The organism is Planococcus sp. S3-L1 (assembly GCF_030063085.1).
Lineage (GTDB): Bacteria > Bacillota > Bacilli > Bacillales_A > Planococcaceae > Planococcus > Planococcus kocurii.
In genome coordinates this window covers 1-57,671 of the sequence record NZ_JASISN010000008.1, presented here as the reverse complement: position 1 = coordinate 57,671, position 57,671 = coordinate 1, and the positions used below count along the sequence as shown (strand labels likewise).

Genomic DNA, 57,671 nt, shown 5'->3' with positions numbered 1-57,671 from the left:
TTGAGAGGCAAGAACCAGTTAAGAAAGTTAGTCGAGTTATCAAAAGAGATGGAAGGCCCGTCTATTCTGTGTGGTGGGGGATTAACGCCGACGAATATAGAAGAAATCCATCAAACTGTGAGGGCTAGCGAGTATCATTTGGGGAGCGGCGTCCGAAAAAATGGTTCTTATGCAGAAGGGTTTGACAAAGAAGTAATGCAGCAAGTCACAGAAATGAAGGCTTAGCACAGAACATCCACCAGAAGAACGGATGAAAAAAGGATAGATCCGAAGATAAGGGCCAATATCCAGGAGTTTACGGATGATTTTGCTGTAAGTATAAGGTCTTTGCAAGCGTTTCTCATCAATGACCCTAGCGAGCAGTTAAAGCTCTGCTTCCTTACTTCTTCGGAAGCACCACAAGCTAAATTAAAAAATGTAGAAAGCCGTAGTCAAAAACAACCATGTTTTGACTACGGCTTTCTACATTTTTATCGCAATTTATAGCTATCCCAAATGTTAGTGGCAATACAGTTCTGTGACTTTTTCTTTGAGTAAGGGCTTCGAAAGTCGCATATCAATAAAATAGGGCAGCTGCCATTGCTGTGTTTTTATCGCTTGTTTGCTAGTGGGATGATCCCAGCTTGGGTAGACCCGCATGGCCATTTTTCCTTTGGTGACACTAGATTTAAGAATGGCCTGTTTAAGAAGAACTTTTTTCGGAAAGACAAATTGACCAAAATCATGGCCGTTTTTAAATACGGTTACCACCAATAAATCCGGTGCTTCGTCGTACAAGTAAGGTTGGTTTTCATTGTTTTCGTCTTTTTCCCAAAAAGCGACAAACTGCCCTGTTTTTTTGGGTGTGACATTCGCTACGCGGAATCGAATGGTTCTAGAGGATAGTTGAAATGTACCTGCACCATACATCGCGTTTTGTTTTTCTTCTTGAATCGACGTTACCACCAAATTATAGGGTTTATACAGTGTGTTAGTTAAATAGGTTAATGCTGTATAAAAATCATTCATGCTACAACTCCTGAAATTCATAGTGATAAAAATAGAAAATGGCTGATATTGTTCTCCCGCCAATTTCTTACACTTATTTCGATTTGTTTTTACCAAGTTTCTCATTGCCATGTTTGAAGTTGCCAGTAATTTTAGCCAATAATAATTGTACTTCTGTAATATTGTTTTCAACTTTACTGATTTTAGCTATGAGACGCTCAGCTTCTTTGTCTCTTATCATTTTAATTTGTTTCCCTTCAAAGAAAATGGCTACCGTTCCTTTTTTCCTTACTTCAAAGGCAAAAGGTTCTTCGCTCAATCTCTTTCGCTTGTCTATTTCACCCACTATCCTACCTCCCTTCCACTTTCATCTAGCTCATTTGTTGCAGAGTACCCTTTCCTGAATCTCACGTTGAGTAATCTCGGACGATTATACCTCTGAATTAAATAGAAGTGAATATGAATAAAAAATAAAGAATGAAACAAATAAAAGCCATTAGTAAATACGCACTTGGGTTAACTACTAGACAAAGAAAATCCAATACAGCAGTAGTTAGGTGCCCAAATTCAGCATAATAGGTTTGCATAATTAGTGTATGTAGATAGTCGGAGGTTAGCTTGGTTTTTAAGTTTTTTAGCGTGGCATTCATCGTCGGCAATTTATCTTGCCATTTTTTAATTAGGATTGATTTGGATGGTCTACTTTCGAATGCTTTGAAATTGTTTTGGAAAGTTTCTTTAGGCAATATGTGACGCTGTAGTTGAGTATCACCCAAAATGAGGATCATCTAGATGGTAACTGACAAATGTTCACCCCCTAATTAAACTTCAGCATATTTTACTAGAAAGATGACCCGTTTGGTTAAGGCGCGTGGTGCTTACTTACTTCTGAGGCATAGTAAACGTCACTGCAGCATCAGGACTTTCTTCGATTTTCGCAAATAGTTCACTAAGAATTTCGATGGCTCTTTCATTGGATTCATATTTCCCAATCGTTTTATTCCATTGATCTAAAAAGCTGTTTTCGACAAAACCTTGAATGTATTTTCCTTTTACCGAAACATCTTTTACATTCATCAGGCTCTGTTTGTTTTGTGAAAGTATCCATAACATAAAACTCATCCTTTCCAGGTAAATTCTAAACAGCTGCTAATTGCGTCGAGCACATTTTCTTTTAACCAATAACCATGTCCGATTTTGGGATATGGGATGACATCAGTCCGCATTCATAGATTACGCCTTATAAAAATTGCTGAATAAAAAACGGTAAAATATGTACGATACAAAGGCTGAGTAAAAACCAACGCACTATTATTAAATGAAATTTCACTCTAGTCCTTCACTAAAATAATCCCTTATATCTTTTGGTAACTCTTCTACTGCTAAAATTTTTAATTTTCGTGTTCCAGGAGAAGTCGTAATGACATAAGTTTTTTCGTCATACGCAAACAACGTCATTTGGCTTATGCTGTTTGCAATCGACTTTTCACTTTTAATGTAATCAAAGTCTTCTTTCTTAAAATTATCTTCATAGCCTGCCAAATTTAAGTTTTGTGTTTGTTCGAAATCATTTGCAAAAGCAATAGCTTGATATAATTCAAGTGAGTTTCTCGGTTTACTAAAATATAAAGAATAAATTAAAACACCATTTACTATCAAAATCAAAGTTGTGAGTATTATTAATGTGCGTTTCTTTATAAACATTAGCCACTCTCCTTAAAAAAATTCTCAACAACTGCACTCGTTACTTGAATACAAGCATGAACTATAATTTATTGTGGTTATATCTTTGTATTGCAGTTACAACAAGGGCAATCAAGAAAGCAACAACACTATTTAGTAGTAAATAGTATCCTACTTGCAAGCCGTAAAATAATGCGAAAGCATCACGGATAACTAAAAGTGCGATTAAGCCACCGATTGCTCCAAACAAAACCGTTAATAAAAATAGGATAAAAGCAGCATCGTATAAATTTTCCCTCTTTTTATAGAAGATAAATCCCATAAGGTTTGCACCAACAATAAAAAATCCCATAAGGATTAAGAAAAAACCGCTCATTAGAGTCTCCTTTGTCTGAAACAGCCTACTAAAAATACAGTAAGTATAAATTTAGCGTGTTCCAATAAGAATAACGAACATCATCATTTCCGAAAATTAATGCTTGGTATTCAGTAGACGTCAAATACCTTTGGAACCACTCATATCTCTAGAGATACTTAGTATTTTTCCCTATTTCTCCGTCAGTGACTTTTTTTAAAACAGAAAAAATGATGAGTACGATTGAATTAGCTAATTCAAGCAAATAGTAGATCTTCTACGGAATAATAAATTTATTCTTCTTATAGTGTATAAGTCCATCGCTCATTCAATAAGTTCATAAACGAAAAAATAATACAGCTATACTGAGATTAACTTTTTAATAAATCTCATTTTTGAAAAACATTAAGAGGAGTTTATACAACAACGAATGGGAAGGTGTGTTTTCTATCATAAAGATTCCTTTACAGCAGCTAACTACATACAATAACCTCTAAGACTAACTGTGATGAAAATTTCAAAAAAATCTTGGGTTTTTTAACGTCCGATTACAAACACTCTATAACCTACGCTTCCAAATATAAACTTAACAGGATCCTGCGAGAAAACGACGGTGATTGGACTGACGGTTCCAGATCGTTACTCTCTATACGAGTTCACTACCGCTTTTGTTTCACTTTTTCACAAGTTCGATTGGGACGATTAGGGAGTTTGCATTACAGCTGTTAGTGGAGCAGGAAGGAGAGTCACTCTGTTCATAAGAGAATACAGTTGCTTAATCTAGCCTAATGTCTTTCGTGAAATTTTAGGATGGCTCTCAATACAAAATTTCAAATGATGACTACCTACCCACTGGATTCATAAACTAGATAGGGATCATACACAGAAAAGAGCACTTCTTGATTGATTCAGGAAGTGCTCTTTTGTCATATAGATAAAATCTAAGTAATCGGAGTTATCCTTTCATCCGATTTAAACAAAACTCCAAATCGAGTTGCAGGTGTTCTTTCATCAGTCGCTCGGCCTCATCAGCGTTATGGTGACGGATGGCCTCATAAATATCATGATGTTCTTCGATTAAAAGAGGACGTTTATGGAGTACTACTGTTTTTCGGAATAAGTAAATAATCGACTGCATGCGATCCAGTATATCAACCATTACGGGGTTGTTTGTAGCGCCGACAATAATTTCGTGAAATTCTTTGTTGGCTGCCATCACTTCCTCGAGAGTACCTGTACGACCCACATCCACACAATTTTTAAGCTGGTCCAATGCCTCATCTGTTATATAAGTGGCACAGTGGTGCGCAGCAAAACCTTCTAGTAATGTACGAACTTGAAAAACATGACGAAGGTCCATATCGCTAGGATTCACAACACGTTTTTCCTTGATCAGTCCTTCTTGCTCAAGTTTACGTATAGAATCTCGCACTGGCGTCCGGCTGATCCCCATCTCTTCAGCTAGTCGTTCTTCAACCAACTTTGTTCCGCGTTCGAGCTCTCCATTTAAGATCCGATCTCTTATATATTCATAAGCATGAACGTAGGCAAGTTGTGTTGGTTTTTTTGTCAATCTAATCGTCTCCTAAAGTAAATTTGTCTTATTTTAAAGTATAAGTTTAATAACCAAGATTTAAAAGGAAGTATTTTTTGTATACAATTAAAAAATAAATGTATACAAAAATATAAATTGTGTGTACAATTCAGTTTATGTAAGAGTGAAAGCGCTATCTAACCGATTGTAGTTCGAAATTGAAGGGAGATATTTAAATGACAAAGACTATAGGAGTTATTGGTTTAGGAATTATGGGGAAGCCGATGTCACTCAATTTACTTAAAGCTGGATACGAGGTAACCGTAAACGATCTCAATACGCAAAGCGTAGAAGCGTTAGTAGAGGCGGGAGCAACATCAAGCACGCCTGCTGAAATGGGGCTTACTTGTGACGTGATTATCACAATGTTGCCAGCTTCACAACATGTGAAACAAGTTGTAACCGGAGAAAATGGAATTTTGAAAACGGCAAAAGAAGGACTTGTCATTATCGATATGAGCTCTATTTCGCCAGTGGCTTCTGTTGAAATTTCCAATGAAGCTGCAAAACAAGGAGTAGAAATGTTAGATGCTCCAGTAAGCGGTGGGGAGCCAAAAGCAATTGATGGCACGCTATCTATTATGGTAGGCGGCAAAGAAACGGTATTCGAATCCGTGAAACCTGTACTGCAGGCAGTAGGTTCAGACATTACACTCGTTGGCAAAAGTGGAAGCGGTGTCACAGCTAAATTGGCAAACCAAATCATCGTCAACTTAAACATCGCAGCAATGTCTGAAGCACTCATTCTCGCGGCTAAAGCAGGCATAGACATTGAAAAAATGTATCAGGCGATTCGAGGTGGACTGGCTGGAAGTGCAGTTCTTGATGCAAAAGTACCTTTGATTCTAGATCGTAATTTTGTAGCGGGTGGACGGATTGACATTAATTTAAAAGATATCTCAAACGTAATGGAAACAGCGCATGATATTGGGGTGCCGCTACCGCTTACGAGTCAACTACTTGAAATTTTCCATGCCTTAAAAGTAGACGGTAAAGCGGGAGACGATCATGGCGGCATTATTCAGTATTACGAAAAATTGGCGAATGTTGAAGTGAGAAGGGGGTAACCAACTGATGACCAATTCAAAAAAACTTAATACAACCGAAACACTTAATAGTTTACCAACCGTTCCGGATGAACAAACAGTAAACACCCTACTCAATCGTGAATTACAAAGTTTTAACAAAAAAATCATTGTGTTAGATGATGATCCGACAGGCGTTCAAACAGTACATGGGATTTCTGTTTATACAGACTGGACTTTTGAAAGTATAGAAGCTGGTTTTGCTGAAGAAAGTAAGATGTTTTTCATCTTAACCAACTCAAGAGGATTTACAGCTGATGAGACTAAACGCGCACATGAGGAAATAGCAACGGCGATTCGTCAAACAGCAGAAAACCTACAAAAAGACTTTATAATTATTAGCCGTGGAGACTCAACACTACGTGGTCATTATCCTCTTGAGACAGAAGTATTAAAAAATACGGTAGAAGCGCAATCTGATCGTGTATTTGATGGAGAAGTGATTATGCCATTTTTCAAAGAAGGTGGGCGCTTCACGATCCAAAATGTTCATTACGTGCAGGACGAGGATCAATTAATTCCAGCAGGTGAAACTGAATTTGCGAAAGATCGCACATTTGGTTATACATCTTCGCATCTTGGTGAATGGGCAGAAGAAAAGTCGGCGGGTGCATTCAAAGCAACCGATGCGGTCTATCTTTCTTTGGAGGACATTCGGGGTCTTAAAATCGATCGTCTAATGAATCAGCTAATGGCAGTAAAAGACTTTAACAAAGTCATTGTCAATGCCACTGAATATCTTGATGTGAAAGTTGTCGCAATCGCTCTTATCCGGGCGATGAAAGTAGGGAAAAATTTTATGTTCCGAAGTGCTGCAGCTTTAACTAAAATCATTGGCGGTATTGAAGACAGAGCGCTTTTGACCAGAGAAGAGTTGATAAAGAATCATTCTGGAAATGGCGGACTCATCATGATTGGCTCTCACGTGAAAAAAACAACGGAACAGTTTGAAGTGCTTCAGACATGTGATTTTATAGAATTTATTGAGTTCGACGTTCATTTGGTATTGCATCCAGAGAAATTTGAAGAAGAAATCCAACGAGTTATTCAAACGTGTGAACAACTTATCCGAAAAGGAAAGACGGTTGCCGTCTATACGAAGCGGGAGCGACTTGATTTGGGAGAGAACAAAAAAGAAGAAGAGCTTAAGTTATCAGTAAAAATTTCCGATGCTGTAACAAGTATTGTCAAAAAAATTAAAGTAAGACCAAGCTTTATCATTGCCAAAGGTGGTATTACTTCTAGTGACATAGGGACAAACGGACTCAGTGTGAAGCGAGCAACAGTTGCCGGACAAATCAAGCCGGGTATTCCCGTTTGGTTGACAGGTAGTGAAAGTAAATTTCCAGGACTAGCTTATGTTATTTTTCCAGGGAACGTAGGGTCAAAAACAACCTTGAAAGAAGTAGCAGAGCTATTGCACCAGTAGGTTGATGGATTTTTGCTCTCTAGATGTATTGTAAGCAAATACAATGAAAAGGCGGTTTTTTGATGTTAATAAATACGAAAGACATTCTTTTAGCAGCACAAAAAGAAAAGTATGCCGTAGCTGCTTTTAATGTCTATAGTCTTGAAACTCTGCAGGCAGTAATTCGCGTGGCAGAAGCAGAAAATCAGCCAGTGATTATTGCGCTAGGAGAACGCTATTTTAATATGGTAGATGTAGAAGGCTTTGCTGCTTTAACTAAAGCATTGGCAGAAAAATCGACAATTCCGATTGCGCTCCACTTAGATCATGCCTATCAAAAAGAATCGATTATTCGGGCGATTGACTGCGGGTTTACTTCTGTCATGTTCGACGGCTCAAAACATGATCTTGCACAAAATATCCGCTACACAAAAGAAATTGTGGAAATTGCCCATCTGGCAGGGGTGAGTGTGGAAGCTGAAATTGGCTCAGTTGCTCGAGGTGCTTTTTCAGATGAAGAAGATGGCGATGGGACATTGACAGATCCAAAGTCCGCTAAAATATTTGTAGAGGAAACGGGCGTTGATTTTTTGGCAGCCGCTATCGGCACTGTACACGGCATGTATACAGGAAAACCAAACATCAACTTAGAGCTATTAGAAGAAATTCAACAGGCTGTTAGCATTCCGTTAGTTTTACACGGTGGCTCGGGTACGCCAGAAGACATTATGAAACGAGCAGTAGCAAAAGGGATTTGTAAGGTAAATGTAAATACAGAAGTATCACTGGCTGCTACTATTTACCTCAAACAGGCTTTAGAAGAGCAAGAAAAAATGCATCTTTCAGATGTAATGGCTGGTATGCAACAAGCCATAGAACCGGTAATAGCGAAGTTTATTCGTGTGCTGAAAAAGTAGTATGCGAATACAAAGCAATCATTTTTGCTCGTCACAAGCCATAAAGCTAGTTTCGTGCATAAATCATGCTTTGAAAGATACGGAATAGGTTTCGTGAAACCGCTATCATTTCTAAATAGATTCTTACTAGGTATGCCCAATAAAAACTTAATTGATAAGGGAGATGTTCTCATGATTACTGGTAATTTGTTGATTTTGATTTTTGTTCTGTCACTTGCTGTCTTATTTTTTGCTATTCTTAAGCTGAAAATCGAACCATTTCTTGCATTAATTACGATTGCTGTTTTAACAGCACTATCTATCGGTATGCCGCTAAACGAAGTAGCTTCGACTGTAACCGCAGGATTCGGAAATACGCTTGCAGGCGTTGGTATTTTAATTGGTCTTGGGGTCATCTTTGGTCAGTTTTTGGGTGCGTCAGGTGCGGTTGAAAAAATTGCACAAACTGTCTTAAACATATTTGGGATTAAACGATCTCCAGCAGGTCTCGCATTGACAGGTACAGCCGTTTCGATTCCCGTATTTTTTGATGCAGCATTTGTTATTTTAAGTGGTTTGATTCGCTCTCTTGCTACCAAAACAGGAATTTCAGTCGTTAGCTTTGTAACGGCACTTGGTGTCGGGTTAATCGTGTCACATAACATGATTGCACCAACACCCGGACCACTTGTGGTCGCAGAAAATATGGGGGCAGAGCTTGGTCTCTTTATCATCTACGGCATTATTGTCGCTATCCCAGCTACCTTAGTTGGTGGTTATTTGTATGGAATGTTTATCGGAAAGCGCATTAAGCATTCGGGTGAGGTCGAAGAAATCGCCATTGATAAAGCAGATTTACCGAAAAAAGAAATTAGCACAGGCTTAAGTTTCTCTATGCTAGCATTGCCGATTATCCTAATTTTGACGAATACGGTTTCTCAGCTATTAATACCTGGTACAGCAGCAGCTAGTTTCTTCGGCTTTGTTGGAGAAAAAAACGTGGCACTGTTAATCAGTGTGTTCGCAGCAATCATCTTTTTACGCCCGTATATTGCCATTCCGAACAATCGTTTGTATTCTGAAGCGATCAACTCGGCCGGAATGATCATCTTGATTACAGGTGCGGGTGGTGCGTTTGGTGCTGTTATTAACAGCAGTGGAATTGGTGATCACTTGATTGCAACCATGCAAAGTTGGAGCATTCCAGTTCTCTTGTTAGCCTTTATCTTTTCTCAGATTTTACGTGCTTCACTTGGTTCCGCAACAGTGGCACTTGTTACGACATCTAGTATTCTTGGACCAATGGTTGGTGAACTTGGCGTTTCGCCAATTTTACTCGGTCTTGCAATTTGTGCGGGAGGGATTGGGCTATCACTGCCAAACGATTCCGGCTTTTGGGTTGTTAATCGCTTTGGCAAACTGACAATTCCGCAAACGCTTCTCGCTTGGACAGGTGGAGGATTTGTCGCAGGTTTAACTGCTTTAATTACGGTCTTTATTTTAAACTTGTTTGCAGGAATATTGCCCGGGTTATAAGTGGTAACTGGAGTAACAAAAAACAAGATTTCTTATCAAAGTCCAACTAAATCGTACTTCTTGCAACATGAGCAATCTGACTGAGAACATCTAGTAAGAAGGAGATAAAGAGTTAGGGAATAACTATTGTTTCAACTAAAAACACACCATTTCTAAGCTGCAACAAGCTTTGAGATAGGTGTGTTTTTGTGGGTATGTTGATGCTTTTGTTAGTTATGTCCCGCGCTAAATAAAAAATTGTGAAGGATCAAGTCCCCTCTCTACCAATAGAGCATCTAGTTCAAAAACAGCTCTTTTCAATCCGTATGTTCAGTTTCTCTAAAGCCCAAAAATAGAACGCTAAAATAAGTAAGTATAGCCGTTAGCAAACCGCAGCAAATAGAATACTACCCAAAACAACGAAGACAGTGGTATACGCTTCCATCACCATCACAAACTGGCTAGTATCAGCAATACCATCTTGTTGACTCCTAAGCCAAGAGCTTCCTAGCGAAGCACTCGCAAACAGTAGGACCAAGCCTATAATCGTTAATAAGGTCGAAACGATTACCAATCCACTAATATGGTTTTTGAATATCTTCTCTACTCCCCCGTAATCTTTCTTTAAAGCTTACTAACACCTCTCCGAACACTTTAAAGTTATTCTTGAATTTCAAGCTCGAAATACTTTCCGACTTCAGAAAAGCAACCGCTCAAACGGTAGATTCTACCGGTTTCGCTCGTTTCACTTTCTAGATGTTCACAAGTTGAAGCAAGGGACAATTTTCACGTAAGCTAGAAAATCACTCACCTACCATCCCGTCGTTATCGTTATCACGCATATGTGGATATAACCAATGATCGCTCATAATTGGCATGCTAAATCCGGCTGCTTCGGCTTCTTTGATCGTCACTTGTCCGTTGCCATTGGTATCCACGTTAGAAACATCCTCATTTGTAGTAGCGCTGCTTGCACTAGCTGAATCTTTCGGCTCGCTATCTGTTAAACCGAGTGATGCGTTTACTTCATCAGGGTTCACATTATCAAACGTATCAACAATTTCGTTGCCCATTAATGTGTAGGTGTATTGATAACTCGAAGGGATCTGAGTTTCTGTATCTGTATAGGTAATAATGGCTTCAAAATCTGTAGCACCACCGGCATCGCGGATGGCATCTTCCATATACGCTTGATCCCCATGGCGGTTGAGCGTACTTTCTTGCGGCGTAATATTATAAGCATTCGATACCCCGCCAAGTGAATCGGCAAGGACATGCCCTTCATCTAATAGATCACTTTCCACACCCGGCACCTTTGCCTCGTCCGAATAGTACCTGCCAGTCGATAAGACAGGTTCACTGTCGTCATCCTGCAAAACGATTTCGTCTGCTACAACACGTTCCAATTGTCCGTATTCGTTTGTAAATGCCCAATAGTCACGATCGCCAAAGCCAATGTTCACGGCGACGTTAGGTTCACGAGAGCCCGACAAATCCCCGCCATCGACTTCAAGTAGTTCGTATCCTGCTAAAAGGTCATCACTTGTTTTTGTTGGTGTTTTTTCAACAGCTTGCTCTTCAACAGCTGGTATGACAGGTTCTTCTTTTTCGCGATTATCATTTGTTTCATCTGCAGGTACTTCCTGTGCCTCTGTGTCTGTAATGGCTGTTTCTTCTACATCGGTACAGCCGACTAGAAAGACAGATAGCAAAAGGATCATTAAGTGGTTCCATTTCATTTTAAAAACTCCTCTAATTGTTTCATGCTAATCAAAAATCTCATGATTTAACAGTGATTAATATTTTTTCCTAATATTAGTATATTATAAAAGCAACTTTATTACAGGAATACTTTCGGAAAGAGCAACTTGAATCGAATTGTATAATAACAAAAATACACTGGATTTAGAGTTATAGTAAATTGGAAACAAGGGACTGCGTGGTATGTTTTTCTTTGGAGGTTCAGTAGCAAGACTTCGATGGGGAACTTAAATAACAATTACAAGTACTGTGATTTTTAGAGCAGAGAAATACGAAGTATATGTTAAAATAATGTAAATAAATACTATTGAAGAGGAGACCATCCATGCCCATCCACAACAAATTAGTACGCGACAGGATACCCGAAGTGATCACTAAAACAGGTAAACAATTTTCAACACGTATTTTACTGAAAGAAGAGTACGAAGTAGAAGTAAAAAAGAAACTCAGCGAAGAACTTGATGAATATAATGAAGCGAATACGAACGAAGAAGCTATTGAAGAGCTGGCTGACATCCTCGAACTACTCCACGCAGCAATAAAGGTTCAAGGTTCTTCTTTTGACGAATTAGAAAAAGTGCGCAAGGCGAAAGCTGAGAAACGTGGTGGTTTTGAAAAGCGGATCTTTTTAATCGAGGTAGAAGATGACTAAGCTGGAACTGGTTACTTCTCAGCTTGTTTCACATTTAGAGAGATTATCAAATGAAGCAGTTGAAATTCAATGGATTACAGCTTTCGCTATGAAGTCTGGCGTGAAAAAGATCATTCCTTTCTTGCAGAAAGCTGCAGAAAGAGGCGTACCGATTAAACTACTGGTAGGCGATTATTTATTTGTCACACAGCCAGATGCACTGCAATTACTGCTTGAAGAGTTGTCTTCTGCTGAAATTCGAATTTGGAAGAGTGGTGGAACTTCTTTTCATCCCAAATCTTATTTGTTTCGAGGAACAGAAACGTCCCATTTAGTAATAGGATCTTCTAATTTATCAGCTACTGCTTTAACCAATGGAGTTGAATGGAATTTAATTGCGCCAACGTCTGTTGATGCAGAAGTTTTTGAGGAAGCGACAACTCAATTTTTGAAATATTTTTATGCCGAGCAAACGGTGTCTTTAAACAAAGAGACGCTGGCAGAGTATCGGTTCTTACATACAGCAGCAAATACAAAACGACCCATCAGTCCGGTGTGGTCAGAAGCAGAAGAAGTTGAAATGACAGTCGGTCCGATTCTCCCACAACAACCCGAAGTGGCGGAAACTCAAGAAGCTTACGGTGCATCCGTTTTTCCAAGACCTGCACAACAAGAAGCGCTCGACGCTTTGGATAATGTGCTAGCCGAAGATTACAACCGGGCAATGGTCGTATTAGCAACCGGATTAGGTAAAACGTATTTGGCCGCTTTTTTTGCGGATCAATTTAAACGGGTGTTGTTTGTTGCTCACCGAGAAGAAATTCTGATGCAAGCCCAGCAATCCTTCAAGCGTGTTCATCCCGATAGGACGAACGCGTTTTATAATGCTTTAGAGAAAAAAACGGACGCAGATTTTATTTTTGCTTCTATTTATACATTAGGAAGTCAGTATCATTTAGATCGGTTTGAAAAGGATACGTTTGATTTAGTTGTCATCGATGAATTTCATCATGCAGCGGCACCAACTTACGAACGATTACTAAATCATTTCGAACCTAAATTCTTGCTAGGCATTACCGCAACACCTGATCGTATGGACAATAAAGATGTCTATGCCTTATGCGATGGAAACGTCGCGATATCGATTCATTTTTTAGATGCTATTGAGCGCAATTGGCTTTCTCCGTTCCGCTATTATGGAGTGTATGATGCTAGCGATTACTCAGCTATTCCATGGAGAGGAACGCGCTACGATGAACAGGAATTGCTTCAGTTACAGTTACGTGATAGTTTTGCGCAAAAGATCTACGAAAAATGGAATCGTCACAAACAGACGAGAACCATTGTCTTTTGCTCTTCTGTTAAACAAGCTGTCTATATGAATGACTTCTTCCAACGAAAAAGTGTGCGTTCTATCGCACTTCACGGAGAGTCTCATCCAAAAGAGCGAAAAACAGCCCGTTCCAAATTAGAAACGCGAGAACTTGAAGTTGTTTTCACGGTAGACCTATTTAATGAAGGAGTCGATATTCCAAAAGTAGATACACTGTTGTTTATTCGACCGACAGAATCACTAGTTGTTTATACGCAGCAAATTGGGCGAGGTCTGCGAATTGCAGAAGGAAAGTCACATTGTGTCATTATTGATTTTATCGGCAATTATCGGAATGCGGATTTGAAATTGGCTATTTTTGATCCAAAAGACAATATGACAAAAAATAACCCTATTGCGCCACTTGTACCTACTTTGTGTGAGTTCAACTTGGACTTGCAAGTAATCAACTTGCTTGAAGAAATGCGCAGAAAAAGAGCGCCTCGTAAAGACTTGTTAGTTACGGCTTACCATGAGTTGAAAAAAGAAGCAGGAAGACGTCCCACTTATCTTGAATTTCATCTTCATGCAAACACGGACTCTAAAATAGTCAAGCAAGAGTTTGGTAGTTATTTCGGAATGCTTGCTTATGCCAATGAATTAACGACTGAAGAACAACAAGTATGGCTGGCATACAAGAGTTGGTTTTTAGAAGTTGAACAAACAGCAATGTCCAAAAGCTATAAGCTGGTCGTTTTAAGTTATATGCTGTCAAAAGGCACAGAAAGCTGGCTAGACTCAACAACTCCAAAAGAAGTAGCACCTTTTTTTCACAGCTATTTAACGGAAAGGGACTACCGTATGAATATCGACTGGAGCGGTGCACAAGGAAAAAGATTACGTATATATGACGAGAAGAAAACGGTTGATTTGATTTCGCAGATGCCAATGACGAAATGGAGCGAAAGTGATAAAAATGACGTGGTTTCTTTTGAAAATGGTGTTTTTAAATTCAAGTTGCATCCATCTAATGCCGAAAGAGCGCCTTTGTACAACTGGACTCAAGAAATAACGGCGTACAGACTGCATGCTTATTTCGAACGAAAATCAATACTTTCAGCAAAAAACTAATTCCATCTATTTGAAGATTGACACTACTTAGATGGAATGATCGGTCAGGTTGCAGTGAATGTGTGAATAAGTTTCTGAAAGTCTCATTTTACCTCATCAACTGCTCGACTCCTGCAGAAAGAGAGTGCTGGAACGAAAAGCAATTAAGAACGCAGCTCTCTCTCTCTATTCGTTCCCAGAAAAAACAAAGTAAAAAATACTTGATGAAAAATAAGAAAGCGTTCGCCTGATGCGATTTCTCCACATTTTATCTATGGCTATTACCCTACGAACAGGTTATTATAAAACCAACTGCTGCAAGTCAAATGCCAGTAGATTGACCTGCATAAGAGCTAGTCATCCATCAAATTTATAAAAAAATTACTAAGGGGGCTATCAAGTGGCTTATCAACTAGGAACAAACTTTAAGCTGTTTACATTGAATTCGAATCCAGAATTGACCCAAGAAATTGCGGATTTACTTGGCTGTGAGATGGGTAAAAGCGCGATTACCCATTTTAGCGATGGGGAAGTTCAAATTCATATTCAAGAAAGCGTCCGAGGTGCAGATGTTTACGTCGTTCAGTCGACATCTCAACCGGGTAGCGAACACGTTATGGAACTGTTGATCATGATTGATGCCTTAAAACGAGCATCTGTAAAAACCATTAATGTGGTCATTCCGTATTACGGCTATGCCCGTCAAGACCGTAAAGCCAGTTCGCGTGAGCCGATTACGGCGAAACTTGTTGCGAATATGCTGGAAAAAGCAGGCGCAACGCACGTCATCACTATGGATTTGCATGCGCCTCAAATTCAAGGATTTTTCAACATCCCAGTAGATCAATTGTTAGGTGGCAAAATCTTAGAAAAGCATTTTTTGGACAAAGGATTAACAGATGCCATAGTCGTCGCTCCCGACAACGGAGGACTTGGACGTGCGCGTAAATTGGCAAGTCATTTAGACGTGCCAATCGGCTTTATCGACAAACGTCGGATGCACCCAGATGAGCCCGAAACGGTGAACATTGTCGGAGACATTAAAGGCAAAAACGTCATCATCATTGTCGACATTATCGATACGGCTACGACGATTTCCTTAGCTGCTAATGTGCTTGTGGAAAACGGGGCAAAAGCGGTTTATGCTTGCTGTACGCACGCTGTGTTATCTGGCCAAGCCGTTCAACGAATCCAGGACTCAGCGATTACAGAGCTTGTCGTGACGAATACGATTTACTTGCCTGAAGAAAAACGTACTTCGAAGATCAACATTCTGTCAGTCGCTCCTTTATTAGCAGAAGCGATTGAGCACGTTCACAACGAAAAACCCGTAACGCCTTTGTTTGAATAAAGACAAGAAAAGGCTCCAGTAAAACACCGCAGAATTAATTTTCTGCGGTGTTTTTGTTAGAGAAACTGAATTTTGCCTAATTTGACGCAATTCTCCTGATACGTTATCTTTAAAAATGCGTAAACAATAAAACGAAAAGGAGAACGATATGAAAAAAGTCACAAAAGTATTTTACATTACCATCTCACTTGTCGTGATTGCTGTGCTGATTGCTGCATTAATGCCAGTTGCGTACGAACAAGCGACAAACTCGATTACTTCCGTACTGAGTACTGTATTCGGCTGGTATTATATGCTGATCATGACCGTCATCTTATTTGTTGTTGGATTCCTCATTATTAGCCCCTACGGCAATATCCGCTTAGGTAAACCTAATGACCGTCCTGAATTCGCTCGAGCCACTTGGGTAGCGATGCTTTTTTCGGCAGGATTAGGAATTGGCCTCGTCTTTTACGGCTCTTATGAACCGCTGTCTCATTACGCCATTCAACCGGCAACGGCAGATCCTGAAACGGAAGCTGCTTTTAAAGAATCCATGCAACGAACTTTTTTCCATTACGGCTTTAATGCCTGGGCTATGTATGGAATCGTCGCGTTGGCCCTTGCTTTTTTCCAATTCCGCAAAGGTGAACGGGGCTTGATTTCCAGCACCTTGAAACCATTATTCGGTAAGAAAATGGAAGGTGGTTGGGGAACGCTCATTGACGTGATTGCGATTTTTGCAACCGTGTTTGGCGTAGCCAGCTCACTTGGGTTTGGTGCCGTCCAGATTAACGGGGGACTCACGTATTTGTTCGGTCTTCCCAATAACAACTGGAGTCAACTGATTATTATTGCGATTATTACCGTATTGTTTATTATTTCGGCATGGTCTGGACTCTCAAAAGGGATTAAGTACTTGTCCAATATCAATATGGTGTTAGCACTCGTCTTGCTTTTACTCGTCGTCGTTTTAGGACCGACCTTACTCATTTTTAATGTCTTTACGCAATCCTTTGGTGCCTATATCCAAAATCTAATTCCACTCAGCACCAATACAGAAGCGTTTAATAGCGGCAATCGAGAATGGCTAGACGCTTGGTCGATCTTTTACTGGGCATGGTGGATTTCTTGGTCACCATTCGTAAGTATGTTTATCGCCCGTGTTTCTAGAGGCAGAACAATCCGCGAATTTTTAATCTTTGTGGTACTTCTGCCGACGGTATTGTGTGCGATTTGGTTTTCTACGTTTGGTGCAACAGCAATCGACATCCAGCAAAAAGGCGTTGTTGATTTGACGACCAGCGCTGTAGAAACAACGTTATTCACGATGTTCAATGAAATGCCATTTGGTTTTGGTTTGTCCATCATCGCCATTATGTTGCTGTTGACGTTCTTTATCTCGTCTGCTGACTCTGCGACATTCGTTCTTGGCATGCAGTCGACAGGTGGCTCGTTGACGCCTGACAATAGCGTTAAAATTGTATGGGGCGTTCTGCAATCAGCTATCGCGGCAATTCTTTTGTCGGCTGGGGGACTAGCAGCCATTCAAAATACGATTATCATTGCCGCTCTGCCATTTTCTCTGGTCATGGTGCTCATGGTATTCGCACTGTTAAAAGCATTAAAAGCAGAGTTAAAGGTAATCGAAAGCAAAAAGAAAACAGTTTAATCGGGAGTAGAAATAATTACACAAAAAGCCTCCAAGTATTCCTTTAGTGGAATGCTTGGAGGCTTTTGTGTGATTTTGTATTCATTGCTTTAAAACAGCGTTAAAAATTTCTCCGCCGTCATCAATATCGGTGAGGATGAGTCGATCTGTATTTTTGACGAAGATCGATTTGTATTGTTCGACACCTTTTTTGTCACTAAGGAGCAGAATTCGTTTTTCTTGATTGTCCGAAACCGTCTCGAATTCATAGTCCCCGTCTTCGATTTCTTCTATGATTGTCGGATATTCAGGCAATGAAGCCCATTCTTCGTGACCGGCGATTACCGTATCGTTTGGAGGTGTGGTGTCACTACAAGCGGCGAGGAATAAAGCAACAATGAACACCATGATCATTTTCTTGGTCATCTTAGTTTCAGTCTCCTTTGAAAAATCAGTTAGGATTCTTGTTTGTTAAGGCTAAGGCGATTCGGTCTATTCCGTCAGCTAAGGTTGCACGAGGACAAGCTGCGTTTAATCGTAAATACCCCAGTCCAGCAGAACCGTACTTGCTTCCAGGTTCTAGTGCAACTTTTCCAGTAAACAATAGTTTTTTCATGACTTCGTCTTCTGTTAAGTCGAGTCTACTGTAATCGAGCCACAACAAATAAGTCGATTGTGGCTTCATAACGCGCAGTCCAGGAACTTTTTTCTGCAATTCACTGCTGGCGAAATCGATATTGTCAGAAATCGTCGTCAGCATGTCCTCAAGCCAAGACTCGCTTTCATTATATGCTGAAGTCAAAGCTGCAGGTGCAAACGCGTTGAGCATGCCAGAACCATGAGCCAGTGCATGTTTTTCAAGCTTGTCGCGTTTTTCTTTGTCTGTGGCAACAATCATGGCCACTTGAATGCCAGCCAAATTAAATGTTTTCGTAGGAGCCATGCAGGTAAAGACTCTATCGCTTTCAGCGCCAGCAATTTTTGCGAGCGGCGTGTGACGATGAGGTTTAATCATTAAATCGCCATGAATTTCATCTGAAATAATAAGAACGTCGTGTTTGCTACACAATCGGACGATTTCAGTTAACTCTTCAGGTGTCCATACGCGGCCGCCGGGGTTGTGCGGGTTACAAAAAATGAAAAGAGACGCATCTCGCAGTTTTTCTTCAAAATCGTTAAAATCTATGACGTATTGGCCATCTTGAACAACTAGTGGTGAATAGATTACTTCTCGATCTTGATGTTCAGCCAACTCGAAAAAGGGAGGATAGACCGGTGTAGTGACGACTATTTTATCGTGTTTTTCTGTGAAAGTCTCAATGATTGAAGCGATGGCTGGAATAATCCCTTGGTGGAAAAGCAGCCAATCTGATTCGATTTTCCAATCGTTTCGTTTTTTCTGCCAATCAATCACAGCTGTTCGGCATTCTTCACACATAAACGAATAGCCAAAGATCGAATGTTCTACTCGGTCGTGTAAGGCTTTTAAGACAGCAGGTGGTGCAGGAAAATCCATATCGGCAATCCACATAGGCAAAATGTCTGAGCTGTCTTCTATACCGTATCTTGTTTCCATTGTGTCCCATTTAACGGAACGGGTATTTTTTCGGTCGTGTATATGTTGGAAAAAAGTCATTTTCGTATCTCCCTTATCAAATAATTTTAGAAATTCATTCGCTTTAATCGTAAAGCAATAAACAAAATTGTCATAGTAGATAATGAGAGCATAGCCCGTTCAAGCCAATCTTTCAAGGTCCTTTTGTGCGAATATAGCTTTGAGATACGCATTTAGAGTCTTCGTCGACAAGGAAAGACCAAAATGCGAAACTATGGCATAATCAAATTATTAGAAAACTTAGGAGGGGAAATCCATATGGCGAAAAAAAAGACACCTCAGCAAATGAGAGAAAGTTTAAAGCGAGACGAACTGAAAAACAATCCGGGTGGAACTTTGCGAGATGACTTCGACAACGGAGCAGGCGCAGCGGGTGATATGGGTTGGAAAGGAATGGCTTTGTTAATCTTGGTATTAGTAATAGGCTACATCATTTATCAGTTGTTTTTTAGTTGAAAGGGGAATTCAGATGAATGTGCTAGCGCTCGGTTTGTTTTTGGCAGTTTTGTTCGGCGTAATTTGGTTGATGAAATGGATGTTGAGAAAAGTATTTGCTATTAAAAAAGAAAAAATTGATTGGCTTTCTTATAATCATATAAACAAGCTACATAAAAAAATAGACTGGGGAATCCGAATCGCAACGATGGTTGGGATGATCTTCACGATCTATTTCGTGTTGTATAAACAATACCCAATCGCTCTTTACCTTGTTGTTTGGGGTGCATTCACCATTATTGATTACTCTGTCAGGGCTTTTTTTGAATGGAAATACACCGATAATCCAAAACAATGGATATTGACCATGAGTGAAATCATCATTTTGGTTATTGCGGCAATTGTTGCGACGATTCAATTCGATTTGCTTACGATTGGTTGATGGACGGACAATCATTGAATAGGAAGTTATTTGTTTTAAAAAAAGAGTGGTTGGCATCTCTTTAGTACATGAGGTGGAAGTAATAGTAAGAAGAACAATCACAACTTTCTTCTGTGTCAGCTGATTAAAGTGGGGATTTTTAGATAACTTCGTCGAATAAGCCCTACCCTATACGGATTAACAGCTTTTAGTCAGAACCACTATCACGATCCCCCAAAATGCTATCTGTATTCCTGTAGAGATCGTAGTTACTTCTAAATCACTCGTTTACCTAAGTTCAAATTGATAGCAAACCAATCAATTTCGTTTTCTTCAATCAATAATTCCGTTTCTTGCAAAGCTTACTGGTCTTCCTCCAAGTACCTAAAATTTCTAAACATAGTCGATTTATTTACTATTTTCAAGCCAGACATACAGTTTGGCTTTTTTTTGTTAAGGAGCTCTATGTTTTTTTGATGTTTGAAAGCTATTCTTTGTTCTAGAAATCGATTGGTGATGATCCACCGTAGAGAACTTAGTAGATTGATTTCATATTATTTATGTTACCTAAATTTGGAATTGAAACTTTCTACTCAGTTATTCGAGATGGACTATTAGAACTATTTCGAGTAATTTTAAAAAACTGAATAATTATCCATTTTTAGTTAGAGCTCTAGCAATTAGAACTAGCAGATTGGTTTCAAGGGCAATTTTTATTGGCCTTTTTTTGCTTTTTAGTATAAATACAAAAAAGCAAAAGTTAATTTTATAAATCAACTTATTCCGTAAAAACTAAAGTAGGTTACACCGATAGTAAATTACAACTAATTATATGGTTATGATAATATTTTCCAAATTAAAAATGGTAATTTGGAATTATGGAAAATATTTGAAACATAAAATAAAACATGATAGGATAAAAATTAACATTTGAACAAAGAGAGTGAAAAAACAGAAAATAATTTTAAGAAAATGGAGGAACTAAAACATGCCTACAAAAAAAACGAATTCACATCGTCAGTTTGTCGCTTTAGCCACTTCCGCATCATTGGTTGCTGTTTCATTGGTTCCTGCTCAAACTGCTCAAGCACAGAGTCCTTTCACGGATGTTGGAGATAGGTACGAGAAAGCAGTAGATTACCTTGTTGCAAATAATATAACGGATGGCATAACATCAACCCAGTTTGGAACCTTGGATTCAATTGTGAGGGTGGATGCTGCTGTTCTTCTTGCACAAGCGTTAAAAGCTAAGATTAATCCTGCAGATAAGTCTACATTTACAGATGTTCCTCAACGGGCACAATCTCATTTAGCTTTTCTTCAGAAGGAAGGCATCGTGTTTGGTAAGACCGGTACGTCTTTTGATTCTTTTAATCACATAACTAGAGGTGAAGTTGCGCTCATTCTGGCAGAAGCTTTCGAACTAGAAGGTAATCCTAAAAACCTCGGCTTTACAGATGTATCAAGTCGCTATGAAAAAGCCGTAGCAGCACTACTAGAAAATGGAGTTACAGTCGGTAAAACGGAAACTTCCTTTGGTACAGAAGATCCTATTACCAGAGGCGAATATGCGATATTTCTGTATAAATTACTAACTACAGTTGGTACTGACCCAGGCAACCCAGGTAACCCAGGTGATTCAATAATTCCGAAACCACCGGCAGTAAATCCAGTCGACAATGATGATGCAGTAGTAACAGGGAAAGGCGAAGCCGGAACGGATGTAACTGTGACAATCGGTGACAAAGAGTACACCGGTACAGTCGACAAGGACGGCAACTTCGAAGTCGAAGTCCCGGTTCAAGAAACAGGCACTGAAATCAAAGTAGTCGTAACCGATAAAGCCGGAAACGCTAGTGATCCAACGGTAGTCGTGGTCGTGGATGCACCAGGAACCCCTGAAACACCAGACGTCCCAGCGGCTCCAGCTGTGGATCCAGTCGACAATGATGATGCAGTAGTGACGGGGAAAGGTGAAGCCGGAACGGATGTAACTGTGACAATCGGTGACAAAGAGTACACCGGTACAGTCGACAAGGACGACAACTTCGAAGTCGAAGTCCCGGTTCAAGAAACAGGCACTGAAATCAAAGTAGTCGTAACCGATAAAGCCGGAAATGCCAGTGACCCAACGGTAGTCGTGGTCGTGGATGCGACAGGAACCCCTGAAACACCAGACGCCCCAGCGGCTCCAGCCGTAGATCCAGTCGACAATGATGATGCAGTAGTGACAGGGAAAGGTGAAGCCGGAACGGATGTAACTGTGACAATCGGCGACAAAGAATACACCGGTACAGTCGACAAAGAAGGCAACTTTGAAGTCGAAGTCCCGGTTCAAGAAACAGGCACTGAAATCAAAGTAGTCGTAACCGATAAAGCCGGAAACGCTAGTGACCCAACGGTAGTCGTGGTCGTGGATGCGACAGAAACACCGGACGTCCCAGCGGCTCCAGCCGTAGATCCAGTCGACAGCGATGATGCAGTAATTACAGGAACAGCTGAGCCTAGTTCGACTGTGACAGCCACAGTAGGAAATCAAGAAATCGGTTTTGTGGTAGCTGGGGAAGACGGGAAATTTTCCATTGGGATTTCTCCACAAGCAGCCAGTACCATTATTGATGTTACTTCAACGAATGAAGCAGGGAGAAAAAGTGAACCGACCAGTGTAACGGTCACAGAAGTAACTGCTGGAAGCGATAATTCAGAATTAGAAAAACTTGTTGATGAATTAACAAGTAATCTGATTAAGGAGTATTTCACTAACGAAACGTGGACGAATTTTGATGTGGCTTTGCAAGAAGCAAATAAAGTCTTGGCTGACAATGATGCTACACAGCCACAAATCGATAAGGCTTATGACAACTTAAAAGCCGGCTACGAAGGGTTAATTTATGTGGAGATTCCATATACGATTAGTGACGATGTATCAGCCAGTCAAATTACATTAACCTTTACAGAGGCAGTAGCACTTGATGGACCAATTGAAACAGTAGGTGGGACGGTTGCTGATGCAACGATAAATGTAACGAATGAAGGCTTGTCCTTAACAGTCTCTTCTCCAGCTAATGCTCAGCCAGGAGATACAGTGGAAGCTACGCTACCAGTCGGAGGAAAGCCTGTAGTGACAACGCTGACTTGGAATGGTAATTCGTGGACCGTCGATACGGATCCCAAAGGTGTATTCGTCACTACTGTTCCAACTGATATCGGAGCAGTAATCGACTTATCACTTGTGGATAATGAAGGGAACCTAATTAGTGGGGGAATCAATTTGGATCAGCTTTTAAATAATCCGAATTTGATTCGATTGAGTTTATTGCCATCCAGTGGATTGGTATCAGGAGATGTAATTAAACTGGGGACGCCACTGTTTGAACTCTTGAATGTTAAGTTGACTGAAGAAGACATCAGCCGTGGATTTGTGGATGTCGGAATCAATTCTGACCTATTGAAGACATTAACTGGAGGAGAGACACTTGACCTAGAAGCGATTGTGACTCGTAATTCCATCGATGTCGTCAATGGAGTCATTGGTACTTTGCCATTACCGACGTTCCTAACAAAGCCAGTAGTTGAATCGCTAAGTGGAATTGGGGAAGAGTTGGCCTACATTTTAGCCGGCGATAGCGCACTGAGAATCGATGTTCCTACTCTCGGGGTCGATCGATTTAAAGTGGGTGATCAAGTTGTTCTTGAACTTTTCCGTGAGCGTCTCTTATTGCCAAATATCAGTGAAACAACAGCAGCCTATATTTTAACACCAGAGGATATTGAAAGAGGGTATATTGAGTATACATTCGATGATGATAATTTAATTTTGCGTCTTTTGTCATCACTGACAGTAGGATCAGAAATTGACATTACGCCTATCATTCTTGACGAAGAGCGTGAAGTTCGAGGAGAAACTCAGACAGCGACTATTTCTCAAGGGATTCTCAGCATCTTGCTTCGCTTAATCGGAGATCTCATTTTACCTTGATGAAAAGCTTTGTAAAATAAGTAAGCAGTCTCAAAAAAAATGTTGTACACTTGCTATCTTCAAACAAATCAAATCGATTTTATGGAGTTAGCCTGTATAAGGAAAATCCACAAACATAAAAACACACCAAGCTTTCAACGGCTTGGTGTGTTTTTATGTTAATTTACAGCTTTGTTGTTGCGAATAAACAGAGAACCGATTAATCCAACAATGGCAGCTACCAATACCGCATAAAACGCGAAATTTGTCCCAAACGCTAAAAATTCTGCAGGATTGAGCGCACCAAACTCTGCAATGTAATTTTTTTGGCCGGCTGTAAACAAGGTAATAGCAATCGCTGTCCCAGCGGCACCTGCAACTTGAGTCAATGTATTCATAGCGGCTGAGCCATCTGCATACAAATTTGGTGGCAACTGATTCATCGCATGGGTTTGTGCGGGCATGATGGCCATGGAAATTCCTAAGTAGAGGACACAAAGCGCTGCGATGATTTGCCATACCGGCGTCGTAGCTGACAGAATGACAATAAACGCAATGGCCGCTACTGTCATAAAGGCAAACCCGGCACGTGTGTAGAGGCGTGCACCCACACGGTCAAAGCTAGAGCCGACGATAGGCGCCATGAGGATGTTTAATAGGTTAGCAGGTAACATCAACAGACCAGCAGCAATCGATGAGTAAGCAAGTACACTCTTCAAATAGATCGGAATTAAAATCGATACCGAGAGAATAACAAAAAGAGTAGCAACCATAAGCAAGGTTCCTAATGAGAACATCGAGTAGTTAAAGACACGCAAATCGATCATTGGCTGCGACATCTTCAGCTGGCGAAGGATAAACAGCAACAAGGCGATAAGTCCTGCAGTTAATGGGCCAAAGACGAGCGGCTCGGTAAGAGACGTTTCTGCCAATGCCGCCAGTGAATAAATAATTCCTCCAAACGCAATGGTGGATAATACCAACGAAGCCACATCAATTTTAGGTTTGGAAATCGTTGAAACATTTTCAATCGTTAATGCACCCAGTAGTAAACACCCGTTTAACGCGATCATTACCCAGAAAATATAATGCCAGCTGCTGACCTGGATGATTAAACCGCTTAGTGTAGGTCCAAGAGCCGGACCACTCGTTAGCACTAGCCCGACAATGCCCATGACTGATCCTCGTTTTTGAATTGGAAAGATCATCAACACCACACTGAACATCAACGGTAAAAAAATTCCGGTTCCGATGGCTTGGATCAACCGACCAGCTAACAGGATTGAAAAACTCGGTGCCACAGCAGCAAGCGTCGCACCGAGTGAAGAAATAACCAGTGCTGAAACAATCAACTGGCGTGTAGTAAACCAACGAACCAAATACGCAGACAACGGCACTAAGACGGCTAATACCAACAAATAGCCGGTCGTCAACCACTGTGCGGTACTCGCGCTAATCGAAAAATCCTCCATAATATTAGTCAACGCCATATTCAATGCAGTTTCGCCGAATAACCCGATAAAGGATCCGAGCATTAAAATAGCAGCAATCAATTTCGGTCTTTTTACGTGTACATGAGATTCCATAACGCAACTTCTCTCTATCTGTAATTTTGACTTGCCAATGTTCTCGATGATTCAATTTTTTAATAAAACCAATGAGTTCATTTGCAACTATAGCAAAAATTCTTAAGAAAACTCAATACAATTTGATTGGATAAAAGGTAGCTCAGCCACACTTTTGTCATATTCTCTTGAAAGAAAAATTTGTGATACGAATATAAAAGAATATTTTCTCCAACAATTAAAATGATAGCGCTACCTTTTACATGTATAGAAATCCTACTGTCTGAGAAGTTTTGGAATAGCCAGTCGTAGCAAGGTGACAAGCAGTTTTTAAAGGTGTGCTACCACTTTCCCAAAAATCTCAATAGTTTTTAGCGCCAACAATGAAAAAAATGAAAGTAATTATTCACCGGTGCTATTAATTTTTAGAGCGGGCGCATAAAAGCATCATCGATTTGCAAGCTGTTGGTTGCATATCCAAAAAATTAATCATAGATGACTAACAACAGAAAGGATTGGAGTAACTTAGGCAACGGGTGAATATAGGACCTTTCGTAGTAGGTGGCAATAAACCAATTTCATCGTAATGTCTCAAAGCGCGCACCGAAACATGACTAAGTTTAGCTAACTTCCCGATAGAATACATAAATTCCCTCCATTTCCTTTGAGTACCTACTCTATAGTATAAAACCTTCCGTTACGGTAGCTGCAAGAGTTTTTTTAAAAACTGTCGAAGCATTTTCTTCTGAAACTTATTCCAACTCGAATCGTAAAAAATAAGAAAGGAGAGTAGCCATGAATCTTTTTGCATACACGACCAACCGATATGCCTTGTGGGTATTTGTAGTTTTTGTTTTACACGTAAGCCATACGTTTACTGTTTTTTCATTTTTTATCGTATCCATTTTTCTGGTTGGGGCTAATTATTTTTTTGAAAAAACAAAACGAGAAAAAGATTTTGCGAATCCCATCTTCAATTGGTTATGGTTACCGATTACGGTCGTTACAATTATCTTCGTATTAATTACCTACGTTTTGTGAGGAAAAAAAGGAGAAGTGACCATGAATACAAAATTAGGAAGAGCTATTTTACGACTTATTGGAATCACTTTAGCCTTTATAGGTATTGGCATAGGTGTCTATACATTTAATCATCCTAATTCAGGGGAGCTAAGCGTATTAACGAAAATAACTTATCTTTGTATAGTCTTTTCAATCTTACTTGCACTCGTACTTGATAAATTCAGAAAATCGAAAACCAATTAAACTAAAGAGGTGAAGCCAGTGTTTAACGAAAAACCATTATGCACTGAGTGTAAAAAGGAAATCAAAGACGGAGAAATTGTACACATTAAAATGCGCTATCCTAAAAGAAGAGGGATGACTGAGATCAAAGCTTATTTAAAAAATGAGGCTCAGTTTACTTGCCAGACTTGTTTCGAAAACCAATAATGAGAAGCTCACAGCGGTAAGGATTATTCCTTACTGCTGTTCTTATGTATATAAGTAATCTTAGACATACCTATTTAACATAGACGCCAGCGTTGGCGCGTCCACGAGGTAGACGAAGCAAGAAGACAGGTGGTTTTCCTGGCTTCTTGCGGGAGTCATCCCCAAAGCGACCAGCGCGGTTTTACTATCGTCTACTATATAAACGGACTATATCTACTACTCCAGCAGTAAGGATTGCTCCTTACTGCTTTTTACTTCCCACATACCCGTTGCTTGCCATGTAGGTGCTCGACTCCTGCGGAAACAGTACGGGCCGGAGCTACTGGACTGAGCAAAGCGAAGGAAGCAGCAGAGGCCGTACCCGCGGAAAGCGAGCACCGGAATGCCAAGCAACTTTTTAAAAACTTGACTACTTCTTCTGACAACCAACAATCAAATATTAAAATAATGTTGACAGAAAACTCTCATAAAAGTATACTTACGTTAATTTAGTGAAAGTATACTGTCAAAAATAAATGAAATTTGAAAGTTAGCTTTCAAATTTTGTAAGCACTTTCATTAAAAAGTGAAAAGGGGAGAGAAAAATCATGACAAAACGTTGGTTAGCAATAGGGGTATTGTTTTTAGCATTATTTGTTTTAGGCGCATGTTCATCATCAAGTGAAGAAGGTGGCGGCGACTCAGCAGAGAAAGTTGAATTGAAATTCGGAATGGTCGCTGGAAACCAGCAAAACGAATACAAAGCAGCTGAAAAATTAGCAGAATACGTAGACAAAGAAAGTGATGGACAATTAACAATCAAATTATACCCAAACTCTCAATTGGGTGATGATCGTGCAATGCTTGAACAAACAAGCGAAGGATCGTTGGATATTACATTAGCTGAAACAGGACGTTTTGGTATTTGGGTACCGCGTGCTTCTCTAATGGGCTTGCCGTACATTGTTGATAATTACGAACATGTTACAAAAGTATTAAACGATACAGAGTATGGTAAAGGATTGAAAGAGGAACTAGAGGCAGAGCATAACTGGGTTCTTGCAGGGAATGCTTATAACGGAACGCGTCAAACCACATCAAATCGGGCAATTGAATCACTTGCAGACATGAAAGGCTTGAAACTACGTGTTCCTGAAGCTCAAAACTTACTGGACTACGCTGAATACACTGGCGCATCTGCAACACCAATGGCATTCACAGAAGTTTACTTAGCATTGCAAACAAATGCGGTAGATGGTCAGGAAAATCCATTGTCTACAATTGATGCACAGAAATTTTATGAAGTTCAAGATTATTTAGCAATGACAAATCACGTGCTAAACGATGTAAACTATGTTGTCAGCAAAGCGACAATGGATAAATTACCTGAAGACTTAAAAGAAGTGCTGCAAGCAGGTATCGAAGAAGCGACAACTTACCACACTTCATTATTTGAAGAGCAAGAAGCGAGCTTAATCGAGAAGTTTAAAGAAGAAGGTGTGACGGTAACAGAACCAGATCTTGAAGAATTCAAAGCTGCAGTTTCTGAAGCCTATCCTTCGTACTTGAAAGAAATTGGTGAAGGTGCAGATGTTTACCTAAAAGAAATTCAAGAAGCGAATGATTAATTAGGAATTAGGTGAAAACATGAAAAAGTTTTTGGCGAATTTTGAAGAGATTGTAGGCGGGGTTCTTTTTATCATCATGTTGATTGTCTTGACGATGCAAATTTTCTCCCGTCTCGTTCTTGATCAGCCGTTAACGTGGTCAGAAGCATTAGCTAAATTTATTTTCATCTATGTCGGCTATTTAGCTGTATCCATTGGCATAAAAGAAAACGGTCATGTGTATATTGATTATTTTGTTGAGAAGATGCCAAAAGCGATACAAAGAGGCTTAAATTATGTCTTTCAATTTATCATTTTAATTGTTTTATTGCTGATGGCGTATATTGGCTATGAAATGGCTTTGCGCAAAGTGCCTGTTGATATTGTGGCATTAGGAATTTCTTATGTGTATATGTACAGTGCGCTTCCACTTCTTTCACTATTGATGATTTATCGTCTTCTTGAGCGCAACTATCAAGAATGGCGCAATATGAAGGAGGAGATTTAAATGGAAGTAGGCATCATTTTTATCGTCTGGCTACTACTTCTGTTTTTAGGGATGCCAGTTGGTTTTACGTTAATCGTTGCGGCACTCGCGTACTTCGCGATGACCGATTGGAGCCTCGTGTTCTTTTCTGGGGCGAAATTAATCGATAGTATTGATAGCTTTGCGTTACTGGCAGTTCCATTTTTCATCTTAACAGGGACACTCATGAATTCTTCAGGGATTACGGAACGAATTTTTGCTTTCGCAAAATCACTAGTCGGTCACTATAGTGGGGGTCTAGGGCATGTTAATATTATGGCTTCACTTATGTTCTCAGGAATGTCAGGATCTGCTCTAGCAGATGCTGGGGGTCTTGGACAGTTAGAAATCAAGTCGATGAGAGATGAAAAATACGATGATGACTATTCGGGTGGGTTAACCGCGGCTTCAGCAATTATTGGGCCAATCATACCACCGAGTATTCCACTCATTATTTATGGTGTCATTTCCGATCAGTCGATTGCTCGTTTGTTTTTAGCGGGTGTATTACCAGGTCTTCTCATGACGTTTTCGTTAATGGTTGTGGCTTACGTCTGGGCAAAAAAACGTGGCTATGCCAAAGCGCCAAAAGCATCAATGAAAACACGGTTTTATCACTTTAAACGCGCATTTTGGGCGTTGCTCACACCGATTATCATTATTGGGGGTATTTTCTCCGGGTTCTTCACCCCAACTGAAGCAGCCATTGTTGCCACCTTGTATGCAATGTTCTTAGGCTTCTTTATTTACAAAGAGCTGACATTCAAACTATTGTTTACAAACGTCGTTGAATCGATGAAGTTAACGGGTGTCGCGGTACTGATGATCATGGGTGTCGAGTTTTTCGGGCAAATGATTGCGCACGAACAAGTTGCGATCAAAGTTGCGGACTTTTTCTTGAACGTGACAGATAACCCAATTGTCTTGTTGTTATTGATGAATCTTCTACTTATTTTCTTGGGGATGTTTATCGAGTCACTAGCTTTATTAATCTTATTGGTACCAATTTTAGTGCCAGTCGTATTAGTAGCAGGTGTAGATCCTGTACACTTTGGGATTATTGTTATTTTAAACTTAATGATTGGGATATTGACTCCACCAATGGGTATGGCCTTGTTTGTTGTGTCACGCGTAGGTAATATTCCCGTTGCTACTTTAACAAGAGGCGTGATTCCGTTTATTATTCCATTAATCGTTTGTTTGCTGTTAATCACATTCTTCCCGCAAATCGCTTTGTTCTTACCGAATCTATTATTACCTTAAAAGAAAGTAGGAAATCCACATGCTTTTAGCCGTCTTTGATATTGGAGGAACAACTATTAAATATGGGGTTGGCAGTTCTGACGGAGAAATGATCGTTGAACGAGTAACTCCGACAAAGGCGGTCGAAGGTGGAGAAAAGCTAATTCAAAAGATAAAGATCCTAACAAAAGAACTTCAAGAAGTTTGGGATGTTGAAGGTGTAGCAATCAGCACAGCAGGTTCAATTGACTCTAGAGCAGGCGAGGTAATTTATGCGACGGAAACCATACCAGGCTATACTGGGATGAACGTTAAAAAAATACTCGAGACAGAACTTCAGCTTCCTGTAGAGCTTGAAAATGATGTGCACTGTGGTGCGCTTGGCGAACTATGGAAAGGTGCTGGATCAAAGTCTCGACATCTTTTGTTTTTAACGATTGGCACAGGCATTGGTGGCTCTCTTGCGATAGATGGTCAGATTTACAAAGGATTTGCACACTTGGCTGGAGCAATCGGCCATATGAATCTATATCCCCAAGGCCAACTTTGCTCATGTGGTCAAAAAGGATGCTTTGAGCAATATGCATCTACTAGTAGACTTGAGCAAAAGATCCAAGAGATAAACCCGAACTTACGAGTACCGGCATTTATGGAAGAGGTCAAGCAAGGGAATACCCAATCACTAGAAGTATTTCACGCATGGCTCACTGATTTAGTATTAGGTCTTCATTCTTTGATTTACATTTGGAATCCTGAATTAGTAGTTATTGGAGGGGGGATTTCAGCTCAAGGAAAGTGGCTAGAGCAAGAGATTGAAAAGGCTGTTTTTAAAAACTTGTTAGAACCTTTCAAAACCAACTTGGGCATTCGCTTAGCGGAAAATGGAAATCGTTCGAATATGTTAGGTGCCATTAAAAATTATGAACTACAGCAAGTGAGGCGAGGAAACTAGATGAAAACACACACAAAATTAGTCGGTATGAAACCGACGCTCTTGATGGCGCAAATGAAGGCAGATTTCACAAAGTCAGATACCAAAGTATACGACTACATTTCGGCGAATAAAGAAAAAGTTCTTTATCATTCGTTGACGGAAATGAGCGAAGCTTGTGGTGTTGCAGAAGCAACGTTATTGCGTTTCTTTAGAAAGCTGGACTATAAAGGATTTCAAGATTTCAAGTTTATGCTTGCTCAAGAAATTTCATCGACTGTCACAGAAGCTACTGAAGATACGTATGTAGATAAAGTGAAAAATAATGTGATTCAAGTTATCACAGATACTGCCGATGCGATTGATGGAGAACGACTAGATCAAGCAATTATGAGAATTGCTGGATCTGAAGATGTCGTGATTTTTGGGATTGGTTCATCTGGAATCGCAGCACTAGACATGCAAAACCGATTAATGCGTATAGGCAAGAATGCTAGCGTTATTACCGATTCACATTTCCAGATAATGCGAGCAGCTTCAATGACGGAAAAAACAGTCGTCATCGCTGTGAGTTTGACAGGAAGTACTAAAGATATTGTAGATGCTGTAAAAGCGTCTAAAAGCAATGGAGCAAGCGTCATTGCTTTGACGAGTTACACAAAATCCCCTTTGACGAAATTTGCTGATTTGGTCTTATTATCCTCATCAAAAGAAAGTCCGCTAGATAGCGGATCGTTAGTGTCGAAAATATCACAGCTGTATTTAATTGATCTTATCTGCACGGGCTTAGCAATGAAAAATGAACAAGAAGCAAAAGCGACACAGTTGAAAATCTCAGATAATATATCAAGTAAGCTTTATTAAATAACGAGTAAGCAGTATTCAATTATTGAACATTAGGGAGTAGTCATTATGGATAAACAGTTATTACTAACAAAACTAAAGGGCGGACTGATTGTCTCTTGTCAGGCATTAGAAGACGAACCGTTACACAGTTCGTACATTATGTCGAGGCTCGCAGTCGCAGCTCAAGAAGGTGGAGCAGTAGGGATAAGAGCGAATAGCTACGAAGACATTACCGCCATCAAACAACTCGTCGACTTACCGGTTATCGGCATCGTCAAGCGTGATTATGACGACAGTAACGTGTTTATCACAGCTACCTTAAAAGAAGTCGAAGAAGTGGTAAAGTCGGGAGCAGAAATTATCGCACTTGATGCAACCAATCAGTTGCGACCAAATGGGCAAAGTTTGGATGAATTCTACGAAGAAATCCGAAATGTATTTCCAGCTGTATTATTAATGGCGGACATTTCTACGTTCGAAGAAGGGATTAAAGCAAATGAACTCGGTTTTGACTTAATTGCGACGACACTTTCAGGATATACAGCGTATACAAAAGATCAAGTGCTTCCTAATACTGATTTGATCAAGTCTCTTTCCGAAGCAATAGATACTCCCGTGATGGCAGAAGGCGGCTATTGGAAGCCCGAAGAGCTAGAACAGGCGATGTCTTACGGAGCTCATGCATGTATTGTAGGATCTGCAATCACGCGACCAAGAGAAATTACAAAGCGATTTGTCTCAAGTTTAAACAAATAGAACACATCATGATAAAGGGAGCGGTTAGATGAAAGGCTTATTTACGGCGTTAATGGTCTCTTACGATAAAGATGGAGAAATCAACGAAAAAGGGTTACGCGAAATTATTCGTTACAACCTGGATGTTACAAAAGTAGATGGGTTGTATGTAAACGGCAGCACTGGTGAAAACTTCATGATTTCGACAGAAGAAAAGAAAGAAATTTTCCGTATCGTAAAAGACGAAGTAAAAGATCAGGTGAAATTAATCGCACAAGTTGGCTCTATCAATTTGAAAGAATCACTCGAACTTGCTAAATATGCCACTGATTTAGGTTATGATGCACTTTCTGCGGTTACGCCGTTTTACTATAAATTTGATTTTGAAGAAATCAAAAACTACTATAATACAATCATCAATTCAGTAGACAACAAAATGATTATTTACTCAATCCCGTTCTTAACAGGTGTCAATATTAGTATCGATCAATTTGCTGAGCTTTTCGAAAACGAAAAGATTATTGGCGTAAAATTCACAGCCGGTGATTTCTATCTATTAGAAAGAATGAGAAAAACATTCCCCGACAAATTGCTGTATGCCGGATTTGATGAAATGCTTCTTTCCGCGGCTGTTCTTGGAGTTGACGGTGCGATTGGCAGTACGTTCAACGTGAACGGACAACGCGCACGTGAAATTTACGAACTGGCAAACAAAGGCGAGATTGCAAAAGCAAGAGAAATCCAACACGAAACAAATGATTTCATCACAGAACTTTTAAACAACGGTCTCTATCAAACGTTAAAAGAGATTCTGAAAGAAAAAGGTGTAGACGCGGGCTATTGCCGTCAACCAATGAAAGAATTGACAGAAGAAAAAATAGAAGTTGCGAAAAAAATGGCAGCGAAATACTTTTAATATTTTTAATCACCAAAAACAATCTTCAGCTCTTTTAGTTTAAGTGTTGAAAACTTTAAAAGTAATGCCTCCATAATTTCGGGATGAACATGTGATTTGTGAAATCCTGAAGAGAATGGGGCATTTTTTTATGGAAATTGTATACGTATGCATAAATTTACGAAAGCATTTAATTAATTCTGTTGCTAAAGATTCATCAAAGGGGTTTGGAAGTTGAAAAATTTATTTGGAAAAGCACAGCAATTTGGAAAGTCATTTATGTTGCCTATTGCGATACTACCAGCAGCAGGATTACTGCTTGGAATTGGTGGATCTCTATCGAACCCGAATACAGTAAGTACTTACCCGTTTCTAGATATCGCATTCTTACAAGCGATATTTACAATTATGAGTAGTGCAGGAAGCATTATTTTTGCGAACTTGCCTGTCATTTTCGCAGTCGGGATTGCTATTGGTTTAGCACGTTCAGACAAAGGGACGGCCGGTCTCGCTGCACTTATCGGCTACCTCGTGATGAACGCATCAATTAATGGGATTTTAATCATCAACGATGAACTTGCTGTTGAGGCGTTATCCAGCGCTGGACAAGGGATGGCGCTTGGTATTCAAACGCTCGAGATGGGTGTGTTCGGCGGAATTATGGTTGGGATCATGACGGGGCTGTTGCATAACCGATTTAATAAAATTGAGTTGCCTCAGTACTTAGGATTCTTCGGAGGCTCTCGTTTTATTCCGATTGTGACTGCTTTTTCGGCCATTCTATTAGGAACGGCGTTGTATTTTATTTGGCCGCTATTCCAGCACTTGATTACTCAGGCAGGCGGTTTAGTTAACGCAACGGGTGTTATTGGCACTTTCATTTACGGCTTTATTCTACGAATGCTTGGTCCTTTTGGATTGCATCACATTTTTTATCTGCCCTTTTGGCAAACGGGGATTGGCGGTTCACTCGAAATTGGTGGTCAGCTCGTACAAGGAACACAGAACATTTTCTTTGCTCAGTTGAGTGATCCTTCGACTACTCACTTTTTTGAAGGAACATCACGCTTTATGTCTGGTCGCTTTATTACGATGATGTTTGGTTTGTTAGGTGCTGCATTAGCAATTTATCATACGGCAAAACCTGAAAACAAAAAAGTCGTGGGCGGGCTTATGTTATCTGCAGCGTTGACTTGGTTTTTAACGGGAATTACCGAACCATTAGAATTCTCTTTCCTCTTTATCGCGCCGGTCTTGTATTTAGTTCATGCGATTTTTGATGGTCTAGCCTTCATGATGGCGGATATTTTTAATATCACAATTGGTCAAACGTTCTCAGGAGGATTTATTGACTTTATCTTATTTGGAGTGTTACAAGGTCAGGATAAAACAAACTGGATATATGTGATTCCGCTTGGGATTGTTTGGTTCTTCATGTACTATTTTGTATTCAAATTTTTGATTAAGAAATTCAATTTCAAAACGCCAGGTCGTGAAGATGAAAAAATGGACGCACCCGCAGCAAATGCGGTTTCGGTTGATCCGCAACAGAGCCGTCCACATACCATCATTGAGGCATTCGGGGGACAAGCAAATATCGTGGATCTGGATAACTGTGCAACTCGCTTAAGGGTAACGGTTAAAGATCCAGAACTTGTACAAAAAGAGGCATTTCCTGCGACGGGTAGTAAAGGAATTATTATGAACGGAACAGGCGTGCAGGTTGTATATGGACCGCAAGTATCGGTTATTAAAAATGAAATTGAAGAGATACTTGAGCAATAACAGTAGAAATAATCAAACAGAGAATCCTGCCGAGTTTAACTATCGGCAGGATTCTCTGTTTTGTTGAACTGTAAAATCACAATGCATGAAAAGCGATTATTTCAAAACTAGCCAAATAGTTTTTCAACGCGTCAATGTCTTGCGCTGTACTCGCTAAAGCGACGTGACCATCCGGGCGAACAAGATACAATGCATTTTGCTGAAATCCTGCTTTCTTCATAGTAGCTTGCCACGCAAATTCATGGACCTCAAGCGACTGCATGTCAGCGAAGTCTTTTAGTTCTTGACTGGCTTTGCCATAAATATGGATTTGCCAATCAACCGATTGCAAGGCTTGAAAGTTACTGCTGTCAGCAAGTTCAATCCATGGCAAACGCATACCCCCAAAAATTTTCCCTGCCTTTCCTTTACTTAAGGCACTGTCCCTGTAGTTAATGTGAATTTGAGATAACACTTTAAAGGCGTTCAGTTTAGTAAGCGAAAATTTAAATAACGAAGGCACGACATACGGTACGATAAACTTACGCAATAAAGTGCCGCGAAGCTTTTGATTGATGATGGTTTGAAAGGCTTGATCAGTAGTCGCAACCAATCTCCGCGCAAAAGCAATCCGCTCCGTTTCATAAGTTTCGAGTAAGGATGGGGCAGCTTTTCCATGGAGCACTGCTGCGAGCTTCCAAGATAAATTGAAGGCATCGCCAATACCGGTATTCATGCCTTGTCCGCCTGCAGGGCTATGAAGGTGTCCTGCGTCACCTAATATAAAGCAACGTCCTTTGGAGAAATGCTCACTGACGCGGTAGTGGACGCGATAAGTAGAAAACCAGTTGACCTGTGACGTTTTTACTCCAATTTTCCTTTCGATATAATCGCTCATATGGTGGTATTCAACATCCGGAATCTCACTGAGTTCCTCAGGCACAACTCCAAGTATCCTTTTTGTGTGTGCGTTTCTCACAGACATATACAACATAAAACCGTCATCATCCATATACATATCCATTTTTTCCATTTCCACTTCTGATTTTTCGGTTTCGACATCGGCGACGAAAAATAACTGCTTATACGTACCACCGGGAAATTCAAAGTTCAGTCCTTTTCGTACCGTACTTCCCGCACCGTCGCATCCGCATAAATAAGCGAAATCAGCAGTTTCTTCAGGGGCTCCTTCTTTTTTTAAAACCGCGCGTATGCCTTCTCCGGTGTCCACAAAAGAAGATAGTTCCGTATTCCACTCCACGCTAATTCCGAGTTTTTTCAATTCATCAACGAGAATTTCTTCGTGTTCATCTTGAGGCAAGCTAAGGATCAATGGAAATGGGCTCAAGCCTTTACCAAAATCGTGAAACTTCAAATTGGCTTTGACTTCTTTCCCATCACTCAAATCAAGTGACAAAATGGGTTGCCCTTTCCTGACGATTCTATTGGATAAGCCGAGCTGCTGGTAATGCTCTAATATCCGTGCATGCACAGCGAGTGCACGAGACGCTGTACCGGTTCCGGACTTTTTTTCGATGATCCGAAAAGGAATATGGAAGCGTGCTAGGCTGTAAGCAAGATCAAGTCCTGTTGGGCCTGCTCCTACGATTAGTACTTGTGGTTTCACGATGAAGACCTCCTATCGAATAGAACAACTAATTGGTATGAGAATGTATTCGTTTAATTTAAGGAAGTATCGATAAAGAATAGAGAAACGCAACTGCAATGAGTTGATCGAATTTTGTTCCAGCCTACCGAGACGTTTTCTAAAGCTGGTGAAAAAATTATCTAGTACTGCTACTATATCCTTAATCAGACGAGTTCAAGCAAATTCGCGCTAAAAAATTGTAATCCTATAGAAAGCAGCGAGCCGCAAGAGAGAATTACTTCGCTGTTTTTTTATCTAATTTCCCAATTATAGGAACTTTCCTTCTTTTGGTTCGTAAAGTAAAGGGAAGAAAATTTATGGAGGCGAGTTTATGTCAAAACCAGCAATGCAATTGGTCAATTTAAAAAAGACCATTGGGAAAAAGCCAATTATTAAAGGGTTAGATTTTGAAATTCAAGCAGGAGAAGTGTTTGGATTTTTAGGGCCAAACGGAGCGGGCAAGACGACAACCATTCGCATGATGGTCGGCTTAATCGATATTACAGAAGGTGATGTGCTGATTGAAGGAAAAAGCATTAAAACCGATTTTAAAGGAGCCATTCAACATGTTGGAGCAATTGTCGAAAATCCCGAAATGTACCCATTTTTAAGTGGTTGGAACAACTTAAAGCAATATGCACGAATGGTTAACGACGTTACGGAAGATCGCATGAAACAAGTGATTTCACTCGTTGGGTTGGAACATGCGATTCATGAAAAAGTAGGAAGGTATTCACTTGGTATGCGCCAGCGTCTAGGGATTGCACAAGCATTGCTGCACGGACCGTCGATTTTGATATTAGATGAGCCGACTAACGGTCTCGATCCTTCTGGAATTCGAGAAATTCGTAAATACATCCGCAATTTAGCTGAAAAAGAAAATGTCGCGGTCATCGTATCGAGTCATTTACTAACAGAAATTGAATTGATGTGTGACCGGATTGGTGTCATTAAAAATGGGGAATTGATTGCGATTGAAGCGGTTCGGAGCGTCCAAAACGATGAAGCGTTAAAAGAAGTATTCATTGAAGCAGAGCCACTTGAATCTGCTAAAATCTATTTGGAAACGCAGACCACAAATAAAATTGGCGTGACGGCAAAAGAGCTGTCCATATCCATTAAACACGAAGAAATTCCCGCTGTTTTAAAGAGTTTAATCGAACAAGGAATTAATATTTACGGTGTTCGTGTGTTACAAGCAACGTTAGAAGATAAATTTTTTGACTTGATTGGAGAGAATACCATTGAGTAATTTTATGAACTTAATCTGGAACGAGCAAATCAAATTATATGCCCAAAAATCGACATGGATTATGTTTATTGTTTTAGCACTTATTGTTATAGGCGGCGGACTGATAACCAAATTTATGGGTCCTGAAACTGATTTTAAAGAATACGGAGACAATTGGCAGGAAGAAGTGCAGGCGGAAAATACACAGCTGGCGACTGAAATGGAGGAAGATGAATTTCTGCAATTTTCCAATCCGGTGATTATTGAAGAAAACAACTATTATCTAGAAAACAATATTAAGCCGCAGCCTTATGACGGCTGGGAATATGTGTTAGAAAATAGTTTTCTTTCATCAGTCATTAGCTTGTTTACTATTATTGTCGCAGCAGGAATTATTTCAAATGAATTTAAATGGGGCACGATAAAGCTATTGCTTATTCGTCCGATTTCACGCACTAAGATTTTGTTTTCCAAATATGCCTCGGTGTTAATTTTCGCACTGACGTTGCTCGTTTTCCTGCTTGTCACTTCTTTAGTTGTTGGAGCCATACTATTCGGCCTTAACGGGGTGAATCCTTCTATCGTGCAGCAACAAGCGGGTGGCTTTGGTCAAAATGGCGTGTTAGGTGAAATTGTGCAAGATTACGGATTGAGTCTCATAACACTCGTTATGATGGCAACTTTCGCATTTATGATTTCTGCCATTTTTAGAAGCAGTAGCATGGCAATTGGCTTAGCGATTTTCTTAATGATGGCGGGCAATGCGATTGTTGCGTTCCTCTCACAGTACGGATGGTCTAAGTACATTTTGTTCGCCAATACGAATTTAAAGCAATATATGGACGGTGCAGAGCCACTGATTGAAGGCATGACACTAACGTTCTCGATTGTCGTTTTGTTGGTCTATTTCGCCGTGTTCATTGGTGCAGCGTGGACTGCGTTTACTAAACGGGACATTGCAGGACAATAAATCAAATATAGGATTAACATTAGGAGGATGATGATGAAACGAACAGCAGAAATTGTATTAGCCGTTATCGGTGCCTTGGGTTACGTATTTACCGCAGCTTTAGGTGGGTTTATGATTTGGCTTCAGAACAACAAAGGGTTAATGGAAGAGGTGTTCAATGAAACGATTGAACAAAATCCTGAACTTGGTATGAGCGACATGGAAGTTATGCTAGATGCATTAGGGACGGGCGGCTGGTTGTTCGCAATCGCTTCTGTTGTGGCCGTGATTTTAGGGATTGTTGCGATCGTTTTCCTAAAAAGCAACAAAAAGCCGGTAGTGGCTGGCATCATCTTTATTGCGACCGCAGTGATCGTCGCAATTGTGACAAGTGGAGCCGGTATTTTGGCTGGACTCTTTTATCTTATTGCGGGCGTAATGGCTCTTGTTCGTAAGCCTAAGCAAGTGATTGAAGAATAAGTGTGAACTGAAAAGACAACCTGGAAGATATCAGTGTATCTTCCAGGTTGTCTTTTTTAACTTAATGAAATTGGTGAAAAGAGGGAGGAAACTATGAATCGGTTTGATATGAGTTTTAAAAATAACAGAGTACGCGTCTATTTTGCTACAATGATCCCGTTAATCATCGGAGCCATCTTATTGTATCTATTTTTACCGAATGAGCTTCAGCTGATCTCGACGTTATTGGTGATTATTGGAGTGATTACTTATTATATTTGGCTAATTCTCGATCGAAAAAAACAAAAGGGAGGTAACTAAATCAGTTAGTAAGCAAACGCGCAGCTTAGTATTAGAATTTCTTTTAAGTTTTCTGAAAAATATGTTAATATTAAATCGTTTATAAGTGTTGTTCACGTTTATTTTGAAAATTTTAGCAGTAGGTGAAGCAGTAAGCCGAATATGTTAGAAATCGAACGAAGAAACTTTTGGGAGGGATTTAGATGAGTCAAGAATCGTGGTTACCAACGTTAAAGACGGATACACCTGAGGAAGGGTACGAATTAGCAGTGAAATTGGCACGTAAAGCTGTAGGAATGACGCAACCAGATGAAAGTATCCGTAAAAAGTTACGTCCAGTCTACGCAAATAACGCAGATAGTTTAACTTTAGCTTCCCAAGTGGTGGCGATCAATTTTCAAACAGTAGCTGCAGCTAATGATTATTGGAAAGAGTAAGTACTAGTAAAAAATTGATCGACCGTCGATTAAAGTCTGATTTTCCAGCACTAGCCGAATACGAAATAATCGATGTGAACAGCATAACCCCCACAAAGAATCATTTTCTTTGTGGGGGTTATGCTTTTTTTAGTGATCTTCACGTACTTTTTTATCGCCAATCATAAACGTCAAGATGAACATCATCACGTATAGCGACAAGATAATACCGAACGTATACTGATGATTTGCGGTCACGTCGTAAACAACTGCAATCAAAAGTGGCAATAGTCCACCTATGATAAATCCACCGGTTTGCATCATGGCCGTCCAGGAACTAGCTTCTTCAGCTGTCTTTGTTTCATCTAGTGGCAACAGCAGGGCAATCGGGAACAATCCGCCAAGCGGAATACCCATAATAAAGGCACCTGTCCACATGAGTGGATGAATCCCTGTCCAAAACAAGGCGACTGCGAGCGTCCCTGCAACTAGCATAAGCAACAACCAAAACTTCCGGGCGGGAAAACGCTCCATGAGCAACGGCAGAAGGATGTTCAAAAACAGTTGAACGGTCGTCATAATGCTAAGCAACAATCCTGCCTGCAGCAAGGTCATTCCAGCCGCAACCGCAATTGGTGCGAGCCATGTAATGATCGAGAAAAACGCAGATGACTGTAACCCGAAGAATAATAAAAATAGCCAGGCCTTCCGTGTTTTCCACGGAGATCGTATTTTTTTCTGATGCTCTTTCGCGACAACGGAATCGAGTTGACGTACTTCGATAGGTCCTTTCATCGCGAAAAACCACGCAACTAAACCAAAAAGTGTCAGCACAGACCAGCTACTAAGCGCCAACAAGTAGGACCCGGTTCTATCAAAAAACACAACGGTTAATCCGGCACTAGCTGCAGAACCTACTCCCATACCGAGTGAGTAAACGCCAATGACGGCTGCCGCGCGATCCGGGAAATACTGTTTAATCATCGCGGAAAGAAGGGGGCCAATTACCGCAATCGCGATACCAATAATTAATGCGGTCCCGATTAAAACGATAAAGCTGGAAACAAAACCTCGTAACGCAGTCATGAGTCCAATCAAAATGAGCATCGCATAAATCGTCCGTTTTAATCCGAATTTCCGGTTTAATACGGGAGCCATCGTGGCAAAAACACCCATACAAATAACTGGAACCGCCGTCAACAAACTAACTTGTGCATTAGACAAGGTCAGTTGCTCACGAATCGTTTCAAGCATGGGACCAATTGATGTGATGGCGGGTCTCATATTGATAGATATCGCAAAAATAGCGAAGATAATTAGAACAGACTTTTGCTTGCTTATGTTATTGAGCATATACTGGTTCCTCTATCTATCTATTTATTTGCTGTATAGCTTTTTCTAATGCGAACGTGCGTTAAAAAAACTATACTAGCTCTATTCCATACTATAGTAATTCATTACCACTTTCTATAAGGTAAGAACTTTCCATTCAATGTTAAAACGACACGATCTCCTTTTGGATCTTCTTTTTTCTGCATATCCAGTTCAAAATCAATCGCACTCATAATGCCTTCGCCAAATTTTTCTTGGATGAGTTCTTTAATGGTAGGACCGTATACCAATACCATTTCGTACAACCGATATAGACCTGGATCAGTAGGGGGCATTTGTATGGCGTCGCCTCGGAATGGGATTTGCGTCAAAGCTTGTACGACTTCTTCATCAAGATCTAATAATGTTCCTATTTTTTCAGCTTCTGGACGAGTCATTGTAGCTTGTCCTAATAAAGCAGTGACGATCCAACTTTCAGCATTTTCACTTTCCATAGCGATTTCGTTCCATGTTAATCCTTTTGCAAATTTAGCGTCAAGTATTTTTTGAGTTGCTTCTTTTCTATTCATTTATAAAAACTCCCTTTTCATTTCATTTATTTTGATATAAGTGGAACGGATGCTCCTGAGCATCTCCTCTAGTGTGCACTGTATTTTACCGATTTTTAGTATAAGACACTGACAACAAAACGTCTTTCTAGAGTGATTGCTCCAATTCAACAGATCTTGCTAAATCTTTGTATCCATCAACGATGACATCCAGTTTGCCTGTCTGCGGGTCAATAACAAGACCGTGTACGGGAATATCTTTAGGAATGAGTGGATGGTTTCGAACTAATTCGGTGTTCGCAGTTATGGAGTCAACGACGTCATCAAATCCGAACAACCATTTGTGCAGGTCAACACCCGCATATTCGATAGCAGAAAGAACCATCGGAGAAGTCACACCGCGATCGACCATCTTTTGCAGTGTTCCTTGTGGATTGCTTTGGCTCATGCCGCATCCATGATGTCCAATAATGTAAATCTCTTCAGCATTCAGTTCGTATACTGAAGTAACAATACTGCGCATCATGCTGCCGAACGCATGGCTAATAGTTCCGCCTGCATTTTTAATAATCTTTGCATCCCCATTGTGTATATCTAACGCTTTTGGAAGCAACTCAATTAAACGAGCGTCCATGCATGACACGACAACCATTCGCTTTTGTGGCATTTTAGTAGTTTCATAAGGTACGTATTCTTTTTTTGCTACGAACTGGTCATTGTGCTCTAAAATTTCCTGTAGTAACATTCATATAACCTCCTTTTGGTTTATATCTTATTTCTTTAGGAACGAACTAAATGTATATGGCTAAACAATTAGTGAAACAGGATATAAACCAAGTATAGATAGTCGTAGACAAAAGAAGAATAAGTTGGCGAATCGCTTTTGGACGTTCAACTTTCATGATGAAAGGGTTGGGAATTATCATTGATCACATAGATTTTGAGATACTGGCATTATTAAAAGAAAACTCCAGAATACAGTGGAAAGAAATTGGACAAAAAGTACACATGACTGGGCAAGCTGTGGGAAATCGGATTCGAAGGTTGGAAGATATGGGGATTATTGAACAGTACACAATCGCCATAAATCGCGTAAAGCTAATACAGCCGATCACAGCATTTATCACGTTCTTCGTCGAAACGACGGATCACAAAACCTTTCATGACTTTTTTAAAGCACAAGAGGCCATCTCTGAAGCGCACCGTACGAGCGGAGATGGCTGTTATTTATTGACTGGGCATTTTGGTTCGAATGAAGAGCTGGAGATGTTCCTCGAACGTCTTTTAACATACGGAAATTATCGTATTAACTTATCAATAGGTAAAATTAAGTGACGGGGTCAAGATTTTCCACTGTTTGTGTATTTTTATTTTGCTAATATGAAAATGAATCATTCAGTAGTAACCTATACTTTCTGGACAGTCTGAAAAGGCAGCTAGCGAAATTCGCTAGCTGCCTTTTTACATATTAAAACACTTCGATTTGTCCCATCATGCCGTTATCTTCGTGTTCTAAAATGTGGCAATGGAACATGAAAATGCCTTCTTCTGGGAACGTCACAAGTAATTTTACTTTTTCGCCAGGGTTGACTAGCACACTGTCTTTTAAGCCCTGTTCGTTCGGTTCTGGCTCCTTGCCATCGCGCGAGATAATCTTGAATTGAGTGCCGTGGATATGGAAGGGGTGAATCATTCCGCCCATCATGTCGGGTTTGTTGTAAACTTCCCATACTTCCGTAACGCCTTGTTCTTGGCGCAAGTCGATTCGATTTGGATCAAATTTCTTACCATTAATCGTAACCATGTCCATCATGCCGAACAGCTCAATATCTTTCGAGACAGGGCGTGCTTTTTCCTGTGCGGTTAAGAACGGCTCATCAGCTGTCCACATCTCAGGCGAACTAGCTGGAGAATCGTCGAGAGCCACATCAAAGGGCAGTAATTCTATCCCCTCATCATTGATGAGGGAAAGAGACTCTTCGTCAGTGAGCTTGGAGAAATCAATCAAAATTTCAGCGCGTTCTGAAGCGGCGAGTGTCAGCGATTTGGTTTCAACAGGCTCGTCTAGTAGCCCACCATCTGAAGCGATTTGGGTAAAGCGATCACCATTGCTCAAGCGGAATGTATAGTTTCGTGCATTGGCTCCGTTCAGTAGACGAAAACGCATGACGGGTTTCGTAACAGTAAGTTTTGGATGAATCGTTCCGTTGATGATGGAAACAGTACCTAAAGTTCCATCATCGTTCATGAGCTTGTTGTAGTTTAGTTGTTTGTTGTCATCGAACAAACGATCTTGGAAAATAAGCGGAATGTCATCAACTCCATACTCAGTAGGAAGTTGTGAGGCAGAGCTAGGTTTCTCATCAATAAGCAACATTCCCGAGAGGCCCTTGAATACTTGTTCAGCTGTCGAGCCGTCAATATGTGGATGATACCATAGCGTGGCAGCTGGCTGATCAGCTTCTAGTGTGACGATTTGGCTGTCACCGGGCTGGATTCCACCGTGTGGACCTCCATCTATTTCCCCACGAACTTCAAGACCGTGCCAGTGAAATGTAGTCGGTTCATCTAGATTGTTGGTGATTTTAACATCGACACTTTCGCCTTCTTCAATCTTAAGTGTGGGACCAAGTAAATCACCGTTATAGCCATACGTATCAGTCGAGACGCCATCGAAAAACTCAGTGTTTCCTTTTTGAGCAATGACTTCGTAATCATAATCTTGACCTTGTTGTTTTTCCAAAATTGGCGGAATCGCCAGTGCCTTTAAACCTTTAGAAGATTCAAGTAGAGGCACATTGCCGTGCATCATGCCACCCATGTCTTGCTGAGAATCTGTGTTACCGCCCATATGTTCATTATTCATAGGCGTATTTTGTGAGGACATGTTGCTGCAACCGACTAAGATAAAACTTAAAACAAATGAGCCAAGTGTAATTTTTCGCATATTATTCCTTCCTTCCATTTGCCTTCTTCAAAACTAACTTTACTCAATAACTATGCATATCCAGTGCAGGAATGATGGCGTTTTTTTGTATATAGACAATATATTTGGCAAAGCTGTAAATCTGCACAAAAAATCAAAACTTTTTAGGTAAGCTTGAATTACTTGGAAAAAGAAAGATTCGGTAAGTAAAAGTGACTAGTCAACTGTTCTAGCAAAATGGAATCCTTCCATTCGTTTGAGTAGTTTGCAGATCGACTGAGCTGGTTGGTTAAAAAGAGGCTGCGATGTTTAACAAACGATCTTTGAAAATTGATTTATTGTTTTTTATCTTGATTGAACTGAAAAGGCCGGCTTCTTAATAAGCTAAGGTTTAGGTCGTTTTCATAAGCTGAATTTAAACGATTAATTAAACAGATGAGGAAGGGACTTGGAAAAAATCGCCACAAGAATAACGAAGAAAACTAAATGTCACGCTATTCTCAGGATAAGAGGAGAGAGTTAAATGGAGAAACAGCAAAGCCCCAACAGTCATCAAAATCATTCACATTCAACTGAGCAGAATCATTCTCACGACCAATCCGAAAAGATGCATGAAGAGCATGGCAGTAATCATCATGGGCATCAAGAACACGGCAATATGGTAGAAGATTTTAAAAAACGTTTTTTTATTTCATTAATTTTGACGCTGCCCATACTAGCGTTGTCACCGATGATTCAAGATTTTTTGAGAGTCGATTGGCGTTTTGACAATGATCTATATATTCTGTTTGCGTTATCAACGATTGTCTTTTTCTACGGAGGCTGGCCATTTTTAACAGGTGGAATCAGCGAGTTAAAAGATAAAAATCCAGGAATGATGACGTTGATCGCCCTAGCGATTACGATTGCTTACGGCTATAGCACTATGGTGGTATTTGGTTGGGATGGCAATCAGTTGTTTTGGGAACTGGCAACTTTGGTCGTCATTATGCTGCTCGGCCATTGGATTGAGATGCGTTCGATTATGGGAGCATCCAATGCACTCGAGCAGCTAATTCAATTGATGCCAAACGAAGCACATAAATTGGACAAGCATAAACAAGTGCACGATGTGCCGTTATCCGAAATTAAAAACAAAGATTGGTTATTAATCAAACCCGGTGAAAAAATTCCGGTGGATGGCTTGATTATGGAAGGGAACTCCACGGTAGATGAATCGATGCTGACAGGAGAATCTTTACCTATCGATAAAACAGCAGGTGATGGAGTCATAGGGGGTTCAGTGAATAAGGAAGGCTCTTTGACAATAGAAGTAGAGAAAACGGGTGAGGAATCTTATTTATCGCAAGTCATCAAAATGGTCAAAGAAGCACAGGAATCCAAATCCAGAACGCAGGATTTAACCAATCGTGCAGCCAAATGGCTGTTTTATCTGGCGATAGGTGCAGGACTTGTTACCTTTACCGTTTGGCTACTGCTCGGTTACTCTGTAGACATCGCAGTTGAACGCATGGTGACAGTTATGGTTATAACATGTCCCCATGCGTTAGGGTTAGCGGCACCACTTGTTGTAGCTGTTTCGACCTCCATATCAGCGAAAAAAGGATTATTGATTCGCAATCGAACTGGATTTGAAGATGCCCGCAACTTAAATGCAATCGTTTTTGATAAAACAGGAACCTTAACAAAAGGGGAATTCGGTATTACCAATATTGTGCCAAATAATGAATATACAGAAGAGAAAGTTTTGCAGTTTGCTGCTAGCATCGAACAAAATTCGGAACACCCAATTGCAACAGGAATTGTACAGTCTGCTAAAGATAAAGGAATTGAGCTAAGAAAAGTAACTGATTTTGAATCGATTACTGGAAAAGGCATTCAAGGACAAGTGGACGGCCAGAAAGTGAATGTGGTCAGTCCGCGTTACATTAATAATAACAAGCTGAATTATGATCAACAGCAATTTAATGAGTTATCAGAAGAAGGCAAAACGGTGGTTTTTGTTTTGGTGGAAGACGAGTTAGCTGGAATGATTGCGCTTGCTGATATGGTCCGCGAAACTGCTAAAGAAGCCGTCGCAACTTTGAAAGAACAAGGTATTCATTCGATTATGTTGACAGGAGATAATAAGAAAGTGGCAGACTGGGTAGCGAAACAACTAGGAATTGAGGAAGTTTATGCTGAAGTGCTACCGGATGACAAAGCCAATCAAATCAAAAAGATTAAAGAAAAAGGCTGGAAAGTAGCGATGACTGGAGATGGTGTGAACGATGCCCCGGCACTTGCCACAGCCAATCTTGGAATTGCCATTGGTGCAGGCACGGATGTCGCCATGGAAACGGCTGATGTCATACTTGTTCGAAGCAATCCAAATGATGTGGTCGCCTTAATAGATTTATCAAAAAAGACTTACCGGAAACTGGTGCAGAATTTATGGTGGGCTACTGGATATAATATTTTTGCGATTCCGCTAGCTGCCGGTGTACTCGCTCCATGGGGACTTGTGGTGAGTCCGGCGATTGGTGCTGTGCTTATGAGTTTAAGTACGATTATTGTCGCAATCAATGCGAAATTGCTAAAAGCCTAACTGAGCTGTGTAAAAAAGTTTTGTACCCGTGCGATTGTCGTTCTTAGGAGAGCTGGCAACTAAATAGTACTAGCATAAAAGTTTCCCGCTCAGAAATTTAACTGAAAAGTAGGCCAACCGATGTCACCGAGCATTCATAAGAACACTCAAAAAATGAAAAAGAAAAAACCTGGAGTAACGAACTTATTGTATTTCGCAATTATGCTTGCGACTGGTTTACTGATACTCGCTTCGGCATTCATTTACATCAATATAAAGCAACATGCTTACAAAAATAGTGAAACAGTTGAGCCCGGTTCTAAAAATTTCTACTTGGAACTCTTCCAACACAAAAGTAGAGAAACGGGTCTTTCAGACACTGCGCTCAATCCTGATAAAACCTCAATTTTACAGGTCGGGCAGCCAATGAGAGATGAATTTCAACCTGCTATGAAAACACTATTTGAAGAAAAAGAACAATCATCACAGAATATCGAAAATTTATTTGACGATGTCATGTCTGGAAAACAGATAGACACGGGACATTCAACTTTTGGAAAAGACGTTATTTACATCTATCATTCCCACAGTAGAGAAGCTTTTTTGCCATATTTTAAAAAGATAAGTCAACCAGAAGATGCTTATCACTCCAAGATTAATATTACTTTAGTCGGTGAGATGCTGGAAAAAGCTCTTGAACGAAGAAGCATAGGAACAATAGCCAATTCTACTGACATTGTTCGGGAGTTAAATACAAGAGAGCTAGATTATGGCAGTTCTTATTCTGTATCCGGAGAACAGGTAAAAACTGCTCAACAGAAAAATCGCAACTTAGAAATTTTCTTAGATATTCACCGTGATTCTTTGCGTAAAGATTCGACTACTGTAAAACTAAATAAACAAGATTATGCCCGCCTGTTGTTTGTTGTCGGCACCGGCCACAAAGAATTTGAAAAAAACCTGACATTTACTAAACAGTTGCATCAACAACTTGAAACTCAATATCCGGGATTATCTAAAGGAACACTTGAAAAAGATAAGAGCCAAGGGAACGGTGTCTACAATCAGAACTTGTCTCCCAACGCGATTATTATTGAAATTGGCGGAGTCGATAATACAGTAGCAGAACTTCATCGAACTGTAGAAGCGTTAGCTAATGTTTTAAGCGATTATTATTGGCATGAAGAAAAGTGAGAAGTTAATTGGGAACTAAATAAGTTCTACAGAAGCTAAAACAAATGTCCAAATTAACAAACACCCCGGTCTAACCACTTTTGACAAGTGCTTAGACCGGGGTGTTTGTTTTTTATGCTTTATTTGTACCATGTTTTTCGTTCCACAGTTTATAAGGGGCTAATCTTTCCGAATGATCAACTTGTGTCATCGGAAGGCGTCGCGCATCGGTGGATTTTGAGAACTCATCGTAAAAATTTTCTAACTCAAAATATTTTCGATCGTCACGGTAATAGGTTTTGTACTCTTCTCTAGTTGTGATGTAAGTGACTTTTTGCGGGCTGCAATAATACATCGCGCCTAAACACATTGGACACGGACTGGCCAGTATGTAAATTTCGCAATCTGTTAAATGTTCAGTTCCGAGCTTTTTACAGGCGTCTTGAATAGCAAGAGTTTCTGCATGTGCAGTGGGGTCATTTGTTTGCGCCACTTGGTTTGCGCGTTCAGCAATAATTTCATCCCCACGCGTAATGATACATGAAAAAGGTCTACCGCCTTCTGCTACATTGTTATTGGCTAATTGAATGACTCGTTCAATAATATCCAATTTATCCATCCTCTCAAAAGTAATTTCATTCTTTTCAATATATCAACTATTCCCGACTCTCTAGTTCGTTAAACTTTTGAGAAAATAGGGGCTGTTCGATTTTAACTACTAGCTTAAAATATAAAAAGTAAAAAATGTTTTTTTAAAATGTTAATGTCGTATACTGTAAATGCAAGATAAAAACATATACTAATGAAGGTTTAATTTTGAAAAAATTGGCTATTGAATCGACTTTATGAGTGGCAATTTCATGAGTGTGAAAGTACCTGCAACAACTTAAGTGCATGTAAGCGATAATAGCTGCAAGTAAAAGCTGTTTGTCGAAACAGAAAGTCTATAGACATCAAGGAGGAAGTGCATGAAGAATTCATTTGAAAAAGGGATTAGGTATAAATATTTGCGGTTAACATTTTCATCTGTCCTTGTTTGTTGCTTACTAATTATTGGGATTAACTTCTATATGAACAACCAACAACAAGAAAAACTAGACGAATTTACAGAACTCACAGAAAAACAAGAAACACTTAGAAGTCTTGTGCATTCATTAAATCAATTATTTTTCCGAACTAGAGGATTTTATGCTTTTCAAAACGAACAAGAATTGATTATGTCATATACAGAGCTAAAGGATTTAAAAAAATCAATCGTTGACATGAATGAGCTATCAATTACGCGACAAGAAAAAGAGCGGCTTGTTGAGTTAAGTGATTTTGTTGGCACATTCGAAGAAGTAATCTTTCCTGCTGCAGTTGCTGCTGTTCGGAATAATGATTACGAAGAATTACGGAAGTTATCTCAAGGCGGTACGAACACTGCAGTAAATGAATTTGTAGCATTTTCTGAGGAATATCAAGCGGCTAATGAAAATACATTGAATAAATTAAACGAAGATATGCTCAAAGAAGCAGAAACTTTTTCGTTTGTCTTAATTCTTTTGTTTGTTCTTTTATTTATCGTCATTGTTTTTATTATTTTAAGAGCTTTAAACGATATTGTGAAGCCTATCGAAGGAATGCAAAAATCAATTGAAGGATTTGTGCAAGGAGAGGAAGTAGCTTACAAACCACTCGAACGCTCAGATGAACTTGGTGTTTTGTCTAAGACTTTCCATGAAATGATCAACACCATTCAAAAAAACCAAGAAGAGTTAACTTCTCAAAACCAAGTGTTGCTTTTAAACGAGACAGAATTACAAGAAAAACAAACGAAGCTCGGGGCATCTTTAAAAGAAACCGAGAAAACGAAAGAACGGTTGATTCGATTTAATGAGCTAAATCATATTTTGTCTTTTACGTTGGATAAACAGAAGTTGATCAATGCAACGCTCGAATATTTTAATGATACGTATGAAGTTGATACGGGAGTACTGTGGTTGCCTAAAACTGGTGAGTATACGTTAAAAGGATTTACAGCTACCATGTTCAAGCAATTTCAAGAAGAACGAATCAATTATTTGAAAGCTAGATTGAAAGATCGCCAATCGTTTACTGTAAAAAGAGAAGCGCAGCAAGAAAAAGGATTTACTGCTGATACTGTATATATCCATGATCTATATGCTTCAGTGAAAAACGAAGAAAATGATCATATTGCGTTAATTGGCTTATCGCGAGTAGGCAGAACTTTTTCAACTGAAGAAGAACAAGATATTAGTGGATTGTTAAACCGCATTCACTTAGCGATTGATCGCATTCAACTTTACGATGCGGCCATCCATGAGCGGACGCTAAATGAACGAATTATCAATAATATAAACGAAGGCATTCAATTTATTTCGAAAAATGGAGACATGGTGCAGCGCAACGACACCATGTGTACAATGCTAAATTGTGGCGAGGCACCACTGGATACTTCGATTACTCAAGACATATGGATTAAGGGCATGTCTGATCAGACCACTGATTCTGAATCGATGTTTACGTTTTTAACTAACTGCATTCGCGAAACAGACCGAGAAGCCAATACATTCCAGTACACTGTAAAAGAACCGTATGAGCGCGTGATCGATGTTTACAGTACACCGGTCATTGTAGAAAATGAAAAAACCGGTACTATTTTTGTCCACCGAGACATTACGCGAGAACATGAAGTGGATAAAATGAAATCTGAGCTTGTCAGTACCGTGAGCCATGAGCTTCGAACACCATTGTCCAGTGTTCTCGGATTCACCGAGTTATTGCTTAACAAGCAACTCAAGCCAGAAAAACAAGAACGCTATTTAAAAACCATTTACAAAGAAGCGAAACGTTTAACTAACCTTATTAATGACTTTTTGGACTTGCAACGAATGGAGTCTGGAGACCAAGTCTATCGCATGGACAAAATTTCACTCAATGAAATCATCATCGAAACTGCTGAGAAATTCCGTACGCAAAAAGATCATTCAATTGTCTTTGTGGACGATGCTTCTGACGTGATTGTTGAAGGAGATCAAGAGCGTATTGCCCAGGTGTTGATGAATTTAATCGGCAACGCTGTTAAGTTTTCACCACTTGGTGGGAAAGTGACCATTTCTATCAAAAACGATGCGAACAACTTGCGTGTATCGATAGAAGATGAAGGAATCGGTATTCCACCTGATGATATTCCAAAACTATTTTCTAAATTCCAGCGTATTGATAACAGCTCACGCCGAAAAATCGGTGGAACTGGTCTGGGTCTCGCAATTTGTCAGGAAATTATCCTTCAACACGACGGAAAAATTTGGATAGAATCGCAAGAAGGAATAGGATCAGTCATTCATTTTGAGTTGCCGCTCGTTTCTAAACTGCAAGGACACGCGACTCACGAAGGCGCAGAAGAAAATCCGCCAGTGATGATCGTAGAAGATGATATGAGTCTGACGCTCTTACTTTCTGAAGAACTAAAGGTCAACGGATTTAAAGTGATTTACCATACTTGTCCAAAAGCCGCCTTTGAAGAAGCAAAACGCACACCGCTAGTAGGAGCAGTTATCGATATTATGCTCGGTGAAGAAATGGATGGCTGGGACCTTGTCGACATGATGAAAGCGGATGATTTAACCAAAAACATCCCAATCGTCATTTCCTCTGCGCTAGATCCTTCTTCTGATGCCAAGAAAATCAATAAAATTAGCCATTACTTAACAAAACCATACGCGCCAATTAACTTATCAAAAGTAATGAAAAAGCTATTGGCTGGTCAAGATGAAGACGGCGTTATTTTTTACGCTAGAAAAGATTATATTGATAACGAATAGCGAGTGTGCAGGTTGTACGAAAGAAACCGATTTTTTGATACCGCTTCGCTTACGTGGATGCGCCGGCGCTAAGCAACCAGGTAGAATTTTCTATTTGGTTCGAAATTTTAAAAAGTAATTTCACAAAAAAACGAACAGGTCCTCAAAGGATCTGTTCGTTTTTTCTTATGAAGCTAATATGTTCTCGACAAGTGTGAGCAGTTCCATCGGGCTAAATGGTTTGGACATAAAATAATCCGCTCCTTTTGCTATCGCGTTTTCCCGGTCCGCATCTTGTGCTTTGGCCGTCAGCATCAGCACTTTGGTGGTGTTATGATCGTTTCTTACTGCTTCTAATACTTCGAGGCCTGTTAAGTAAGGCATCATATAATCAAGAACAATCAAATCGTAATCGTTGTCTCTAATTTTTTGAAGCGCTTCTTTGCCATCTTCTGCTTCTTCAACATCAAAGTCATCTTCGAGTGTATCCGTAATGAGGATGCGCAAAATGTCTTCATCATCTGCTACTAATATTTTTTTCAACTAAGCTTACCTCCTAAAATTAAGACGAAATTCCTTTGCGTTTCATATCGCCCCAATGCGCTTGTTTGCGGAAAGTGGCAAAAATGCCTTGAATTCTCCACAACACCATTAGCGGGCGGTACCAAAAAGCTTCTGTTAATGCCCAGAAATATAGGCGTACTAAATGAGACGTTTTTGGGTATTTGTGGAGTGTTAATTCTTCTAATAAGACAGCTAATGCCGAAATAAGAGAGCCATATAAAACTGTCACTAAGAACAGAATGCCGGCAATTTGTGGATCGACCAAAGAAAAGAAAAGGCCACCAACAATAATGAAATAACCAAAAAATTCAAAGACTGCGCCGAGAAGTTCAACGAAAAGAAAATAAGGCATTGATACCAATCCAACTGCGCCATATTTAGGATTGAACATCATTTTTTTATGCGTCCATAAAGTTTCGAATAATCCGCGTTGCCATCGCACTCTTTGAGATCTAAGAACTTCAAGTGACTCCGGGGCTTCGGTCCAACAAACTGGATCGGGAACGTATTCAATGCGCTGTTTGGATTTTTCTTCTCGTAAAAGTCGGTGCAGCCTGACAACCAGTTCCATGTCCTCACCGACTGTGTTTTTGTTGTATCCGCCGGCTTGTATAACTCGTTCTTTGTTAAATACGCCAAAAGCGCCAGAGACGATGAGTAAAATGTTCAAATGGCTCAAAGCTAGTCTACCGATTAAGAATGCGCGGAAGTACTCAATAATTTGCATAAGCACAACAGGATGCTTTGGAAGATCAATAATTTCTACTTTACTTCTCGAAATGGTGGAACCATTTGCAATCCGCACCGATCCGCCGGTTACAATAACTTGTCCATCCGACTCGATAATGGGTTTCATCGTTTTAAGCAGTCCATCATTTTCTAAAATGGAATCGCCGTCAATCGCACAAAAATAGGAATAAGAGGACAAGTTAATACCGGCATTTAGAGCATCTGCTTTTCCGCCATTGGCTTTCTTAATCAGGCGGATATAAGGGAATATAGAAGATTGATAGATTGAATCGATTTTTGCTGTTTGTATATGTGTACGAACAGCAAAAGGGATTTGAACCATGTTAAACTCTTGAATCATTCGTTCAGAGGTAGAATCTTTCGAACCATCGTCAATTACAATAACTTCTTTTTCGGGATATTCGAGTGCTAACAACGAACGTACTGTGCTAACGACACCTACCTCTTCATTGTAAGCGGGAACCAGTATAGAAACGGGGTACGTATACGGATTTTTTAAGATGTCTTCGGTTGACTCTCTACGGTCTAGCTTGCTCTCTTTTTTTACTTTTCCGAATGCGAGCATGAAAAGACCTACATAACTCAAGCTTGAAAAAATCATGTAAAAAATAATTACATAGGATAAAATTTCAAAAAACGTGTGCATTACGTTTCACTTCCTAAAAGGAATGTTTCCCACTGAGCTGCCATGTCTCGAGCAAAGCGATCGGGATGGTTAATAGCTAAATGGGTGAGTAAAATATCCCCATCTGAAAACTGTGTCAAAGCTTCAGCTGATGAATAACGTACCCACCAAATTGAATCGCCAAGTAGTTCACCAAGTATTTCTTTAAAGCGGGATAGCTGAAGTCTTCCCGCAATTCGAGAAGCGAACATGCGCTCTTGCCAAGATGTAGAGTGAAAAAATGGCATTAATGAGCTTGGTGTCGTTATATATTGTAAACGTAAAATTGACTTTAAAACTTGAATTCGTATTTCGCTATCTTGACTGTGCAATTCTTTCTCAATCAGAGGGAGAAATGCTGTTAATCCAGCCATTCCGATATAAGAAATCGCAGCATATTTCAATGTTTTATTCGCATGATCAGCTTGTAGAGCAGCATGCAATGCTCTTTCTTGCGTACTCAATTCCATTCGCTTGAATACGTCAATGTACAAGCGAACAGGTGCATCGGGATATTTTGCTAACGCAGAAACAGTTTCCGACTCGTTTAACGAGGCTAAGGTTCGAATAAGTTGTTGCGTTTCTTGATCCAATCGAACCGATTTGTGAAGTTTTTCTTTAAGCAGTGGGGAGAGGGATTGCATATGAAAATCTTCGATAAAATACAATGTATTCATGCGAATAGCCCAGCTCTTACGCTCGAGTTGCTTCGTATAACGTTCGGTCAAAAAATCTTCTGAAAGTTTTGCGACAAGGGGAGATGTGCTACTGCCTTTTGTAACAGAAACATAACCGTTTAATAAGTGTTCAAGAACTACTTCCTTATAGGAACTGCTGCGTAGTTCTTGACTAAACTTTTCATCAGAAGGGTCTAGCATATAGGTACTAAATGAATCTGTTAAGGCTTCATATTGTTTGCGGATAGCTTGTTCTTTTTCCATCAATCGCTTTTTTCGCCAAGCTAAAATGAACAGAAGAACAAGTTGGCTGAGAAACAGTGCAGTAACGACAATCCATAGATAGTATATAGTCAATTGAACATCCTCATCGTTAGGCGTTGAACACGTGCCACAATTTCCTGTGCATAAAATGGCTTAACGATATAGTCATCTGCACCACTCTTCAAAGCGAGAACGATATCCGATTCATTTGTACGTGACGTCAACATGGAAATGACAATATTTTCGTTAGGGTACTGACTTCGCACATGATTTAATACTTCCAATCCGTCCATCTTCGGCATGACGCCATCAAGTAAAATCATATAATTTTCATCCGGTGTGTACCATTCTGATTCAACAAAACTAACACCATCCGCAAATTCCTTTATGTAGAGGTCAAAATCATCTGGCTTCCAAGTAGAGAATTGTTTTGAAACCAGTCTACGTACGAGCGAATCATCGTCGATAATAATGATATTGAGGTGGCGTCTTAATTCGTCAGTAGCCATTTCATAAATCATCGTTTGATTTCGGCCATTCTTTTTAGCTTGATACAAAGCTTGGTCTGCCGTACTCACTAAAGTATCTTGTTTTAGTCGGTACTGACTAATTCCAGCAGAAAATGTAACATGAAATGTTTCATGTGTGTCATTTGGAAAAGCCATATTCGCGAAGGCTATGCGAATTCGTTCTACTAAAACTTTGGCATCTAGTGCCTTTGTATCTGGAAGAATCAAAGCAAACTCTTCTCCGCCGTATCTAAAGAAATAATCTGATTGTCTTTTCATTTTTAGGAAAAGCTGACCGAATGTCCGCAGAACTTCATCGCCTACAGGATGACCGTAACTGTCATTTACTTTTTTAAAATGATCCAAATCAAATAAAACAAGAGTGAAGATATTTTTTGTTCTTTCTGATGAATTCGTCATTTGTACCAATACATCATTAAAGTACCGTCTATTTCCGGCTCCAGTTAACTCATCAAAAAGTGTTTCTTGTAAGATCAGTTCTTGATTACGCAGCCGGTTCATCACATAAGGCACAAAAATAGCCATATTCAAAGGCTTAGGAAGAAAATCTGTTGCACCTATTTCCATTGCTCGAACTTGGTTATCCACGTGATTGTCCTCACTGACGACGGCAATGGGAAGGGAACGGCTTTGAGCAGCGTGGTGAATTTGAGTGACCAATTTAAAGCCATCTGCGTCTGGTAAGTTTGAGTCAACTAGGATCATTTGCGGTTGAAGGGTATAAAAGAACTCCATTCCTTTTTTACCATCAAGTGCAATCACGACAGGAACTCCTTGTTCTTCCAATGATTCTTTTATATGCGATGCAAATTCTGGATCAGAATCAATAACTAACACCAACGATTTTTTAGTAAGCGCGTGTTCTTCTAAATCTACAATTACTTCTACGTTTGGAGAAAAGTCCTCTACTACAAAAAAACTTTTTAAGGTCAACATGAATTCTTCTAATGAATCAACGGGCAGTAAACGGATGCTGTCTTCTGAAAAATGCTCGAGTTGTGTTCCACAAAAGTCAGATAGCTCCATAAGCCCAATGGTTCCTGCAGTACCTTTCATCGTATGCAAAAAACGATAAACTTCGCACTCTTGAATTTCTTTTTGCTTAAACCATTTTGAAAAATCTTGCTCCACTCTATCAGAAAGCAAAACTTTATAATTTGTTGGTGCCATTACCATTCACCTTCTTTTAAAAAATAACTAGATACTTCCACTATACTATATAAATTCCTTTTATGTAGTGATGTGTAACCAGAATATGTCATGATGCTTATGAGTAGTGAGAGTGGTACTTTTCTGTTTTAAAAGAGTAGCAACTATATGCATTGCGTTTACTAGTTTTTTATTCATTACCAAGGGATCACACGGGTATAAACATTCTGAAGATAGTTTATATTGTACAAATTAAAAGGACTCTCTATTACACAGAATTAACTAATTCATCTTTTTTTAAAAAAAGTGATCTAAACAAATGCCCTTTGCGTTATGTCTGTATAACGAAAAAAAAAACAAGAAAAAGGGAGCGATTTTATTATGAAATTAAACAAATTACTGTTAGCCCTACCACTTAGCCTAGCGTTGC

The 57,671-nt window shown here is 39.8% G+C and carries 54 protein-coding genes (1 of these 54 running past the window's edge); 32 read left to right on the top strand and 22 right to left on the bottom strand.

The genetic code is table 11. The annotated features are described in order from the left end of the window. Positions 1-225, top strand: the final stretch of a protein-coding gene (locus QMF37_RS09605) for a copper homeostasis protein CutC (protein WP_071152802.1). The gene continues 465 nt to the left of window position 1, outside the view; 225 of the gene's 690 nt are visible here — the last part of the coding sequence; its start codon lies off the left edge, out of view; its stop codon occupies positions 223-225. 273 nt (positions 226-498) lie between these two features. Here QMF37_RS09605 and QMF37_RS09600 read toward each other — a convergent pair whose 3' ends face one another. The 7 genes from QMF37_RS09600 to QMF37_RS09575 all read right to left on the bottom strand — a co-directional run bounded on the left by QMF37_RS09600 (position 499) and on the right by QMF37_RS09575 (position 4,598). Further along, the gene (locus tag QMF37_RS09600) at positions 499-1,008 is read right to left on the bottom strand and encodes a MepB family protein (protein WP_071152801.1); all 510 of its coding nucleotides are present in this window, start codon (positions 1,006-1,008) and stop codon (positions 499-501) included. Between the two features lie 73 nt (positions 1,009-1,081). Beyond that, positions 1,082-1,333: a hypothetical protein gene (locus QMF37_RS09595; RefSeq protein ID WP_071152800.1), complete on the bottom strand. Its 252-nt coding sequence runs from the start codon at positions 1,331-1,333 to the stop codon at positions 1,082-1,084. Positions 1,334-1,430: 97 nt separating this feature from the next. Beyond that, a complete protein-coding gene (locus tag QMF37_RS18275; protein ID WP_481861823.1) occupies positions 1,431-1,775 on the bottom strand; it encodes a glycosyl-4,4'-diaponeurosporenoate acyltransferase CrtO family protein in 345 nt (114 codons plus the stop codon). Positions 1,776-1,869: 94 nt separating this feature from the next. Then, positions 1,870-2,100 carry a hypothetical protein gene (locus QMF37_RS09590; protein ID WP_071152799.1) on the bottom strand — a complete coding sequence of 77 codons (231 nt, stop codon included), beginning with the start codon at positions 2,098-2,100 and terminating at the stop codon, positions 1,870-1,872. A gap of 213 nt (positions 2,101-2,313) precedes the next feature. Next, positions 2,314-2,691 carry a hypothetical protein gene (locus tag QMF37_RS09585; protein WP_071152798.1) on the bottom strand — a complete coding sequence of 126 codons (378 nt, stop codon included), beginning with the start codon at positions 2,689-2,691 and terminating at the stop codon, positions 2,314-2,316. A gap of 61 nt (positions 2,692-2,752) precedes the next feature. Then, positions 2,753-3,046, bottom strand: coding sequence for a 3-isopropylmalate dehydrogenase (locus QMF37_RS09580; RefSeq protein ID WP_071152797.1), 294 nt, complete (start codon positions 3,044-3,046; stop codon positions 2,753-2,755). Between the two features lie 934 nt (positions 3,047-3,980). After that, the gene (locus tag QMF37_RS09575) at positions 3,981-4,598 is read right to left on the bottom strand and encodes a GntR family transcriptional regulator (protein WP_283478123.1); all 618 of its coding nucleotides are present in this window, start codon (positions 4,596-4,598) and stop codon (positions 3,981-3,983) included. A gap of 197 nt (positions 4,599-4,795) precedes the next feature. Here QMF37_RS09575 and garR point away from each other — a divergent pair, with 197 nt between their 5' ends. The 4 genes from garR to QMF37_RS09555 all read left to right on the top strand — a co-directional run bounded on the left by garR (position 4,796) and on the right by QMF37_RS09555 (position 9,544). Then, the gene (gene garR, locus QMF37_RS09570; protein ID WP_283478121.1) at positions 4,796-5,686 is read left to right on the top strand and encodes a 2-hydroxy-3-oxopropionate reductase; all 891 of its coding nucleotides are present in this window, start codon (positions 4,796-4,798) and stop codon (positions 5,684-5,686) included. Between the two features lie 7 nt (positions 5,687-5,693). Continuing rightward, a complete protein-coding gene (locus QMF37_RS09565; RefSeq protein WP_283478119.1) occupies positions 5,694-7,133 on the top strand; it encodes a four-carbon acid sugar kinase family protein in 1,440 nt (479 codons plus the stop codon). Positions 7,134-7,195: 62 nt separating this feature from the next. Next, positions 7,196-8,029, top strand: coding sequence for a class II fructose-bisphosphate aldolase (locus QMF37_RS09560; protein WP_283478117.1), 834 nt, complete (start codon positions 7,196-7,198; stop codon positions 8,027-8,029). A 171-nt stretch (positions 8,030-8,200) separates the two neighbouring features. Further along, complete coding sequence (locus QMF37_RS09555) at positions 8,201-9,544, top strand: GntP family permease (protein WP_283478116.1); 1,344 nt, start codon at positions 8,201-8,203, stop codon at positions 9,542-9,544. A gap of 782 nt (positions 9,545-10,326) precedes the next feature. On the opposite strand, the gene QMF37_RS09550 is transcribed toward QMF37_RS09555, so the two are convergent. Then, positions 10,327-11,262: a DNA/RNA non-specific endonuclease gene (locus tag QMF37_RS09550; RefSeq protein WP_283478114.1), complete on the bottom strand. Its 936-nt coding sequence runs from the start codon at positions 11,260-11,262 to the stop codon at positions 10,327-10,329. 347 nt (positions 11,263-11,609) lie between these two features. On the opposite strand from QMF37_RS09550, the gene QMF37_RS09545 reads away from it, so the two are divergent. The 4 genes from QMF37_RS09545 (at position 11,610) to QMF37_RS09530 (ending at position 17,339) form a co-directional block, all read left to right on the top strand. Beyond that, a complete protein-coding gene (locus QMF37_RS09545) occupies positions 11,610-11,936 on the top strand; it encodes a nucleoside triphosphate pyrophosphohydrolase (protein WP_283478112.1) in 327 nt (108 codons plus the stop codon). Beyond that, on the top strand, positions 11,929-14,358 hold the full coding sequence (locus QMF37_RS09540) for a DEAD/DEAH box helicase family protein (protein ID WP_283478110.1): 2,430 nt from the start codon (positions 11,929-11,931) through the stop codon (positions 14,356-14,358). The genes QMF37_RS09545 and QMF37_RS09540 overlap by 8 nt, the downstream gene beginning before the upstream one ends. Before the next feature lie 379 nt (positions 14,359-14,737). After that, positions 14,738-15,688 (top strand): ribose-phosphate diphosphokinase, encoded by a 951-nt coding sequence (locus QMF37_RS09535; protein WP_071152793.1) that lies wholly within the window; start codon positions 14,738-14,740, stop codon positions 15,686-15,688. A gap of 148 nt (positions 15,689-15,836) precedes the next feature. Next, positions 15,837-17,339, top strand: a complete 1,503-nt coding sequence (locus tag QMF37_RS09530; RefSeq protein WP_058384079.1) for a BCCT family transporter — start codon at positions 15,837-15,839, stop codon at positions 17,337-17,339. Positions 17,340-17,420: 81 nt separating this feature from the next. Here QMF37_RS09530 and QMF37_RS09525 read toward each other — a convergent pair whose 3' ends face one another. Together QMF37_RS09525 and QMF37_RS09520 are read right to left on the bottom strand one after the other, a co-directional pair. Beyond that, a complete protein-coding gene (locus QMF37_RS09525) occupies positions 17,421-17,744 on the bottom strand; it encodes a hypothetical protein (RefSeq protein ID WP_283478105.1) in 324 nt (107 codons plus the stop codon). A gap of 25 nt (positions 17,745-17,769) precedes the next feature. Next, positions 17,770-18,954: a MalY/PatB family protein gene (locus QMF37_RS09520; protein ID WP_058384081.1), complete on the bottom strand. Its 1,185-nt coding sequence runs from the start codon at positions 18,952-18,954 to the stop codon at positions 17,770-17,772. A 237-nt stretch (positions 18,955-19,191) separates the two neighbouring features. Here QMF37_RS09520 and QMF37_RS09515 point away from each other — a divergent pair, with 237 nt between their 5' ends. From QMF37_RS09515 to QMF37_RS09505, 3 genes are all read left to right on the top strand, one after another. After that, the gene (locus tag QMF37_RS09515; protein ID WP_283478102.1) at positions 19,192-19,389 is read left to right on the top strand and encodes a DUF6366 family protein; all 198 of its coding nucleotides are present in this window, start codon (positions 19,192-19,194) and stop codon (positions 19,387-19,389) included. A gap of 13 nt (positions 19,390-19,402) precedes the next feature. After that, a complete protein-coding gene (locus QMF37_RS09510; RefSeq protein ID WP_283478101.1) occupies positions 19,403-19,810 on the top strand; it encodes a DUF4181 domain-containing protein in 408 nt (135 codons plus the stop codon). A gap of 967 nt (positions 19,811-20,777) precedes the next feature. Then, positions 20,778-23,768 (top strand): Ig-like domain-containing protein, encoded by a 2,991-nt coding sequence (locus tag QMF37_RS09505; RefSeq protein ID WP_283478099.1) that lies wholly within the window; start codon positions 20,778-20,780, stop codon positions 23,766-23,768. Positions 23,769-23,926: 158 nt separating this feature from the next. Here the strand turns inward: QMF37_RS09505 and QMF37_RS09500 are convergent, their stop codons facing one another. Both QMF37_RS09500 and QMF37_RS09495 read right to left on the bottom strand, forming a co-directional pair. Further along, positions 23,927-25,333, bottom strand: a complete 1,407-nt coding sequence (locus QMF37_RS09500; protein WP_283478097.1) for a DHA2 family efflux MFS transporter permease subunit — start codon at positions 25,331-25,333, stop codon at positions 23,927-23,929. A 478-nt stretch (positions 25,334-25,811) separates the two neighbouring features. Beyond that, the gene (locus tag QMF37_RS09495) at positions 25,812-25,958 is read right to left on the bottom strand and encodes a MerR family DNA-binding transcriptional regulator (protein ID WP_283478095.1); all 147 of its coding nucleotides are present in this window, start codon (positions 25,956-25,958) and stop codon (positions 25,812-25,814) included. Between the two features lie 149 nt (positions 25,959-26,107). Here QMF37_RS09495 and QMF37_RS09490 point away from each other — a divergent pair, with 149 nt between their 5' ends. The 11 genes from QMF37_RS09490 (at position 26,108) to QMF37_RS09440 (ending at position 35,310) form a co-directional block, all read left to right on the top strand. Next, entirely contained in the window at positions 26,108-26,353 is a 246-nt protein-coding gene (locus tag QMF37_RS09490; protein ID WP_283478093.1) for a hypothetical protein, read from the top strand. Between the two features lie 21 nt (positions 26,354-26,374). Continuing rightward, positions 26,375-26,578: a hypothetical protein gene (locus QMF37_RS09485; RefSeq protein ID WP_283478092.1), complete on the top strand. Its 204-nt coding sequence runs from the start codon at positions 26,375-26,377 to the stop codon at positions 26,576-26,578. Between the two features lie 18 nt (positions 26,579-26,596). Then, positions 26,597-26,764 carry a Fe3+ hydroxamate ABC transporter substrate-binding protein gene (locus QMF37_RS09480; RefSeq protein ID WP_283478090.1) on the top strand — a complete coding sequence of 56 codons (168 nt, stop codon included), beginning with the start codon at positions 26,597-26,599 and terminating at the stop codon, positions 26,762-26,764. Between the two features lie 587 nt (positions 26,765-27,351). Next, entirely contained in the window at positions 27,352-28,371 is a 1,020-nt protein-coding gene (locus QMF37_RS09475; protein WP_283478088.1) for a sialic acid TRAP transporter substrate-binding protein SiaP, read from the top strand. A gap of 19 nt (positions 28,372-28,390) precedes the next feature. Further along, a complete protein-coding gene (locus QMF37_RS09470; protein WP_283478086.1) occupies positions 28,391-28,858 on the top strand; it encodes a TRAP transporter small permease in 468 nt (155 codons plus the stop codon). Then, positions 28,859-30,139 carry a TRAP transporter large permease gene (locus tag QMF37_RS09465; RefSeq protein WP_283478084.1) on the top strand — a complete coding sequence of 427 codons (1,281 nt, stop codon included), beginning with the start codon at positions 28,859-28,861 and terminating at the stop codon, positions 30,137-30,139. 19 nt (positions 30,140-30,158) lie between these two features. Then, on the top strand, positions 30,159-31,070 hold the full coding sequence (locus QMF37_RS09460) for an ROK family protein (protein WP_283478082.1): 912 nt from the start codon (positions 30,159-30,161) through the stop codon (positions 31,068-31,070). Further along, a complete protein-coding gene (locus QMF37_RS09455; RefSeq protein ID WP_283478080.1) occupies positions 31,071-31,913 on the top strand; it encodes a MurR/RpiR family transcriptional regulator in 843 nt (280 codons plus the stop codon). It abuts the gene before it with no gap. Positions 31,914-31,961: 48 nt separating this feature from the next. After that, positions 31,962-32,651 carry an N-acetylmannosamine-6-phosphate 2-epimerase gene (locus QMF37_RS09450; protein WP_283478078.1) on the top strand — a complete coding sequence of 230 codons (690 nt, stop codon included), beginning with the start codon at positions 31,962-31,964 and terminating at the stop codon, positions 32,649-32,651. 28 nt (positions 32,652-32,679) lie between these two features. Then, the gene (locus QMF37_RS09445; protein ID WP_283478076.1) at positions 32,680-33,546 is read left to right on the top strand and encodes an N-acetylneuraminate lyase; all 867 of its coding nucleotides are present in this window, start codon (positions 32,680-32,682) and stop codon (positions 33,544-33,546) included. A gap of 213 nt (positions 33,547-33,759) precedes the next feature. Then, on the top strand, positions 33,760-35,310 hold the full coding sequence (locus tag QMF37_RS09440) for a PTS transporter subunit EIIC (RefSeq protein WP_283478074.1): 1,551 nt from the start codon (positions 33,760-33,762) through the stop codon (positions 35,308-35,310). A gap of 76 nt (positions 35,311-35,386) precedes the next feature. Here QMF37_RS09440 and QMF37_RS09435 read toward each other — a convergent pair whose 3' ends face one another. Beyond that, on the bottom strand, positions 35,387-36,916 hold the full coding sequence (locus QMF37_RS09435; RefSeq protein WP_071152781.1) for an FAD-dependent monooxygenase: 1,530 nt from the start codon (positions 36,914-36,916) through the stop codon (positions 35,387-35,389). Between the two features lie 352 nt (positions 36,917-37,268). Between QMF37_RS09435 and QMF37_RS09430 the strand changes: the two genes are divergently transcribed. The 5 genes from QMF37_RS09430 to QMF37_RS09410 all read left to right on the top strand — a co-directional run bounded on the left by QMF37_RS09430 (position 37,269) and on the right by QMF37_RS09410 (position 40,313). Beyond that, the gene (locus QMF37_RS09430) at positions 37,269-38,189 is read left to right on the top strand and encodes an ABC transporter ATP-binding protein (protein ID WP_058384093.1); all 921 of its coding nucleotides are present in this window, start codon (positions 37,269-37,271) and stop codon (positions 38,187-38,189) included. Further along, positions 38,182-39,138, top strand: coding sequence for an ABC transporter permease (locus QMF37_RS09425; protein WP_071152780.1), 957 nt, complete (start codon positions 38,182-38,184; stop codon positions 39,136-39,138). The genes QMF37_RS09430 and QMF37_RS09425 overlap by 8 nt, the downstream gene beginning before the upstream one ends. Positions 39,139-39,171: 33 nt before the next feature. Further along, positions 39,172-39,597, top strand: coding sequence for a DUF4064 domain-containing protein (locus tag QMF37_RS09420; RefSeq protein WP_071152779.1), 426 nt, complete (start codon positions 39,172-39,174; stop codon positions 39,595-39,597). Positions 39,598-39,690: 93 nt separating this feature from the next. Beyond that, positions 39,691-39,897 carry a hypothetical protein gene (locus QMF37_RS09415; RefSeq protein WP_071152778.1) on the top strand — a complete coding sequence of 69 codons (207 nt, stop codon included), beginning with the start codon at positions 39,691-39,693 and terminating at the stop codon, positions 39,895-39,897. 182 nt (positions 39,898-40,079) lie between these two features. Next, the gene (locus QMF37_RS09410) at positions 40,080-40,313 is read left to right on the top strand and encodes a hexameric tyrosine-coordinated heme protein (protein WP_071152777.1); all 234 of its coding nucleotides are present in this window, start codon (positions 40,080-40,082) and stop codon (positions 40,311-40,313) included. A gap of 129 nt (positions 40,314-40,442) precedes the next feature. Here QMF37_RS09410 and QMF37_RS09405 read toward each other — a convergent pair whose 3' ends face one another. From QMF37_RS09405 to QMF37_RS09395, 3 genes are all read right to left on the bottom strand, one after another. Then, positions 40,443-41,645, bottom strand: coding sequence for an MFS transporter (locus tag QMF37_RS09405; protein ID WP_071152776.1), 1,203 nt, complete (start codon positions 41,643-41,645; stop codon positions 40,443-40,445). A gap of 104 nt (positions 41,646-41,749) precedes the next feature. Beyond that, entirely contained in the window at positions 41,750-42,193 is a 444-nt protein-coding gene (gene cynS / locus QMF37_RS09400) for a cyanase (protein ID WP_071152775.1), read from the bottom strand. Between the two features lie 127 nt (positions 42,194-42,320). Beyond that, positions 42,321-42,917 (bottom strand): beta-class carbonic anhydrase, encoded by a 597-nt coding sequence (locus QMF37_RS09395; RefSeq protein ID WP_071152774.1) that lies wholly within the window; start codon positions 42,915-42,917, stop codon positions 42,321-42,323. A gap of 158 nt (positions 42,918-43,075) precedes the next feature. Between QMF37_RS09395 and QMF37_RS09390 the strand changes: the two genes are divergently transcribed. Continuing rightward, positions 43,076-43,507, top strand: a complete 432-nt coding sequence (locus QMF37_RS09390) for an Lrp/AsnC family transcriptional regulator (protein ID WP_058386820.1) — start codon at positions 43,076-43,078, stop codon at positions 43,505-43,507. 133 nt (positions 43,508-43,640) lie between these two features. On the opposite strand, the gene QMF37_RS09385 is transcribed toward QMF37_RS09390, so the two are convergent. Next, positions 43,641-45,119 carry a multicopper oxidase family protein gene (locus QMF37_RS09385; protein ID WP_071152773.1) on the bottom strand — a complete coding sequence of 493 codons (1,479 nt, stop codon included), beginning with the start codon at positions 45,117-45,119 and terminating at the stop codon, positions 43,641-43,643. A 502-nt stretch (positions 45,120-45,621) separates the two neighbouring features. On the opposite strand from QMF37_RS09385, the gene QMF37_RS09380 reads away from it, so the two are divergent. Together QMF37_RS09380 and QMF37_RS09375 are read left to right on the top strand one after the other, a co-directional pair. Continuing rightward, positions 45,622-47,685 carry a heavy metal translocating P-type ATPase gene (locus tag QMF37_RS09380; protein WP_078080766.1) on the top strand — a complete coding sequence of 688 codons (2,064 nt, stop codon included), beginning with the start codon at positions 45,622-45,624 and terminating at the stop codon, positions 47,683-47,685. A gap of 153 nt (positions 47,686-47,838) precedes the next feature. Beyond that, positions 47,839-48,858, top strand: coding sequence for a stage II sporulation protein P (locus tag QMF37_RS09375; protein WP_245830220.1), 1,020 nt, complete (start codon positions 47,839-47,841; stop codon positions 48,856-48,858). Between the two features lie 112 nt (positions 48,859-48,970). Here the strand turns inward: QMF37_RS09375 and QMF37_RS09370 are convergent, their stop codons facing one another. Continuing rightward, on the bottom strand, positions 48,971-49,447 hold the full coding sequence (locus QMF37_RS09370) for a nucleoside deaminase (protein ID WP_177167549.1): 477 nt from the start codon (positions 49,445-49,447) through the stop codon (positions 48,971-48,973). A 358-nt stretch (positions 49,448-49,805) separates the two neighbouring features. Here QMF37_RS09370 and QMF37_RS09365 point away from each other — a divergent pair, with 358 nt between their 5' ends. Beyond that, positions 49,806-52,664: an ATP-binding protein gene (locus tag QMF37_RS09365; protein ID WP_071152770.1), complete on the top strand. Its 2,859-nt coding sequence runs from the start codon at positions 49,806-49,808 to the stop codon at positions 52,662-52,664. 165 nt (positions 52,665-52,829) lie between these two features. Here the strand turns inward: QMF37_RS09365 and QMF37_RS09360 are convergent, their stop codons facing one another. From QMF37_RS09360 to QMF37_RS09345, 4 genes are read right to left on the bottom strand one after another with little or no spacing between them, the layout of a single operon-like run. Further along, positions 52,830-53,186 carry a response regulator transcription factor gene (locus QMF37_RS09360; protein WP_071152769.1) on the bottom strand — a complete coding sequence of 119 codons (357 nt, stop codon included), beginning with the start codon at positions 53,184-53,186 and terminating at the stop codon, positions 52,830-52,832. 19 nt (positions 53,187-53,205) lie between these two features. Next, entirely contained in the window at positions 53,206-54,603 is a 1,398-nt protein-coding gene (locus QMF37_RS09355) for a glycosyltransferase family 2 protein (RefSeq protein WP_283478062.1), read from the bottom strand. After that, positions 54,603-55,655, bottom strand: coding sequence for a HEAT repeat domain-containing protein (locus tag QMF37_RS09350; RefSeq protein ID WP_283478060.1), 1,053 nt, complete (start codon positions 55,653-55,655; stop codon positions 54,603-54,605). The genes QMF37_RS09355 and QMF37_RS09350 overlap by 1 nt, the downstream gene beginning before the upstream one ends. After that, positions 55,652-57,262 (bottom strand): diguanylate cyclase, encoded by a 1,611-nt coding sequence (locus QMF37_RS09345; protein ID WP_283478058.1) that lies wholly within the window; start codon positions 57,260-57,262, stop codon positions 55,652-55,654. The genes QMF37_RS09350 and QMF37_RS09345 overlap by 4 nt, the downstream gene beginning before the upstream one ends. Positions 57,263-57,671 lie beyond the last annotated feature (409 nt).

What these genes read in the sequence shown, in the direction of transcription:
- QMF37_RS09465 (WP_283478084.1), top strand. Translation starts at nt 28,859, where the DNA reads ATGGAAGTAGGCATCATTTTTATCGTCTGGCTACTACTTCTGTTTTTA.
- garR (WP_283478121.1), top strand. Translation starts at nt 4,796, where the DNA reads ATGACAAAGACTATAGGAGTTATTGGTTTAGGAATTATGGGGAAGCCG.
- QMF37_RS09375 (WP_245830220.1), top strand. Translation starts at nt 47,839, where the DNA reads ATGAAAAAGAAAAAACCTGGAGTAACGAACTTATTGTATTTCGCAATT.
- QMF37_RS09510 (WP_283478101.1), top strand. Translation starts at nt 19,403, where the DNA reads ATGAATGTGCTAGCGCTCGGTTTGTTTTTGGCAGTTTTGTTCGGCGTA.
- QMF37_RS09450 (WP_283478078.1), top strand. Translation starts at nt 31,962, where the DNA reads ATGGATAAACAGTTATTACTAACAAAACTAAAGGGCGGACTGATTGTC.
- QMF37_RS09385 (WP_071152773.1), bottom strand. Translation starts at nt 45,119, where the DNA reads ATGCGAAAAATTACACTTGGCTCATTTGTTTTAAGTTTTATCTTAGTC.
- QMF37_RS09390 (WP_058386820.1), top strand. Translation starts at nt 43,076, where the DNA reads ATGAAAGGGTTGGGAATTATCATTGATCACATAGATTTTGAGATACTG.
- QMF37_RS09565 (WP_283478119.1), top strand. Translation starts at nt 5,694, where the DNA reads ATGACCAATTCAAAAAAACTTAATACAACCGAAACACTTAATAGTTTA.
- QMF37_RS09585 (WP_071152798.1), bottom strand. Translation starts at nt 2,691, where the DNA reads ATGTTTATAAAGAAACGCACATTAATAATACTCACAACTTTGATTTTG.
- QMF37_RS09525 (WP_283478105.1), bottom strand. Translation starts at nt 17,744, where the DNA reads ATGACCAAGAAAATGATCATGGTGTTCATTGTTGCTTTATTCCTCGCC.
- QMF37_RS18275 (WP_481861823.1), bottom strand. Translation starts at nt 1,775, where the DNA reads ATGATCCTCATTTTGGGTGATACTCAACTACAGCGTCACATATTGCCT.
- QMF37_RS09470 (WP_283478086.1), top strand. Translation starts at nt 28,391, where the DNA reads ATGAAAAAGTTTTTGGCGAATTTTGAAGAGATTGTAGGCGGGGTTCTT.
- QMF37_RS09600 (WP_071152801.1), bottom strand. Translation starts at nt 1,008, where the DNA reads ATGAATGATTTTTATACAGCATTAACCTATTTAACTAACACACTGTAT.
- QMF37_RS09490 (WP_283478093.1), top strand. Translation starts at nt 26,108, where the DNA reads ATGAATCTTTTTGCATACACGACCAACCGATATGCCTTGTGGGTATTT.
- QMF37_RS09475 (WP_283478088.1), top strand. Translation starts at nt 27,352, where the DNA reads ATGACAAAACGTTGGTTAGCAATAGGGGTATTGTTTTTAGCATTATTT.
- QMF37_RS09580 (WP_071152797.1), bottom strand. Translation starts at nt 3,046, where the DNA reads ATGAGCGGTTTTTTCTTAATCCTTATGGGATTTTTTATTGTTGGTGCA.
- cynS (WP_071152775.1), bottom strand. Translation starts at nt 42,193, where the DNA reads ATGAATAGAAAAGAAGCAACTCAAAAAATACTTGACGCTAAATTTGCA.
- QMF37_RS09355 (WP_283478062.1), bottom strand. Translation starts at nt 54,603, where the DNA reads ATGCACACGTTTTTTGAAATTTTATCCTATGTAATTATTTTTTACATG.
- QMF37_RS09590 (WP_071152799.1), bottom strand. Translation starts at nt 2,100, where the DNA reads ATGTTATGGATACTTTCACAAAACAAACAGAGCCTGATGAATGTAAAA.
- QMF37_RS09550 (WP_283478114.1), bottom strand. Translation starts at nt 11,262, where the DNA reads ATGAAATGGAACCACTTAATGATCCTTTTGCTATCTGTCTTTCTAGTC.
- QMF37_RS09540 (WP_283478110.1), top strand. Translation starts at nt 11,929, where the DNA reads ATGACTAAGCTGGAACTGGTTACTTCTCAGCTTGTTTCACATTTAGAG.
- QMF37_RS09415 (WP_071152778.1), top strand. Translation starts at nt 39,691, where the DNA reads ATGAATCGGTTTGATATGAGTTTTAAAAATAACAGAGTACGCGTCTAT.
- QMF37_RS09485 (WP_283478092.1), top strand. Translation starts at nt 26,375, where the DNA reads ATGAATACAAAATTAGGAAGAGCTATTTTACGACTTATTGGAATCACT.
- QMF37_RS09460 (WP_283478082.1), top strand. Translation starts at nt 30,159, where the DNA reads ATGCTTTTAGCCGTCTTTGATATTGGAGGAACAACTATTAAATATGGG.
- QMF37_RS09380 (WP_078080766.1), top strand. Translation starts at nt 45,622, where the DNA reads ATGGAGAAACAGCAAAGCCCCAACAGTCATCAAAATCATTCACATTCA.
- QMF37_RS09455 (WP_283478080.1), top strand. Translation starts at nt 31,071, where the DNA reads ATGAAAACACACACAAAATTAGTCGGTATGAAACCGACGCTCTTGATG.
- QMF37_RS09495 (WP_283478095.1), bottom strand. Translation starts at nt 25,958, where the DNA reads ATGTATTCTATCGGGAAGTTAGCTAAACTTAGTCATGTTTCGGTGCGC.
- QMF37_RS09555 (WP_283478116.1), top strand. Translation starts at nt 8,201, where the DNA reads ATGATTACTGGTAATTTGTTGATTTTGATTTTTGTTCTGTCACTTGCT.
- QMF37_RS09445 (WP_283478076.1), top strand. Translation starts at nt 32,680, where the DNA reads ATGAAAGGCTTATTTACGGCGTTAATGGTCTCTTACGATAAAGATGGA.
- QMF37_RS09520 (WP_058384081.1), bottom strand. Translation starts at nt 18,954, where the DNA reads ATGACTTTTTTCCAACATATACACGACCGAAAAAATACCCGTTCCGTT.
- QMF37_RS09430 (WP_058384093.1), top strand. Translation starts at nt 37,269, where the DNA reads ATGTCAAAACCAGCAATGCAATTGGTCAATTTAAAAAAGACCATTGGG.
- QMF37_RS09545 (WP_283478112.1), top strand. Translation starts at nt 11,610, where the DNA reads ATGCCCATCCACAACAAATTAGTACGCGACAGGATACCCGAAGTGATC.
- QMF37_RS09505 (WP_283478099.1), top strand. Translation starts at nt 20,778, where the DNA reads ATGCCTACAAAAAAAACGAATTCACATCGTCAGTTTGTCGCTTTAGCC.
- QMF37_RS09395 (WP_071152774.1), bottom strand. Translation starts at nt 42,917, where the DNA reads ATGTTACTACAGGAAATTTTAGAGCACAATGACCAGTTCGTAGCAAAA.
- QMF37_RS09365 (WP_071152770.1), top strand. Translation starts at nt 49,806, where the DNA reads ATGAAGAATTCATTTGAAAAAGGGATTAGGTATAAATATTTGCGGTTA.
- QMF37_RS09420 (WP_071152779.1), top strand. Translation starts at nt 39,172, where the DNA reads ATGAAACGAACAGCAGAAATTGTATTAGCCGTTATCGGTGCCTTGGGT.
- QMF37_RS09500 (WP_283478097.1), bottom strand. Translation starts at nt 25,333, where the DNA reads ATGGAATCTCATGTACACGTAAAAAGACCGAAATTGATTGCTGCTATT.
- QMF37_RS09560 (WP_283478117.1), top strand. Translation starts at nt 7,196, where the DNA reads ATGTTAATAAATACGAAAGACATTCTTTTAGCAGCACAAAAAGAAAAG.
- QMF37_RS09405 (WP_071152776.1), bottom strand. Translation starts at nt 41,645, where the DNA reads ATGCTCAATAACATAAGCAAGCAAAAGTCTGTTCTAATTATCTTCGCT.
- QMF37_RS09410 (WP_071152777.1), top strand. Translation starts at nt 40,080, where the DNA reads ATGAGTCAAGAATCGTGGTTACCAACGTTAAAGACGGATACACCTGAG.
- QMF37_RS09515 (WP_283478102.1), top strand. Translation starts at nt 19,192, where the DNA reads ATGGCGAAAAAAAAGACACCTCAGCAAATGAGAGAAAGTTTAAAGCGA.
- QMF37_RS09530 (WP_058384079.1), top strand. Translation starts at nt 15,837, where the DNA reads ATGAAAAAAGTCACAAAAGTATTTTACATTACCATCTCACTTGTCGTG.
- QMF37_RS09345 (WP_283478058.1), bottom strand. Translation starts at nt 57,262, where the DNA reads ATGGCACCAACAAATTATAAAGTTTTGCTTTCTGATAGAGTGGAGCAA.